At 73.8% G+C, this 57,671-nt stretch carries 39 protein-coding genes and 1 riboswitch (2 of these 40 only partly in view); of the genes, 17 read left to right on the top strand and 22 right to left on the bottom strand.

Going from position 1 to position 57,671, the window contains the following annotated elements:
* Positions 1 to 859: the 5' portion of a hypothetical protein gene (locus ASD18_RS10125; RefSeq protein ID WP_235522317.1), read on the bottom strand. Its footprint begins 872 nt before the window's first position; 859 of the gene's 1,731 nt are visible here — the first part of the coding sequence; it begins with the start codon at positions 857 to 859; its stop codon lies off the left edge, out of view.
* Positions 860 to 958: 99 nt separating this feature from the next.
* Positions 959 to 1,076: riboswitch (TPP riboswitch) on the top strand.
* A 131-nt stretch (positions 1,077 to 1,207) separates the two neighbouring features.
* On the opposite strand from ASD18_RS10125, the gene ASD18_RS10120 reads away from it, so the two are divergent.
* Genes ASD18_RS10120 through ASD18_RS10100 form a run of 5 tightly spaced genes read left to right on the top strand, consistent with a single transcriptional unit; the run spans position 1,208 to position 5,711 of the window.
* A complete protein-coding gene (locus ASD18_RS10120) occupies positions 1,208 to 1,825 on the top strand; it encodes a YkoF family thiamine/hydroxymethylpyrimidine-binding protein (RefSeq protein WP_056090131.1) in 618 nt (205 codons plus the stop codon).
* Entirely contained in the window at positions 1,822 to 2,427 is a 606-nt protein-coding gene (locus tag ASD18_RS10115) for an ECF transporter S component (protein WP_056090128.1), read from the top strand. The genes ASD18_RS10120 and ASD18_RS10115 overlap by 4 nt, the downstream gene beginning before the upstream one ends.
* Complete coding sequence (locus ASD18_RS10110) at positions 2,424 to 4,001, top strand: ABC transporter ATP-binding protein (RefSeq protein WP_056090123.1); 1,578 nt, start codon at positions 2,424 to 2,426, stop codon at positions 3,999 to 4,001. The genes ASD18_RS10115 and ASD18_RS10110 overlap by 4 nt, the downstream gene beginning before the upstream one ends.
* Positions 3,998 to 4,795 (top strand): energy-coupling factor transporter transmembrane protein EcfT, encoded by a 798-nt coding sequence (locus ASD18_RS10105; protein WP_056090120.1) that lies wholly within the window; start codon positions 3,998 to 4,000, stop codon positions 4,793 to 4,795. The genes ASD18_RS10110 and ASD18_RS10105 overlap by 4 nt, the downstream gene beginning before the upstream one ends.
* Before the next feature lie 40 nt (positions 4,796 to 4,835).
* Positions 4,836 to 5,711, top strand: a complete 876-nt coding sequence (locus tag ASD18_RS10100; protein WP_056090117.1) for a CHAD domain-containing protein — start codon at positions 4,836 to 4,838, stop codon at positions 5,709 to 5,711.
* Here ASD18_RS10100 and ASD18_RS10095 read toward each other — a convergent pair.
* The 3 genes from ASD18_RS10095 to ASD18_RS10085 are packed head-to-tail and all read right to left on the bottom strand — an operon-like array spanning position 5,708 to position 9,694.
* Positions 5,708 to 6,352 (bottom strand): hypothetical protein, encoded by a 645-nt coding sequence (locus tag ASD18_RS10095; protein ID WP_056090113.1) that lies wholly within the window; start codon positions 6,350 to 6,352, stop codon positions 5,708 to 5,710. The genes ASD18_RS10100 and ASD18_RS10095 overlap by 4 nt on opposite strands.
* Before the next feature lie 43 nt (positions 6,353 to 6,395).
* The gene (locus tag ASD18_RS10090) at positions 6,396 to 8,942 is read right to left on the bottom strand and encodes an ABC transporter permease (protein ID WP_056090110.1); all 2,547 of its coding nucleotides are present in this window, start codon (positions 8,940 to 8,942) and stop codon (positions 6,396 to 6,398) included.
* On the bottom strand, positions 8,942 to 9,694 hold the full coding sequence (locus tag ASD18_RS10085; RefSeq protein WP_056090107.1) for an ABC transporter ATP-binding protein: 753 nt from the start codon (positions 9,692 to 9,694) through the stop codon (positions 8,942 to 8,944). The genes ASD18_RS10090 and ASD18_RS10085 overlap by 1 nt, the downstream gene beginning before the upstream one ends.
* Positions 9,695 to 9,906: 212 nt before the next feature.
* Here ASD18_RS10085 and ASD18_RS10080 point away from each other — a divergent pair, with 212 nt between their 5' ends.
* The 3 genes from ASD18_RS10080 (at position 9,907) to ASD18_RS10070 (ending at position 12,824) form a co-directional block, all read left to right on the top strand.
* Positions 9,907 to 11,289 (top strand): DEAD/DEAH box helicase, encoded by a 1,383-nt coding sequence (locus tag ASD18_RS10080; protein ID WP_056090104.1) that lies wholly within the window; start codon positions 9,907 to 9,909, stop codon positions 11,287 to 11,289.
* A 138-nt stretch (positions 11,290 to 11,427) separates the two neighbouring features.
* Positions 11,428 to 12,030 carry a sulfite oxidase-like oxidoreductase gene (locus ASD18_RS10075; RefSeq protein ID WP_056090101.1) on the top strand — a complete coding sequence of 201 codons (603 nt, stop codon included), beginning with the start codon at positions 11,428 to 11,430 and terminating at the stop codon, positions 12,028 to 12,030.
* Between the two features lie 47 nt (positions 12,031 to 12,077).
* On the top strand, positions 12,078 to 12,824 hold the full coding sequence (locus tag ASD18_RS10070; RefSeq protein WP_056091996.1) for a ferredoxin reductase: 747 nt from the start codon (positions 12,078 to 12,080) through the stop codon (positions 12,822 to 12,824).
* Positions 12,825 to 12,835: 11 nt separating this feature from the next.
* Here ASD18_RS10070 and ASD18_RS10065 read toward each other — a convergent pair whose 3' ends face one another.
* Positions 12,836 to 15,442, bottom strand: a complete 2,607-nt coding sequence (locus tag ASD18_RS10065) for a phosphoenolpyruvate carboxylase (RefSeq protein ID WP_082573735.1) — start codon at positions 15,440 to 15,442, stop codon at positions 12,836 to 12,838.
* A gap of 194 nt (positions 15,443 to 15,636) precedes the next feature.
* Here ASD18_RS10065 and ASD18_RS10060 point away from each other — a divergent pair, with 194 nt between their 5' ends.
* The 5 genes from ASD18_RS10060 to ASD18_RS10040 are packed head-to-tail and all read left to right on the top strand — an operon-like array spanning position 15,637 to position 21,459.
* Positions 15,637 to 16,641: a ketopantoate reductase family protein gene (locus ASD18_RS10060; RefSeq protein ID WP_056090094.1), complete on the top strand. Its 1,005-nt coding sequence runs from the start codon at positions 15,637 to 15,639 to the stop codon at positions 16,639 to 16,641.
* A gap of 30 nt (positions 16,642 to 16,671) precedes the next feature.
* Positions 16,672 to 17,340, top strand: coding sequence for a metalloregulator ArsR/SmtB family transcription factor (locus ASD18_RS10055; RefSeq protein ID WP_056090091.1), 669 nt, complete (start codon positions 16,672 to 16,674; stop codon positions 17,338 to 17,340).
* A 60-nt stretch (positions 17,341 to 17,400) separates the two neighbouring features.
* Complete coding sequence (locus ASD18_RS10050) at positions 17,401 to 17,727, top strand: DUF2249 domain-containing protein (RefSeq protein ID WP_082573733.1); 327 nt, start codon at positions 17,401 to 17,403, stop codon at positions 17,725 to 17,727.
* 22 nt (positions 17,728 to 17,749) lie between these two features.
* Positions 17,750 to 18,871, top strand: a complete 1,122-nt coding sequence (locus ASD18_RS10045; protein WP_056090088.1) for a hypothetical protein — start codon at positions 17,750 to 17,752, stop codon at positions 18,869 to 18,871.
* A complete protein-coding gene (locus tag ASD18_RS10040) occupies positions 18,868 to 21,459 on the top strand; it encodes a multicopper oxidase domain-containing protein (protein WP_056090085.1) in 2,592 nt (863 codons plus the stop codon). The genes ASD18_RS10045 and ASD18_RS10040 overlap by 4 nt, the downstream gene beginning before the upstream one ends.
* An 8-nt stretch (positions 21,460 to 21,467) precedes the next feature.
* Here the strand turns inward: ASD18_RS10040 and ASD18_RS10035 are convergent, their stop codons facing one another.
* The 6 genes from ASD18_RS10035 to ASD18_RS10010 form a co-directional block, all read right to left on the bottom strand.
* Positions 21,468 to 23,204 carry a hypothetical protein gene (locus ASD18_RS10035; RefSeq protein WP_056090082.1) on the bottom strand — a complete coding sequence of 579 codons (1,737 nt, stop codon included), beginning with the start codon at positions 23,202 to 23,204 and terminating at the stop codon, positions 21,468 to 21,470.
* Position 23,205: 1 nt separating this feature from the next.
* On the bottom strand, positions 23,206 to 27,306 hold the full coding sequence (locus tag ASD18_RS10030) for a hypothetical protein (protein ID WP_056090078.1): 4,101 nt from the start codon (positions 27,304 to 27,306) through the stop codon (positions 23,206 to 23,208).
* Complete coding sequence (locus tag ASD18_RS10025) at positions 27,303 to 30,107, bottom strand: hypothetical protein (protein WP_056090075.1); 2,805 nt, start codon at positions 30,105 to 30,107, stop codon at positions 27,303 to 27,305. Before ASD18_RS10025 ends, ASD18_RS10030 begins: the two co-directional genes overlap by 4 nt.
* On the bottom strand, positions 30,104 to 33,547 hold the full coding sequence (locus ASD18_RS10020; protein ID WP_056090070.1) for a DUF6603 domain-containing protein: 3,444 nt from the start codon (positions 33,545 to 33,547) through the stop codon (positions 30,104 to 30,106). The genes ASD18_RS10025 and ASD18_RS10020 overlap by 4 nt, the downstream gene beginning before the upstream one ends.
* Positions 33,544 to 36,408 (bottom strand): hypothetical protein, encoded by a 2,865-nt coding sequence (locus ASD18_RS10015; protein ID WP_056090068.1) that lies wholly within the window; start codon positions 36,406 to 36,408, stop codon positions 33,544 to 33,546. Before ASD18_RS10015 ends, ASD18_RS10020 begins: the two co-directional genes overlap by 4 nt.
* Before the next feature lie 92 nt (positions 36,409 to 36,500).
* On the bottom strand, positions 36,501 to 36,884 hold the full coding sequence (locus ASD18_RS10010; protein WP_200938515.1) for a DUF4406 domain-containing protein: 384 nt from the start codon (positions 36,882 to 36,884) through the stop codon (positions 36,501 to 36,503).
* Positions 36,885 to 36,930: 46 nt separating this feature from the next.
* On the opposite strand from ASD18_RS10010, the gene ASD18_RS10005 reads away from it, so the two are divergent.
* Positions 36,931 to 37,683 (top strand): DeoR/GlpR family DNA-binding transcription regulator, encoded by a 753-nt coding sequence (locus tag ASD18_RS10005; RefSeq protein ID WP_056090061.1) that lies wholly within the window; start codon positions 36,931 to 36,933, stop codon positions 37,681 to 37,683.
* On the opposite strand, the gene ASD18_RS10000 is transcribed toward ASD18_RS10005, so the two are convergent.
* Positions 37,680 to 39,347, bottom strand: coding sequence for a FixH family protein (locus ASD18_RS10000; protein WP_056090058.1), 1,668 nt, complete (start codon positions 39,345 to 39,347; stop codon positions 37,680 to 37,682). The two genes, ASD18_RS10005 and ASD18_RS10000, sit on opposite strands and share 4 nt — an antisense overlap.
* The gene (locus tag ASD18_RS09995) at positions 39,344 to 40,087 is read right to left on the bottom strand and encodes a YcnI family protein (protein WP_056090056.1); all 744 of its coding nucleotides are present in this window, start codon (positions 40,085 to 40,087) and stop codon (positions 39,344 to 39,346) included. Before ASD18_RS09995 ends, ASD18_RS10000 begins: the two co-directional genes overlap by 4 nt.
* 197 nt (positions 40,088 to 40,284) lie before the next feature.
* Between ASD18_RS09995 and ASD18_RS09990 the strand changes: the two genes are divergently transcribed.
* Positions 40,285 to 40,512, top strand: a complete 228-nt coding sequence (locus ASD18_RS09990) for a tautomerase family protein (protein WP_056090053.1) — start codon at positions 40,285 to 40,287, stop codon at positions 40,510 to 40,512.
* 63 nt (positions 40,513 to 40,575) lie between these two features.
* On the opposite strand, the gene ASD18_RS09985 is transcribed toward ASD18_RS09990, so the two are convergent.
* The 8 genes from ASD18_RS09985 to kduI all read right to left on the bottom strand — a co-directional run bounded on the left by ASD18_RS09985 (position 40,576) and on the right by kduI (position 54,672).
* The gene (locus tag ASD18_RS09985; protein ID WP_056090048.1) at positions 40,576 to 46,617 is read right to left on the bottom strand and encodes a LamG-like jellyroll fold domain-containing protein; all 6,042 of its coding nucleotides are present in this window, start codon (positions 46,615 to 46,617) and stop codon (positions 40,576 to 40,578) included.
* Positions 46,618 to 46,866: 249 nt separating this feature from the next.
* A complete protein-coding gene (locus ASD18_RS09980) occupies positions 46,867 to 48,363 on the bottom strand; it encodes an aldehyde dehydrogenase family protein (protein ID WP_056090044.1) in 1,497 nt (498 codons plus the stop codon).
* 39 nt (positions 48,364 to 48,402) lie between these two features.
* The gene (locus tag ASD18_RS09975; RefSeq protein WP_056090041.1) at positions 48,403 to 49,395 is read right to left on the bottom strand and encodes an ABC transporter permease; all 993 of its coding nucleotides are present in this window, start codon (positions 49,393 to 49,395) and stop codon (positions 48,403 to 48,405) included.
* Positions 49,392 to 50,942: a sugar ABC transporter ATP-binding protein gene (locus ASD18_RS09970; RefSeq protein WP_056090039.1), complete on the bottom strand. Its 1,551-nt coding sequence runs from the start codon at positions 50,940 to 50,942 to the stop codon at positions 49,392 to 49,394. Before ASD18_RS09970 ends, ASD18_RS09975 begins: the two co-directional genes overlap by 4 nt.
* Positions 50,939 to 51,850 (bottom strand): ABC transporter permease, encoded by a 912-nt coding sequence (locus ASD18_RS09965; protein WP_235522316.1) that lies wholly within the window; start codon positions 51,848 to 51,850, stop codon positions 50,939 to 50,941. The genes ASD18_RS09970 and ASD18_RS09965 overlap by 4 nt, the downstream gene beginning before the upstream one ends.
* A 92-nt stretch (positions 51,851 to 51,942) precedes the next feature.
* On the bottom strand, positions 51,943 to 53,028 hold the full coding sequence (locus tag ASD18_RS09960; RefSeq protein ID WP_056090034.1) for a sugar ABC transporter substrate-binding protein: 1,086 nt from the start codon (positions 53,026 to 53,028) through the stop codon (positions 51,943 to 51,945).
* Between the two features lie 106 nt (positions 53,029 to 53,134).
* Positions 53,135 to 53,893 (bottom strand): 2-dehydro-3-deoxy-D-gluconate 5-dehydrogenase KduD, encoded by a 759-nt coding sequence (kduD, locus tag ASD18_RS09955; RefSeq protein WP_056090032.1) that lies wholly within the window; start codon positions 53,891 to 53,893, stop codon positions 53,135 to 53,137.
* Complete coding sequence (kduI, locus tag ASD18_RS09950; protein WP_235522315.1) at positions 53,890 to 54,672, bottom strand: 5-dehydro-4-deoxy-D-glucuronate isomerase; 783 nt, start codon at positions 54,670 to 54,672, stop codon at positions 53,890 to 53,892. The genes kduD and kduI overlap by 4 nt, the downstream gene beginning before the upstream one ends.
* 204 nt (positions 54,673 to 54,876) lie before the next feature.
* On the opposite strand from kduI, the gene ASD18_RS09945 reads away from it, so the two are divergent.
* Both ASD18_RS09945 and ASD18_RS09940 read left to right on the top strand, forming a co-directional pair.
* The gene (locus tag ASD18_RS09945) at positions 54,877 to 55,665 is read left to right on the top strand and encodes an IclR family transcriptional regulator (protein ID WP_056090028.1); all 789 of its coding nucleotides are present in this window, start codon (positions 54,877 to 54,879) and stop codon (positions 55,663 to 55,665) included.
* A 12-nt stretch (positions 55,666 to 55,677) separates the two neighbouring features.
* Positions 55,678 to 56,193, top strand: coding sequence for a DUF4334 domain-containing protein (locus tag ASD18_RS09940; RefSeq protein WP_056090025.1), 516 nt, complete (start codon positions 55,678 to 55,680; stop codon positions 56,191 to 56,193).
* Between the two features lie 19 nt (positions 56,194 to 56,212).
* On the opposite strand, the gene ASD18_RS09935 is transcribed toward ASD18_RS09940, so the two are convergent.
* On the bottom strand, positions 56,213 to 57,671 hold the 3' portion of the coding sequence (locus tag ASD18_RS09935; RefSeq protein ID WP_056090021.1) for a glutamate synthase subunit beta. 14 nt of this gene lie beyond the right edge of the window; only the last 1,459 of its 1,473 coding nucleotides appear in the window; its start codon lies off the right edge, out of view; it ends in the stop codon at positions 56,213 to 56,215.

The following is a 57,671-nucleotide window of genomic DNA, read 5'->3' as shown; positions in this document are numbered from 1 at the left end:
ACGCGATCGCGTGGTCCGGCGCGGCCGCGGCGATCGCCTGCACGCCCGGCGTCGTGGCGCGCGGGTCTCCGCCGGGGGTGTCGAGCACCGGGATCCCGACGGCACGGAGGGTCGCGAACGCCGCGACGGGGTCCACCCCGACCCCGGTGAGCGCGATCGTGCCGTCCACCGCGGCGGGCGGACGGGTCGGCGGCAGCGACGGGGACGACGTCGGAGAGGGCGTCGGCGACACGGACGCCGTCGACGGGGTCGGGGTCGGCGGTGCTCCCTGCACCACCAGCACGGCCGGCTGAGGAGCCGCGAGCGCCCGCACGGCTGCGGCCTCCTGCCCGGGCGCGACCGGAGTCGGCGCCCCGAACCGGGCGCCGGTCGCCGCGCGCAGCGTGGCCGCGTCCGCTCCGCCCGGGACCGGGACGACGGCGACCGACCGCGGTGGCGCGAACGGCACCGCGCCGACCGCGAGCACCGCCTGGGCGTCGAGCCGCGCGATCTCGGCGAGCAGCGGCGCCGGGTCCACGCCGGCGGTCGTCAGCAGCACCGGGGCACCGAGCGCGACCCCCGCCGACGCGGCGGTCAGCTGCGCCGCGACGTCCTCGGCCGGCGCGACGACCACCACCGGCGCGGTCACGAACACCGCGCGCGACGCCTCGAGGGCGGCGTCCTGCGCGGTGGCGGCCGGGAGCACAGTGGCCGCCGCCGCCGGTGCGCCCGCCTCGGCCGTGGCCGCCGTCGGGGTCGGCGTCGGCGTCGGGGTGCTCGACGCCGTCGGGGTCGGCTCGACCGGGGTGCTGTCGTCCGTGCAGCCCGTCAGCGCCAGCAGGGCGACCACGAGCGCAGCGCGTCGTCGGCCTAGCGGCACGGCTCTACCTCCTGGTCGACGGTCGACGGACAGCATAGGAGTGCCCAGCAACCGGACCGGGGTTCCCTCTCCCGCGGTCGGAGGGCTAGGTTCGGCGTCGACAAGCCCCCGGGGAGCGCAGGAGCGCTGAGAGTGCGGCCGGACACCACGTCCCACCCGCAGACCCGTGGAACCTGATCTGGTTCATGCCAGCGTAGGGAGCAGGGCACTGTCGTCGGCTGCGCGCCGGCGGTCGGCGTCCTCCGGGCCGGTCGCGCTGCGGCGCGCCCTTCCGGCGGACCCGTCGTCACGCGGCGCCGGCGACCTCGTGCGGCTGCCCGGGGGTCCGCCGCGACACCGGAGGACCCGATGAGCACCCTGACCAGCCCCCTCGCCGACCGACGAGCCACCGAGCTCGGCGTCGGTGCCCGCTTCTCCTTGCACCCGCACTGCGACGACTACGTCGAGGTCATCCTCAGCGCGCTCGCCGCCGCTGACACCTCCCGCGTGACGGTCCGTACCGACGACGTCTCGACGTTCGTGCGCGGCAGCGAGGGCGACGTCATCCGCTACGTGCACGAGGTCCTGGCCGCGGCGGGCGAGACGCGGTGGCACGTCGTCGCGCACCTCCTGCTGTCGCGCGGCTGCCCGGGCGAGGTGGCGTGTGAGCTGCCCGACGACGCCCTGCTGGACCGCGTCCCCGTCCCGGTGCTCGCCCCGACGGGCCTGACCGCGAGTGCGCACTGGGCCCTGTACCCGCTGGACGACGCCGGCGGCGACCACCTGGCGCACATCATGGCCGCCATCGGCACGGCCGGGTCGGCGGCCACGACGTCGCCGGAGCACTTCGTCACACGCCTCGACGGAGACCTGTCCGACGTGCTCACCGCGGTCGCGGCGGGCTGGCTGGAGGCGGCGCGCCACGTCCGGCACGTGGTCACGCACGTCACCGTGTCGATGCACTCGCCGTCGGCCGGTGCCCGGTGAACCGCCGCCGGATCTCCCTGTCCGAGCTGGTCCTGCTGGCCGTCCTCGCGGTGGTGTCCGGGTTCGTGTACTGGGCGCTGGTGCAGGCGTGGATCGCGCTCCAGATCGCGATGGGCCCGTTCGGCGACCTCGCCCAGCACGTGCTCATCGGCGGCTGGATGGTGGCCGCACCCCTCGCGCTGTACATCGTGCGGCGGCCGGGCGTCGGCATCGTCGTCGAGCTGGCCGCCGCGCTGGTCGAGGTCGTGTTCCTCGCCTCCCCGGTGGGCCCGATGCTCCTGGTGGTCGGTCTGGTGCAGGGCGCGGGCGCCGAGCTGGCGTTCACGCTGACCCGGTACCGGCGCTACGACTGGGGCGTCTTCGTGGCCTCCGGAGCACTGGCCGGCCTGGCCAGCACCGCGTTGGGCATCGTCCGGTTCGGCTGGCTCACGCAGGACTGGTTCGTGTGGCGGCTGGGCCTGCAGGTGGCCAGCGGGATCCTGCTGTGCGGCGTCGCGGCGAAGCTGATCGGCGACGCCCTCGCCCGCACGGGGGTCCTCGACAACACGCCGCTGGGTCGCGCCCGCCGCCAGGCGACGCCGAACCCGGTGCCCGTCGCGTGATCGAGGTCCGCGGTCTGGGCGTCTCGTTCCCCGGGTCGTCCTCGCCCGTGCTGCGCGACGTGGACCTCGACGTGGCGCCGGGCGAACAGGTGCTGGTGCTCGCCGGGTCCGGCGCGGGCAAGAGCACGTTGCTGCGCGTGCTGGCCGGCATCGTGCCGCAGGTGGTCGACGCCCAGGTCACGGGCCACGTCCTGGTGGCCGGGCTCGACGCGACGACGACCCCGACCGCGGACCTCGCCACGAGGGTGGGCACCCTCACCCAGGACCCGGCCGACCAGCTCTGCCTGCCCACGGTGCTCGACGAGGTGGCGTTCGCGCTCGAGAACCGCGGGGTCGACCCGGCGCTGATCGGTCCGGCCGTAGAGCGCACGCTCGCGGCCGTGGGCGCCGCGCACCTGGCGCACCGGCGCACGGCCGAGCTGTCCGGGGGCGAGGGGCAACGGATCGCGCTCGCGGCGGCGCTGGTGGCGGACCCGCGGGTGCTGCTGCTCGACGAGCCGACCGCCCTGCTCGATCCCGCAGCCGCGCGGGCGGTCGCGGCGGCGGTGCGAGCGGCCGCGGGTGCCGACCGGTCGACGGTCATGGTGGAGCACCGGCTCGACGAGCTCGGACGGCTGCCCGCGCGGGTGCTCGTCCTCGGCCCGGACGGCCGGGTGCGCTCCGACGGCGCGACGCAGGAGGTGCTGCACGACGACTCCCGCACCCTCGCGCAGCTGGGCACGTGGTTGCCGCTGTCCGCCGAGCTGTCCGCGGCGGGCGTGGGCGCCCTCGGGCAGCTCGCGGTCGCCCCTGTCTCCCCGTCGAGGTCGGGACCCCGCGTGCTGCGCGCCCGTGGGCTGACCGTCCGGCGAGGGTCTCGCACCGTCCTCGACGGGGTCGACCTCGATGTGCACGCCGGCCGGGTGACCGCCGTCGTCGGCCTGAACGGGTCGGGGAAGAGCACGTTGCTCCTCGCGCTCGCCGGCCTCCTCCCGGCGGCCGGGACGGTGTCCGGCGGGTCGGTGGGGCTCGTCTTCCAGCACCCGGAGCACCAGTTCCTCGCCCGCACGGTCCGCGACGAGATCACGTGGGGACCGCGGCGCGCGCGAGCGACGGACGTCAACGACCGCGTGGCCGGTGCGCTGGACGCCTACCGCCTGACCGGGCTGGAGGACCGCGACCCCTTCCGACTGTCGGGCGGTCAGCAGCGCCGGCTCTCCCTCGCGGCGATGGCGGTGTGCGGGCACGACGTGCTCCTCGCCGACGAGCCGACCTTCGGCCAGGACCGGCGCACGTCCGCGGCCAGCGCGGACTCGCTGCGTCGGCTCGCGGACGAGGGCCGCGGGGTCGTGCTCGTCACGCACGACCTGCGACTGGTGGGCGAGGTCGCCGACGACGTGCTGGTGCTGCGCGGCGGGCAGGTCCTCGCGCACGGACCGGTGGATGCGGTCCTCACCGACGACGGGCTGCTCGCCCGGGCCGGGCTGCCCCTTCCCCCGGTGCTCGCTGCCTGGCGGACCACCGACCACCGCCTGCGCGACGTGCTGCGCGCCCTGCACGCCGCCGCCGACCGGGCGACGTCGGTGCCGGCGTGAACCGCCTCGGGCGGGCTCTGCCCCACGACTCGCTCCTGCACCGCCGCAACCCCACGGTCAAGCTCGCCGTGTTCTTCGTCGTGTCGGTCCTCCTGCTGGTGCCGGTCGACCCGTGGACGCCGCTGGCCTTGCTCGTCGTCGCGGTGCCCGCCGTCCTCGCGGCGGGCCGGATCCCGTGGCAGACGCTCGGTGCCGCGGCCCTGCTCTTCGGCCCCTTCGCGTGCTCGTTGCTCGCCGTGAACGCCGTCACGCGCGACGGTCCGGTCGTCGCCGAGGTGCTCGGGCTCGAGGTGACCGGCACGGGCGTCGCCATCGGCGCGGCGCTCGCGCTGCGCACCGTGCTGGTCGGCATCCTCGCCGTCGCGTTCAGCCTGACCACCGACGGCGCCCGCCTCATGACGAGCCTGCACCAGCACGCCCGGCTCGGGGCGCGCCCCACGTTCGCCGTGCTCGCGGGCTACCGCGTGCTGGAGGACCTCCCGGAGCGGTGGATGACGATCCGCCAGGCGCAGTCCGTGCGCGATCCGCGGCGCCGTGCGGGCACCCTGCCCCGCGACCCCGGATCGCTCACCCGGGCGGCGTTCACCCTGCTGGTCGTCGCGCTCCGGCAGGGCGAGCGGATGGCGATCGCGATGGAGACCCGCGGCCTCGGCTCGGGCCCGCGGACCGTGCACCGGCCCGTCGCGCTGGACCGGCGTGACGCCGTGTTCGCCGCCGTCGTGCTGGGCGTCTGCGCGCTCGTGGTGCTGGCGTCGTGGCACGTCGGGGTGCTGCGGACCTGGGACACGGTCTGAATCACCGCGTGCGGCCCTCCGGCTGTGCCAACCTCGACGCATGGAGACCGCGGGCGAGGTCGTGCAGGCGTACGTCGCGGTGCAGCTGGAGCGCCTGCTCGCTGCCGCGCCCGCCGTCCGGGCCGGCGAGGACGACGCCGTGCACGACGCCCGGGTGGTCACCCGCCGGCTGCGCGCGGTGCTCTCGGTCTACCGTCCGGCCCTGGACCGCACGGTCACCGACCCCCTGCGGGACGAGCTCGCCGAGCTCGGGCGGGCGCTCGGGGCGGCCCGGGACCCCCACGTCGAGCGGCACGCCCTGCTGCGCAGGCTGGCGCACGAGGACCCCGACCTGGTCGTCGGACCCATCGAGCACCGGATCGACGAGGACCGGTCCGCCGCCCGCCTCCTCGCGCAGGACGAGGTCGACGCCTGGCTCGCGTCGGCCCGGTTCGGCGCGCTCGTCGCGACGCTCTCCACCGACCTTCCCGGGGGCCCTCAGGCTGATCGCGACGCCGCGACGTTCCTGCCGCGCCGCGCACGCCGGGCGTGGAGGCGACTCGACCGGGCCGTGGAGCTGGCTGCGCAGGCACCCTCCGGGGTGGACCGTGACGAGGCACTGCACGAGGTCCGCAAGGCGGCGCGGCGCGCGCGGTACGCCAGCGAGGTCGCGGTGCCGGTCGTCGGGCCTGCCGCGCGGCGCAGCGCCAGGCGAGCGCACCGGGTGCAGGAGGTCCTCGGGACCCAGCACGACGCAGTGGTGCGCCAGGAGACGCTGCGCCGGCTCGCGCACCAGGCGGAGCTCGACGGCGAGAGCACGTTCACGCACGGACGCCTGCACGCGCTCGAGCACGCGGCCGCACAGGAGGCGGAGCGGGCGGCGATGACGCCCGTGCGCAAGGCAGTCCGACGCGGTCACCGCCGGTGGACGCGCTAGTCGGAGGGGTGCTCACCCGGGCGGTGGTTGTGCCCGAGGCTCTGCAGGAACCGCGGGCCGACGCTCGCCAGCTCGGCCTCGTACGCGGCCGCCCACGTGCCGTAGGGCGCACCCGCGAGCGCGTCGTTGGAGAACCGCGGGTCGGACGTCAGCTCGGTCACGCAGAAGTCGGGGATCGTCAGGTCCGTGACCGGCCCGCCGCGCTCCACCTCGGCGACCACGAGCGGCGCGTTCCCGCCCGCGAACGTGTCGACCACCCAGCCGTCGTCGCCGAGCCAGACCGAGTGCCGCGTCTTGGCCACCCTGGCACCGCCGCGGCGCACCAGCTCGAGGCCCACGGAGACGTCGAGCTCGCGCTCGGCCTCGTAGCGGGTCCCCTCGTTCATGGGCCCCTTGACGGTGATCGCGCAGAAGTCCATCTGGTCCGCGTACCGCTCCAGGATCGTGAGCTCGTCGAGCCCCGGTTCGAGCGCCAGCCCGTCCACCGTGGCCTGCACCCGGACGCGGATGGCGAAGCCGGCGTCGGCCAGGACGTAGCTCTGCACGATGAGGGCGGGTGCGGCGTCGAGCAGGTCCGCGGGCACGTCACGCGCCCAGAACCGACGCTCGAACTCGAAGTCGCCGTACCCGGTGTCGCTCACCCTCCGAGGGTATCTGCCGAGGTCACCGGCGGCGTGCACATCGCTACTCGGTGCTGACCGCGTCGAGGACCGGCAGTCGCGCCGCGCGGACCGCGGGCCACAGCGCGGCGACCACCCCGACGACGACTGCGAGCGCGAGCATGAGGCCGATGCTGGCCCACGGGATCGCCAGCGTCCGCAGCCCCACGTCGGCGAAGACGGTGGGCAGGGTGGCGGCGAGCGCGACCCCCATCACCAGCCCCACCGCCGTGCCGAACACCGCGGTGAGGACCGACTCCAGCGTGATCGTCGTGCCCAGCTGCAGGCGGCCCAGCCCGACCGCGCGGAGCAGCCCGATCTCCCGGGTCCGCTCGATGACCGACAGGGCGAGCGTGTTGACGATGCCGAGCACGGCGATGACGACCGACAGGCCCAGCAGCGCGTAGAGGATCACGAGCACGCGGTCCACCTGCGCGGCCAGGTCGGAGACGAACTCGTCGCTGTCCATCACCGACACCACGACGTACGGCCGGACGGCCGCGGTGAGCTCCCCCCGCAGGGCCGCGACGTCGGCACCGTCGGCCGCCGTGACGAACACGGTGGTCAGCCGCTGCTCGTCGGGAGCGAAGAGGGAGTCGAGCACCGTCTGCGACACGACGAACGGCACGCCGAACGCGGGCGAGTCGATGACCGCGCCGATGGTGAGGGTGTCCGCCCCCGACGAGCCGACGAGCGTGAGCTCCTGCCCGAGCGACCAGTCCTCGTCGTCCATCGTCGTCCGCTGCACGGCGACCTCTCCCGCTGCCAGCGCTCCGGGGAACTCCCCCTCGACCACCTCGGTCCGGATGCTGCGACCGACGGCCGTGGGGTCGATGCCGGTGACGGCGAACGTGGAGTCGCCGACCAGGACGCCGGCCGTGGCGAACGTGTCCGCCGCCCGGACGCCCGGCAGCGCACGCACGTCGGCCACCGCCTGCTCGGGCACCGTGCCCTGGGCGGCGCCGCGCAGGATGTAGTCGGTGGTGGCCTCGTGCGTGACGATCGCGCTGGTCGACGCCTGCGTGGTCGCCGCGATCACCGCCGCGGCCCCGACCAGGGCCATCCCGACCATGAGCGCACCGGCGGTGTTCGCGGTGCGGCGCGGGTTCCGGGTGACGTTGCCCCGCGCCAGCGGACCGACCGGCCGCCACCCGGCGACGGGCAGGGAGGCCACCCGAAGGAACCCGCGCGCCAGCACCGGGGACGCCGTCAGCACGCCGAGCACCACGGCGCCCGCCCCGCAGCCCAGCACGGCTCCCGCGTGGTCGGCCGTGGGGTCGAGGAGCGCGAGCGCGACGGCGCCGATGCCCGCCACCACGAGCGTCACGCCGAGCACCGCACGGCGGACGAGCGAGCGCTCCGGCAGAGCGACCTCGTCGCGCAGCGCCTCCACCGGCGGGACCAGCGCGGCGCGACGGGCCGGCACGGCCGCGGCCACCACGCTCACCAGCGTGCCGACCAGCACCGAGACCACCAGGGTGAACCCGTCCAGCGGCACCCGACCGGTCAGCTGCATCCCGAACGTGCCGAGCACCGCACGGAGGAGCACGACGAGACCGAGCCCGCCGGCCACGCCCAGCACCGCGCCGACCACCCCGACGATCGCGGCCTGCAGCACGATCGAGGAGAACACCTGCAGCGGTGACGCCCCCACCGCGCGCAGCAGGGCGAGCTCGCGGGTCCGCTGCCGCACCCACATGGAGAACGTGTTGGCGATGATGAAGCCGCCGACGAACAGCGAGATCCCGGCGAACACCAGCAGGAACGTGGTGATGAACCCGAGGATCGTGAGGATGTTCTCGGTCGCCTCCGCGCGCACCTCGTCCCCGGTCACCGCCTCCGCCGGAACCGCCGACGCCGCGGCCACGGGAGCGAGCCGGTCCACCAGCTGCTGCTCGGTGAGCCCGTCCTCCGCCAGCACCGAGATGGTGGCGACCGTCCCGTCCGGCGCGAACGCGGCCGCCGCCGTGCCGGCGTCGAGGAAGACGACCGTCGCGCCGGCCAGCGCCGACCCGAGCCCCATCTCACCGACCACCGTGACGGGCCGGACCTCGCCGCCCAGCACCACCCGTGTCCCGTCGCCGATCGCGAGCCCGGACGCGCGCAGCGTCGCCGACTCCACCCCGATCTCGTCGGCACCCTCCGGCGCCCTCCCGGCGACGACGTCCACGGCCCGGTCCCGAGGGTCGTACGCGAACCCGAAGCTCGGCGCCTGGGTGCTCTGCACCGCGGTGCCGTCGGCTCCGACCAGGACGAGCGGCCCCTGCAGGTCCGGGAGCACCGCGGCGACGCCGTCGACCGCCTCGAGCTCGTCGACCAGCGTCAGGGGCACCGGGTTGCGCACCTCGGGGCTGATCCGGTCCGGTCCACCGGTACCTCCGGCCGGCTCGGCACCCTGCACGTAGGCGTCGCCGAGGGTGGTCGTCGCGACGATGTCGGTGAACGTGGACCCGAGCATGGTCCGCAGCGCGAACGTCCCCGCCACGAAGGCGACGCCCAGCGCGACCGCGAGCACCGAGAGGCAGAACCGCACGAGGTGCGCCCGCACCCCACGCAGGGCGACGCGGACCATCAGGGGGCGCCGACGCGCAGGGCCGCCAGGGCGGCGAGCACGGACTCGGCGGTCGGGTCCCGCAGCTCCCCCACCACCCGGCCGTCGGCGAGGAACAGCACCCGGTGGGCGTACCCGGCGGACGTCGGGTCGTGCGTCACCATCACCACGGACTGCCCGAGGTCGTCCACGCTGCCGCGCAGGAAGCCGAGCACCTCGGCCGCGGACGTGCTGTCGAGGTTGCCGGTCGGCTCGTCGGCGAACACCACCGCCGGACGGGCGACGAGGGCCCGCGCGCACGCGACCCGCTGCTGCTGGCCGCCCGAGAGCTCCGTCGGCTTGTGGCCGAGCCGGTCCGTGAGCCCGAGCGTCTGCACGACCAGGTCGAGGTGAGCGCGGTCGACGGGCCTTCGCGCGATGTCGAGCGGCAGCGTGATGTTCTCCAGCGCGGTGAGCGTCGGCACCAGGTTGTAGGCCTGGAACACGAAGCCGACGCGGGTGCGGCGCAGCGCCGTGAGCCTCCGCTCGGACATGCTGCTCACGGTCTGGCCGTCCACCACCACGGTGCCCGACGTCGGCCGGTCCAGCCCGGCCAGGCAGTGCATGAGCGTCGACTTGCCCGACCCCGACGGCCCCATGATCGCCGTGAGCTCCCCGCGGACCAGGTCCACGTCCACCCCGTCGAGCGCCCGCACGGCGGTCGGCCCCGCCCCGTAGACCTTGACCAGGTCGTGCGCGGAGGCGATCACACCGGCGGTCGCAGTCTCGGTCATCGGGGTGCGTTCCTCCTGGTGCGGGGGCTGTTGGGTCCGATCGTCCCTTGTGACGCTCGACACCGCGAGCCCCCGCGAGACATGTCGTGTGAGAGGGTGGGGACACCAAGGGCTGCGCGAACCTGCGCGCCCCGCGTCGTGGAGGTCCCCCGGAGCACTCGCTCTGGTTGCTCTGGCGGCGGACCCCGACCAAGCCCCGAGAGGCTCTATCTATGACTTCGTTCGCCGCACTTGGCGTGCCCTCTGCCCTGTCCACCGCACTGACGGCGCAGGGCATCACCGCCCCCTTCCCCATCCAGACCGCCACGCTGCCCGACTCGCTGGCCGGCCGGGACGTCCTCGGCCGCGGCCGCACGGGCTCCGGCAAGACGCTCGCGTTCGCCCTCCCGCTCGTCGTGCGGCTCGCCGCCACCGCGGGCAAGGGCAAGGCCGCCCGCCGCCCGCGCGCCCTCGTGCTGGCCCCGACGCGCGAGCTTGCCTCGCAGATCGACGCCACCATCGCCCCGCTGGCCAAGGTGATGGGTCTGAACACGACCGTCATCTTCGGCGGCGTGTCTCAGGGCAAGCAGACGTCCGCGCTCAACGGCGGGGTCGACATCGTCGTTGCCTGCCCGGGCCGCCTCGAGGACCTGCTCAACCAGAAGGCCCTCACGCTCGACGACGTGCAGATCACCGTCCTCGACGAGGCGGACCACATGGCCGACCTCGGCTTCCTGCCGGGCGTCAAGCGCATCATGGACAAGACGCCGAAGACCGGCCAGCGCCTGCTGTTCTCGGCCACCCTGGACAAGGGCGTCGACCAGCTGGTCAAGCGCTACCTGACCTCCCCCGTCGAGCACTCCGTCGACAGCGCCGAGTCGCCCGTCGCCGCCATGACCCACCACCTGTTCGAGGTCCGCGACGCCGACGCCAAGAAGCAGGTCGTCCACCACCTCGCCTCCGGCACCGGCCGCCGCCTGCTGTTCATGCGCACCAAGCACCAGGCAAAGAAGCTGGCCAAGCAGCTGACCATGGACGGCATCCCAGCCGTGGACCTGCACGGCAACCTGGCGCAGGGCGCCCGCGAGCGGAACCTCGAGGCGTTCGCGTCCGGTGCCGTCCGGGTCCTGGTGGCCACCGACATCGCCGCGCGCGGCATCCACGTCGACGACATCGAGCTCGTCGTGCACGTGGACCCGCCGGCCGAGCACAAGGCGTACCTGCACCGCTCCGGCCGCACCGCGCGTGCCGGCTCGGGCGGCGACGTCGTCACGATCGTCCTGCCCGAGCAGCGCGGCGACGTCCGCGCGCTGACCCGTGCCGCCAAGATCACGGCGACGCCCAAGCCCGTCTTCCCCGGTGACGCGACGCTCACGCGCCTCGTCGGAGAGGTCGCCGCGCACGTGAAGTACGTCGCTCCGCCTGTCACCGCCAGCACCGGAGGCGGCGGTGGCGGGGGTCGTGGCCGCGGCCGAGGCCGCGTCGGGGCCCCGGCAGCCGCGGCCTCGGCCGGCGCGTCGGGTCAGCGTCGCCGCCGCGGTGGCAGCGGCCGCGGCACCAGCGGGGGTTCCGGTTCCGCCTCCGGTGGCCCGCGCGTCGTCTACTCGCGCGGCTGACGCGTCCGACGAACGCACAGATCAGAGGCCGGTCCGCATCGCGGACCGGCCTCTGGCGCGTCCACCGGGCGGGGCCGCATGATGAGCCGGAGCGTCTCCGACCCCGGGAGTGACCATGTCGAACCGCACGGCCGTCTGATGGCGATCATCTCCCGCGGGTTCCGCGGCAAGCGCGAGACCGACCCCCGCATCCCGCCCGGCCAGTACCTCGAGCGTGGCTTCCCCGTCCTGTCGGCCGGCCCGACCCCGCGCGCCGACCTGTCCACCTGGACGTTCGCCATCACGTCCGGCGGGGCGACCCGCGCCAGCTGGACCTGGTCGGAGCTCACGCACCTGCCGCACGACGACATCGTCAAGGACATCCACTGCGTCACCAAGTGGACCAAGCTCGACTCCGCGTGGCGTGGCATCTCGCTGGACACGCTGCTGGACGGGGTCGAGCTCGCGCCCGAGGAGCAGTACGCGATGGCGCACTGCGACGGCGGGTACACCACCAACGTGCCGCTGGCGGACCTGCGCGGGGGCAAGGCGTGGATCGCGTACCAGTACGACGGCGCGCCGCTGGCCCCGGAGCACGGCGGTCCCGCCCGGCTGCTCATCCCGCACCTGTACTTCTGGAAGTCCGCGAAGTGGGTGCGCAGCCTCGACCTCCTGACCGAGGACAGCTGGGGGTTCTGGGAGCGGCTCGGGTACCACGCCTACGGAGACCCCTGGAAGGAGCAGCGGTACTGGGGAGACTGAGCGTGAGCACTCCCTCCTCCGACACCGAGCTGTACGCACTGCCCTGGATGGTCGGGACGCTCGTCGCCCGCACCGCCGAGACCCCGACCGCCATGACCCTCGAGCTGGACGTCCCCGGCTGGCGGGGCGCCCTGGCCGGCCAGCACGTCGACATCCGGCTGACCGCGGAGGACGGCTACTCCACGCAGCGCTCCTACTCGCTGGCCTCCCCCGGCACCATGGGGCTGCCCGGCGTGCCCCCTGATCCGGCCGGCCACGACAGCCGGATCGCGCTCACGGTGCAGGTCGTCGACGACGGCGAGGTGTCCCCGTACCTCACGGAGGACCTCCAGGTGGGCGACCAGGTGGAGCTCCGCGGTCCCGTGGGCCACTGGTTCGTGTGGCAGCCGACCGACCCGCACCCCGTGCAGCTGATCGCGGGCGGATCGGGCCTGGTGCCGCTCATGTCGATGCTCCGGACCCGCCGGCTGGCCCGGAGCGTGGCGCCGTTCCGCCTGGTCGTGTCGGTCCGGACGCCGCAGGACGCGATCTACGCCGACGAGCTTGAGTCCCTCGGCTCCGACGTCGCCCTCACCCGCGTGTGGACGCGCCGCGGACCCGACGGGTGGGCCGGCCGCGTCGGACGGATCGACCCGGCACTGCTGGAGGCCGCGTGCTTCCCGCCCGACGAGCGCGCGCACGTGTTCATCTGCGGGCCGACGCCGTTCGTCGAGACGGTCGCCGACACGCTGGTCGACCTCGGGCACGACCCGGAGCGGATCCGGACCGAGCGCTTCGGACCGACCGGCCCGTAGGACGGTGCTGGTCAGCCGGTGTTCTGCAGGCCGGCCGCGACGCCGTTGACGGTGAGCAGCAGGAGGCGGCGCAGGTCGTCGGCCTGCTCGGGGGCGTCGCCCGTGCGCAGGCCGCGCAGCGCGCGGAGCTGGAGCAGGGACAGCGCGTCCACGTACGGGCTGCGCAGCTGGACGGCACGGCCGAGGATCCGGCGGCGGGACAGGATCGCCTCGCTGTCGGTGATGGCGAGCACCCAGCGGCGCGTCAGGGCCATCTCGTCCAGCACCTGCTGGGCCAGGTCGTCCCGGTCGCCGAGGGCGAGGTACCGCTCCGCGATGCGCTCGTCGGTCTTGGCCAGGGACATCTCGACGTTGTCGATCATGGTGGCGAACAGCGGCCACTGCGCGTACGCGGTGCGCAGCTCGTCGAGGTCGCCGACCGTCTCCAGCGCGGTGCCCAGGCCGTACCAGCCGGCCAGGTTGATGCGGGCCTGCGACCAGGAGAACACCCACGGGATCGCCCGAAGGTCGTCGAGCGACTCCACCGACAGGCCTCGCCGAGCCGGGCGCGAGCCGATCGGCAGCATGCCGACCTCCTCGAGCGGCGTGACCTCGGCGAACCACTGCGGGAAGCCCGGCGCCTTGACCAGCTCGTGGAACCGGACGCGGGACGTCTCGTCGAGCTGCGCGGCGAGGGGCGCGAACCGCTCGGTCGCGGCCGCGTTGTGGCGCTCGACCGAGGGCGCGCCGGCCAGGAGCGTCGCCGCGGCCACCTGCTCGATGTGCCGCGCCGCGATCACCGGGTCGCCGTAGCGGGCGAAGATGACCTCACCCTGCTCGGTGAGCTTGAACCGGCCGTCGACCGACCCCGGGGGCTGCGCGAGGAGAGCGCGGTTGGCGGGACCGCCACCACGCCCGAGCGCGCCGCCGCGGCCGTGGAACAGGGTCAGCACGATCTCGTTGCGTCGCGCCCACTCGGTGATCCTGCGCTGCGCGGTGTCCAGCGTGAGGGTGGCGGAGACCGGGCCGACGTCCTTGGACGAGTCCGAGTAGCCGAGCATGACCTCGACGCGTCGCCCGTTCTCCGCGAGCCGCCGCTGCACCTGCGGCAGCTGGAGGGCGCCGTCGAGGATGTCGACGCTGGCCTCGAGGTCCGCGAACGTCTCGAACAGCGGCACCGCGTCGATGACCGGCGCGTCCATGCCCGCGAACGTCAGCTCCGCCAGCTCGTACACGGCGGCCAGGTGCTCGGCGGACTGCGTGAACGAGACGATGTAGCGGCGGGCGGCCAGCACGCCGTAGCGCCGCTGCACGGCCCCGATGGCGCGGAACGTGTCGACGACCTCGACCGTGCGGGGCTCGAGGGTGCCGTCGATGCCGTGCGCGCGCAGGTCGGCCAGCGCACCCTCGTGCACCTGCGAGTGCTGCCGGACCTCGAGCTCGGCCAGGTGGAACCCGAAGGTCTGCACCTGCCAGATCAGCCGCTGGAGGTCGCCGTAGGCCGCGCGGTTGGCGCCGGCCTCGGCCAGCGAGCGCTGCACCACGGCGAGGTCGGCCTCGAGCTCCGTCGCGTCCCCGTAGGCGAGGTCGGCGTTCCGGGTCCGGGTGGCCGCGATGCGCTCCGCGAGGAAGTAGACCACCCGACGGTGCGGCTCGTTCGGGGCGTCGCCGGCGATCCGTGCCGCCAGGGTCGCGGACAGCCCGCGCTGCTTCTGCCACAGCGCTCCGAGCTCGTGCGAGGCGGGTGTCCCCGAGCCGTCGAGGGTGAGTCCATGGGCCGACTTGCGGGCGGAGGCCTCCAGCTCGAGCAGCGCGTGCTCGGACGCCATCGCTGCGGCGTCCTCGGTGATCTGCGCGGTGACGTTCGGGTTGCCGTCCCGGTCCCCGCCGATCCACGTGCCGAGCCGGGCGAACGGGCGCACGGCGGGAGCCGTCGTCCCCGCGGCGTCGGCCAGCAGCCAGTCGTCGAGGCGTCGGTAGACGGCCGGCAGCACGTCGGCGAGGGTCGCCTCGAACACGTTGATGACGGAGCGGACCTCGTCGAGCACCGACGGCTTGGCCTGCCGCAGCGGGGCCGTGCGCCAGAGCGTGTCGATCTCGCTCAGCAGCCGGCGGTCGTTCTCCGCGAGCGACATCCCGCCGATGTACCGCAGGTCCCGCTCGGCGACGAGCTCTGCGATGCGGCGGATCGCGCTGGAGACCGCGCGGCGGCGGGCCTCGGTCGGGTGGGCGGTGAACACCGGCCGAAACTCGAGCTCGGCGAGCCGCTGGCGTGCCACGTCCTCCCCGACCTCGTCGGCCAGCTGCGCCACGGCGGCCGGCAGCGAGTCGTCGGGCGCCAGGTGGTGCGGCTGGAGGCTGGCCTCGCGCTCCCGCAGGACGCGTACGCGGTGGTACTCCTCCGCGGTATTGGCCAGGTGGAAGTAGCAGGTGAACGCCCGGGCGACCTGCTCGGCGCGCGCGAGGGAGAACCCGGCGACGAGCTCCTCGGCCTGCGCCAGCGCCTCGGCGTCCGGACCGTTGTGGGCGCGGATGGCGAGCTCGCGCAGCGCCTCGACGTCGGCCAGCAGGTCCTCGCCGCCCGCCTCGCGCAGCACCCGGCCGAGGAACTCGCCCAGCACGCGGACGTCGTTGCGCATCGGCTCGGGGATCTCGTGGCTCGCGGGGCTCTGGGCAGAGCTCTGGACGGCGTCGCTCGGCGGAAGAGGTGCAGTCACGGGCCAAAACTAGGGCACGCACCACGATGGGTGCCCGTGCGTCCAGGCGATGGGCAGTGTGACGTAGTCGACGCGCGGGCGCGGCGGCGGCCCCCGCGACTGCCTACGGTGGGCCGGTGCGACACATCATCATCGGGACGGGTGCGGTCGGCGGCGTGGTCGGCGGGCTGCTCGCGAGCGTCGGCAAGGACGTCGTCCTGGTCGCCCGCGGGCGTCAGCTGGCCGCGCTGCGCGCCGACGGGCTCCAGGTCACGACCGCGGCGGGGACGGTGCGCGTGCGGCCCGTGGTCGCCGCCGGTCCCGACGACGTCGACCTCCGCGCCGGCGACGTGCTGGTGCTCGCCGTGAAGAGCCAGGACACCGCCGACGCGCTCGCCGCCTGGTCCGACCGTCCGGTCGCCGGCGGCGGGACCGCTGCCGAGCGGCTCGCGGTGGTCTGCGCGCAGAACGGGGTGGACAACGAGCGCGCGGCCCTGCGCCGTTTCGCCCGGGTGATCGCCATGTGCGTCTGGCTCCCGGCCACCTTCCTCGAGCCCGGGCGCGTCAGCGCCGGCGGCACACCGGTGCCCGGAGTCCTCACGGTCGGCCACGCGGCGGCCCCGCCCACGGACGCGGACGACGTGCTCGCCGGCTACGCGCAGGAGCTCGAGGACGCGGGCTTCCGTGCACCCGTGGCCGCGGACGTCATGGCCTGGAAGTACACGAAGCTGCTCACCAACCTCGCCAACGCCGTCGAGGCGCTCTGCGGCTCGCTCCGGGACGACGACGTCCGCGACCTCGCCGCACGTGCGGACGCCGAGGGCCGCGCGGTCCTGCGCGCCGCCGGGATCGTCACCCTCGACGACGCGGTGCACGACGCCGCCCGCGCCGGGTTCCGCGTCGACCGCCTGCCCGGTCAGGAGCGCGGGGGCGGGTCGTCCTGGCAGTCCCTCGCGCGCGGGACGGGATCGATCGAGTCCGACCACCTCAACGGCGAGATCGTCCTGCTGGGCCGGCTGCACGGCGTGCCGACCCCGGTGAACGCGGTCCTCCAGCGGCGTGCGCGGCAGGCGTCGGCTGCGGGCGCCCGCCCCGGTGCGACGACCGCAGCGGAGCTCCTCACGGAGGCCGCCCGGACCTGATCTTTGAATGCACGCTGTTACTGTCAATTCATGGTCCCGACCGCGCAGAGTGAGGCGTGGCACGCCGCCCTGGCCAGCGAACCGCGCCGCCGTGTGCTCGCGATGCTCAGCGAGTCCCCCGACGCTCTGGACGCCCTCACGGTGGCCGTCGGTGTCGGGGTGCACGTCACGACGGCCCGTTTCCACCTCGACCAGCTGGAGGCCGCCGGGCTCGTGTCCCGGCAGGTCGCGCGGTCGGGCCGGCGCGGCCGACCGCAGGTCCTGTACCGCGCAGTCGCCGTCCCGCAGCCCCCCGAGGAGGCTCAGCAGCAGCTCACCCACGCGCTCGCCGCGGTGATCGGCGAGGACGGCGACGGCGGCCGAGCCCGTGCGGTGCGGGCCGGCGAGCAGTGGTCGGCGCAGTACGCGACGGGGGCGGAGGCGGACCCGGTCCCGCCGCTGATGGGGATGCTCACCGAGATCGGTTTCGAGCCGGAGCTGCGCGCTGCCGAGAGCACCATCGCGCTGCCCGCCTGCCCGTTCCGGACCGAGGCCCGAGCGCACCCCGACGTCGTCTGCTCGGTGCACCTGGGGCTGCTGCGGGGTGTCGCCCGGTCGCTGGGGCACGACGGCGACGGCCTCTGGCTGCGTCCGTTCGTGCAGCCGGACCTGTGCCTGGTGGACCTGCCGGACGACTGGGTAGGTCCAACGTCCTATTGAAAGGACGAGACTCCTCTTAAATTGGTTCCCAGGGGTCACCTGACCCGCCGAGGAGGAACCATGCCCCCCGAACCGATCAGCCTGTCGGCCCACCGCCCCGGCGCCGTCGCCGCCGAGTCCCCCGTCGAGCACGCCTGCGAGTGCGGCCACGACGACGCGCCGAGCATCGTCCTCGACGCCCGCACGATCCCGCACGCCATCCGGCACGCGTCGATCTTCGGCGCCCTCGGGGCGATCCAGCCCGGCTTCGCGCTCGACCTCATCGCCCCGCACGACCCGCTGCCGCTGCTCGCGCAGCTGGAGCGCAGCCGCCCCGGGGACTTCGCCGTCTCCTACCTGGAGACCGGACCCGACGCCTGGACGGTCCGCCTCACCCGCGTGCAGTGACGCCGGCACCGGCCCGCCACGGATGACGACGCTCAGCCCTGCCCGGCGACCCGGCACCGGCACGGCGACGCGCCCCCGGGTGCCCGCCCGCCTCGGCCTGCTGCTCCTCGGCGGGTTCGCCCTGCTGGCGGGGCTCGACGGTGCCCTGGTGCTCCTCGGCCTCGCGGCGCCCGTCGACTCGCTCCGGCTCGCCGAGGTGCACGGTCCGCTGATGGTGTTCGGCTTCGTCGGCACCGTGGTCACGCTCGAACGGGCGGTGGCGGTGCGCCGGCCGTGGGCCTATCTGGCGCCCGGCCTGCTCGGCGCGGGCGGCATCGCGCTCGTCTCGCCGCTCCCGGTGGTCGTGGGCCAGGTCGCCCTGGTGGGCGGCAGCGCCATGCTGCTGGTCGCCTACGCCGCCATCTGGCGCAGGCAGTCCTCGGTGGCCACCGCGGTGCAGGTGGTGGGCGCTCTGATGGGCCTGATGGCGACCGCCTTGTGGTGGCGTGGCCTCGGTATCCCCCAGCTCGCCCCCCTGCTGATCCTCTACCTGGTGCTCACGATCGCCGGTGAGCGGCTCGAGCTCTCGCGCCTGTCGCCGTCGGTGGACCAGCAAGCCGAGCAGTGGCTGTTCGGCATCGGCCTCGGGCTCGCCGCGGGTGCGGTCGTGTCGCTCGTCCTCCCCGTCGCCGGGTACCCGCTCCTCGGTCTCGGCCTGCTCGCCCTGGTGGGCTGGCTGTCCCGGCACGACGTCGCCACCCGCACCGTGCGCTCCGCCGGGCTGCCGCGCTACATGGCGTGCTGCCTGTTGGCGGGCTACGTCTGGCTGGTGGTCGTGGGCGGCATCTGGCTGGTGCAGGGGCCGGTCTACGGCGGCCCCGCGTACGACGCGATGATGCACGCCGTGTTCCTCGGCTTCGTGATGTCGATGATCATGGCGCACGCCCCGACGATCCTTCCCGCGGTGCTGCGCCGCCCGCTGCCGTACCGCCCGGTCATGTACGTGCCGGCGGCGCTGCTGCACGTCTCCCTGCTCGCTCGCGTGCTGCTCGGTGACGCCTACGGTCACCCGGCCCTGGTGCAGTGGGGTGGGGCGCTCAACATCGTCGCGGTGCTCCTGTTCGTGGTGGTCGCCGTCGCGTCCGTGCTGAGGGGGACGCGATGAGGGACCGGATGTGGCACGTCCTCACGGGCATCCTGGTGCCGGCCTGGCTGCTGGCGGCGGCGCTCGGCACCCTGCTGCACCGCACGGTGCCGTCGTCGGGCTGGCTGCTCGTGCACCTCCTGCTGCTCGGCGCGGTGAGCACCGCGATCCTGATCTGGAGCCAGCACTTCGCGGACACCCTGCTCCGGCGTCGCGCCCTGGGTCACCGGCTCTCGCTGGGTCTGCGCCTGGCGGCCCACACGGTCGGTGCCGTCCTGGTGATGACCGGCATGGTGGTCGACGCGTTCGGGCTCGTGCTCGCCGGGGGCGTCCTCGTCGGCCTGAACGCCGTCGCGCACGCCGTGGTGATCGTGGGCCAGTCGCGCGGCGCGCTCCCGGCCCGGTTCTCCCCCCTGGTCCGCTACTACGCCGCCAGCGCCCTGATGCTCGCGGTGGGGGTCACGCTCGGGGTTCTCATGGCCCGACTGGACGGGGGCGGCGAGGACTACGAGCGCCTGTTCCTCGGGCACCTCGGCCTCAACCTGCTCGGCTGGGTGGGGCTGGCCGTCATCGGGACCATCGCCCTGCTGTGGCCCACCGTGCTGCACACCAGGATCGAGGCAGCGACCGCGGCCGCCGGGCCGACCCTGCCGGTGCTGGTGAGCGGCCTCGGGCTGCTGGCGGTCGGCTGTCTGGCGGACCTGCGCCTCGTGGTGACGTTGGGCGTGCTGGTCTACCTGGTCGCGCTCGCCGGGGTGCTCCGGGAAGCCGTCGGCCACCTGCGGCGGGCACCCGCCGTGACCTTCGCCGGCTGGAGCCTGGGCGCCGCGCTGGTCTGGTTCGCCCTCTGCACGCTCGGGTTCGCCGTGCAGGTGGCGCTCGCCCCCAGCTGGACCGTCGCCGCCGCCCGCGTCGAGGCGCTCGTGCCGTACCTCGCCGTGGGCTTCGCCGCGCAGGTGCTCCTGGGGGCGCTGAGCTACCTGGTGCCCGTCGTGCTCGGCGGCGGCCCCGCCGCGGCCAAGGCCACCGCGGCCGAGCTCGACCGGGGCGGCCTGTTCCGGGTCGTCACCGTCAACGCCGCGCTCGGCGTGTCGTTGCTGCCCGTGAGCAGCAGCCTGACCGCGGCACTGTCGCTGCTGGTGGTGGGCTGCATGGCCAGCTTCCTGGTGCTCTTCGCCCGCGCCCTGCGCACCAACCGGCGGGTCCGCGCCCTCCCGCTCGTGCGCGTGGCGCCCGGAGAGCGGACCCTCGTCCCCGCGCCGCGCGCGACTGGCCGGATCCTCGTGGCCGCGGCCGCCGTGCTGCTCACGGTGACCGCGGGCATCGTCGTCGATCCCCCGTCCATCGGCGCGGTGACCGCCTCGGCGCAGGCCGGTGCACCCGTGCGCGCGACCGGGCACACCACCGAGGTCGCCGTCGAGATGGTGGACACCCGCTTCGTGCCCGACCGTGTCGAGGTGCCGGTGGGCGACGAGCTCGTGATCACCCTGACCAACCGCGACGACATGGTGCACAACCTCGTGCTCGAGACCGGGCTGGTGTCGCCGTCGCTCGAGCCGGGCGCGAGCACGGTGGTGACGACCGGCGCCGTCGGATCCGACGTGCAGGGGTGGTGCTCGATCGCCGGCCATCGCCTGCTCGGCATGGACCTCGAGATCGTCGCGGTCGGCGCTCCCGGCCACGCCGTTCACGACGTCGCCGCCACCGAGGGCTCCGCTGCCGACGACCTCGACCCGATGAGTGAGCCCGGCTCCGCCTTCGTGGCCCGCGACGCGGCGTTGGCGCCTGCGCCAACCACCACCGTGCACCGCCGCACCCTCACCGTGCGGGACGTGGAGACCGAGGTCGCCCCCGGCGTGACGCAGACCCTGTGGACCTTCGACGGCACCGCCCCCGGGCCGACGCTGCGCGGCACCGTCGGAGACGTCTTCGAGATCACCCTGGTGAACGAGGGCACGGTGGGGCACTCCGTCGACTTCCACGCAGGCGGCATCAGCCCCGACGAGGTGATGCGGACCATCCAGCCGGGTGGCCGCCTGACCTACACGTTCACCGCCACGCGGTCGGGCATCTGGCTCTACCACTGCTCGACGATGCCCATGTCGATGCACATCGCCAACGGCATGTTCGGGGCCGTTGTCATCGACCCGCCCGGTCTGGCTCCCGTGGACCACGAGTACGCGCTGGTCCAGTCGGAGCTGTACCTCGGCGCGCAGGGCGGCGAGGTGGACCCCGCGAAGCTGCAGGCTCGTGGGCACGATCTCGTCGTCTTCAACGGCTACGCCGACCAGTACGCCGCGCGACCGCTGGTGGCCCGCACGGGCGAGACCGTGCGGTTCTGGGTCCTGGCGGCCGGGCCCGACGTCGGGACCTCCTTCCACGTGGTCGGCGGCCAGTTCCACGCCGTCTTCAAGGAGGGCGAGTACCTGCTCCGGGACGGCGGCAGCACCGGGACGGGCGGTTCGCAGGCGCTCGACCTGGCCGCCGCCCAGGGCGGGTTCGTCGAGGTCACGTTCACCGAGGCGGGGCACTACCCCTTCGTCAGCCACGTCATGTCGGACGCCGAGCGGGGTGCCCGCGGGGTCGTCACGGTCACCGACGGTCCCTGAACCACGGGCTACTCCACCAGGAAGTCGTACCGCACCCCGCTGGGCGGCAGGCCGGTGCTCACCTTGGTCCGGTGGGCGGCCCACACGTGCAGCGACCCGTCCACCCAGCGCGCCGACTGGTAGGTCCGCTGCACGACGATGCCGCCGCTGGGCACCTCCTCCTCGGGGATCAGCAGGGAGCCGTCCGGGCCGCCGCCGAGCAGCCGGGTCACGCTGCTGACGACGCGGCGCTCGCCGGTCAGGTCGAGCACCGACCCGCGCGCCAGCACGACCTGCTCGGTGCCGTCGACGCGGACCGGCAGCAGCGGTACCCAGTGGGGCGGCGGCGCCTGGGCCAGGTGGTAGTCGGGCGCGACGTCGGGGTCGCCCGGTGGGTCGGGCGGCCGCGCCGCGCTCAGCTCCACACCCACCTGGAGCGGCGACTCCTGCAGCTGCTCGACGGCCCAGCCGAGGTTGGCCTGCTCGTCCCGGGCGAGCACCACCTGCTCCACGACAGGGCCCACGAGGGGCTGGGCGAGGCGCGGCGCCAGGTAGAGCAGGTTGGTGACCGGGACGCCCTCCGACCCGTCGCTCGACGGGCTGGAGTGCTGGAAGAGCCCCCACTGGCGCGGCGACACGAGCCGCCGGTGGCCGTGCGGCAGCAGGAGCGTGCGGGCACCGAACGTGTCCGTGACCACCAGCGACGTCGACGACACCAGGTGGCCGACCGGCAGCTCCACCCCGATGACGAACCAGTCGTTCCCGTAGCCCGAGAGGGTCTCGATCAGGAGCACCTGACCCAGGTCCGTCTCGGCAGGCTGGAGCGCCGCGAGGTTGAGCCGGCCGTCCTCGAGCTCCCAGAACCGGCGGGCGGGCAGGCCGGGGGCGGTCACGGGCGCCGGCATGACCGTCCGGGTGACCGCCCGGCCGACCTCCGCGGACGTCGTCCCCAGGTTCACGTCCCCGTTGACGTCGAGCTCGTACCAGTCGAGGGTGTCGCTGTCGTACCGGTGGGCGGTCAGGGTCGTCTCGCTCGTCGGCTCGGCGGGCGTGCGGGTGGCGAACGACGCGGTGTGCTCGAAACGGGTGGGCTGCCAGCTCGTCGCGTCAGGGTCCGCGTCCGCGAACAGCTCCGCGACCAGCCGCAGCCAGTCGGCTCCGGCCGCCCGGAGCTCGGCGCGGTCGGCCTGGGCGATCTCGACCCCGAGACGGAGCAGGTCCCGGCCCTGCAGCTCGCCGCGCAACCGCCGCCCGTCGACGCTCCGGCCGGCGTGCAGCCGCGCGTAGCCGGCGGTCGCGGGGTCGAGGGTCGCCAGCACCTCCGGCGCGGGCTCCGCCACCGCGAACGCCCGCACGACGTCGGGGCCGTAGTCGCGCGACGTGGTCTGCTGGGCGAGGACCCGCAGGAACAGGCGCCCCGTGTCGACGGCGAGGCGCAGCCCGTCCGCGGACTCCGCGGTGGTCGGCAGCGGCGCTCCGGCACGCTCGAGGAGCGTCTCGAGCGGGGCCGCCATGGCGTCGAACCGCGGTGCCTGCAGCGTCGTCTCGGCCGGGACCGGGCCGGCGACGAAGCGCGTCGGTCGGGCGGCCTCGCCGCGCCAGCGCGCCACGACCGGGGTGCCGCCGTCATGACCCGCGAACTCGCCGACCTGCCACTGCCGGGCCAGCAGCCACAGGGGGTCCTGCACGGGCGCCGTGGCGCCGTCGATGACGTCCGGCCGCAGCGGCTCGGGCTCCAGCCGCGAGAACGTGGTGATCGAGGCCATGTCAGCCCACCACCGGTGTGGTCAGCGCGTTCGGGTTGGTCGACACCGCGTCCCGCTCCGCGTTGAAGGCGAGCACGGTGGCCGGCAGGTACTGCCGGACCGCGCCGAGCGCGCCGGGCGGGACCGCCCGCAGGTGTGCCTGCTCGAGGGTCTCGACCAGGACCTGGTTCAGGGTGCCCAGCGTCCACGGCTCGCCGACCACCGGCGGCACGGCCAGCAGGATCGCCTGCGGGGCCATGAGCTCCGGCGGGTCGTAGCGGAACGCGACGCCCGTCGTCTCGGTCGCGGACGGGATCACCTCGGTCCACTCGTCGACGAGGAGCCCGGCGATCTCCCGGCCCGGTGCGACGAGCTCGACGCCGGACAGCGCGAGGGAGACCGCGCCGTCCACGTAGTGATCGGCGGGCAGTGCGTTCCACACGTCGCCGGGCCGGTGCGGCACCTGCGCGGCGCCCAGTGACACGGCCGGTCCGCCCAGCGCCTCCGCCTCGCGCAGCGCGATGCCCAGTCGCGCCAGCGGCTCCCGCACCCGTTCCATCCGGGTCAGCCAGACCTCCACCGCGAGCGGGTCCCCGCCGAGCAGTGCCGGATCGTCCCGCGACGCCACGAGGTCGGCGGTCGTCGGGGCGACGAACCGCGGCAGCGCCACGAAGCCGGGCCCGAGCAGCGCCCGGAGCCGCAGCAGGGCGGCGTCCCAGGCGGGCGCAGACGGCTTCGACTGGACGGCGCCGGCCTCCACGAGCCGACCCCGCAGCTGGTCACGGGCGCGGGTCGCCGCCGCGGACCAGCCGTCGATCGTGGTCTCGACGGGGACCGCGGCGTCTCCGACCCCGAACGCCCAGCTGGCAGCCACCGCGTCCCGCAGCCGCTGTGCGCCCTGGTCGGCGAGGGCGGCATCGAGCGCGTCCACCGCGCTCCGCACCGCCTCGAGCGCGTTGGCCGCCCTCGCCTCGAGCTCCGCGACGTCGACCCCGGGCTCGGCGTCCGCGTGCGGCGGCTGCAGCGTCCCACCGTCCATCGGCCCGGCCGGACCCAGCAGCGCGGACAGCGAGCGACCCACCTCGAGCAGGTCGAGGAGCGCCCGGTCCGGGACGAGCGCCGGGCGCAGCAGGTCGACGCCGGACGCCAGGGCTGCCCTGGCCGCCAGCTCCGTCCACCCGTGCTCCCCCGCGCCGGCCACCCGGACCAGGTCGGCGGCCGCCATGCCCAGGTCCGGCAGCGGTACCGGGCGCTCCACGTCGCCGGCCGCGTCGCGCACCGTGACGGTCCGTCCGGTGGCCGCGCCGAGCATCCGGCCCAGCCAGGCGTCGAGCCCCGGCTCCGCCGCGGCGCGCGCCGAGCGCGTCGGTCCGGCCCACCCCGCGGTCGTCGCCGCGCCGGGGTCCAGGAGCACTCCGACCCGGTGCGTGACACCGACCCCGGACCGCGGGGTCTGCACGACGTCCAGCGTCGACGGCGGCACGAGCCCACGGTCGAAGTCGGTCACCGTGCTCACTGCGCGGTCCAGGTCCCCCAGCGCGAACTGGTGCACCTGCTCGGCCTGGAGCACGTCGGCGGTGGCGTCCACCGTGGCACCGAGCCTGCGCAGGACCGCCAGGGCCGACGCGCGGTCCGCCTCGCTCGGGTCGCCGCCCACGAGATGGTCGACGGCGTGGTCCTCGCTGGCCGCCCACAGCTGGTGCAGGCTCAGCCCGTCCAGCCGGCGTGCGGCCGGCGGCAGGTGCTCCTCGCCCGGGAGCGGCGACACCTCGCGCGCGTTGTCGACGGCCTTGTCGAGGCCGTGCTCGTGCAGGTCCCGCTCCACCAGGTAGCCGAGCACGGCGCCGACCGACCGGCCGGCGCGGACGCCGTCGAACACGGTCCTGGCCAGCCGGACGCGCTCGGACGTGAGGCTGATCGCGAACGGGTCCGCCGCACCGCCGCCGTTGGCCAGGTGCGCGTTCCGGAGCAGTGCGGCCACCTGCGCCTGGTGCAGCGAGGGCGCGTGCAGGAACCCGGGATCGTCGAGCGCGGACAGCAGCTCGCCCGGCTCGCCCGGCGGCGTCTCGGCGACCACGTCGGCGGTCGACGGTGCCAGCCGTTCCGCCCAGCCGTAGCCGCCGACGAGCGCGCCCAGCTCCTCGTCCGACCGCAGCTCGGCCAGGCGACTGCTCGCCAGCGACGTGACCCACGCGTCGACCCGGTAGGCCGCCGCGTCCAGGGTGCCGAGCAGGTGGCGCTCCAGGTGGGTGGGGTCGGCTGCCGCGAGCACCTCCACCGCCGAGCGGAACGCGGTCAGCTCCGGCGTCCCCGCAGCGACGCGCTCGCGCACGGTGCCGCCGTCCGGCAGTGTCGCGTCGCGCCGCGCCCGCCAACCGAGGGTGGGATCGCCGAAGCCGTACAGCTCCGCGTCCGTCACCTCCGGCGCCTCGGGTCCGAGCAGCCGCGCGGCCGCGACCGCGTGCTCCCGCAGCAGGCCGTGCCGGACGAGCGCGGCCAGCAGGGACGGCGGCGTGTCGTCACCGCCGGACGCGAGCTGGTCGACGTCGGCCGCCAGCAGGTCGCGGAGCTCGCCGCTCGCGCCCACCAGCGGCACGGTGAGCGGTGCACTGTCGGGCTCGTGCACGCTCAGCGCGGCCGGGACCAGACCGGCACCGGCAGCCGCGGCGATGGGCAGTGCCCGGTCTCTGGCGACCTCCCAGAACCCGGCGTCGCCGAGCCGGCGGCCGAGGAAGAGCTGGACGTGCGATGCGACGCGGGCACCGAACGCGCGACGCAGGCGGACCCGGTCGGACCGCGCTCCGAGCCGGAGGACGTCGACCAGGTCGGCGGCGACGTCGCCCCGGCCGATCCGTGGCGCCTGCCCGAGCGCCGGGCGCCAGGCGCCGTCCACGAGACCCACGAGGGCACGCCGCAGGCGGTTCGCGCGCTCGTCGCCCGCGTACCGGCCGAGCGACGTCACCGGCAGCAGCCCGTACGGCTGCCGGCCCACCCGCAGCGTCGGCAGCGGCCCACCCGGCCGCACGAACCGTCGCGCGTGGTCCCGCGCCCACTCGGCGTCGTCGAGGGCGACCCCCGCGAGCTGCGGCAGCCAGTACCCCCAGGTGGACGGCCACAGCACGGTGCTCATCGCCTCGGCGACGGACTCGTCCGCGTCGCTCCCGCCCGGCAGCGCGGCAGCGTCGGAGAGCCCGAGCGCGGTCGCGGTGCGCGCGCCGGAGCCCCCGGGCGTCGGCGCCCACGTCCCGGTGGCGGCACTGGACCAGCCGGACGGGGCGCCCTCGGCGTTGTTGGTCGGCGTCTCCGGGTCGAGGAACGCCAGCCCCTCGCTGTAGCGCTGGGCGTCCAGAAGAGTGGCGAGGTCGCCCGCGCCGTCCCCCGCGTCGCGCACGCCGGTGACCAGGAGCAGGTCCACCGGCCCGGAGGCCGGGAGACGCAGCGCCATGCCGACGTCCTCCGCGGTGGCGAAGTCGACGAGCCAGCTCATCGCCCGGTCGACGGCGGCCACCTCGTCGTCCTCGTCGTCGCCGTGCTCCTCGTGCACCAGAGGGACGGACAGGTCGGGGCCGACGGCGAGGTCGGCGGTGATCGGCCTCCCGGTGGCGACCGCGACCACTGCCCCCTGGGCGTAGGCCGTCGCGGTCCAGCGGGTGGGCAGCAGGCGCGCGACCGGGGTGCTCCGCTGCTCTGTGGGCTGGAGGGCGGGGAAGGTGGGCTCGACCGACAGCGGCGCGCCGTCGGCGACGGCAGCATCGGGCCGGGCCTGCGGGTTGGTCGGCGACGTGGCGCGGACCACCCAGGCCGCCCGACCCGGACCCCACCTGTCCGCGAGCGCGGACCAGGCGCGCTGCGCCCGCTCGCGGTCGGTGCCCGTCCGCCACTGCGCGCGCCAGAACTCCTCCCCCGCCGCGATCTCCGCGGCCGACACCCGGGGGTCGTGGGCGTCGACGTGCAGCTGGTCGGGGTAGACGCGGACGAGGAGCTCGCCGTCGCGGAAGCGGGTCTCCAGCCGGACCGGGAGCAGGACGAGCGGGTGCCGCGACTCGGCCACCTGGTCCGTCAGCCTGGCATCGGCGGCGACGGCGTCAGTCGTGAGCGGGGCGAGGTCGAGCGGGTCCGTCATGGCGTCGGCCTCCGCAGGAGCACGGTCACGGGGATGGTCATCCGGGCGGGCAGCTGGCGCAGCCGCGCGGCCTGGCTCGCCGACGTCGCCTCGGTCACGGGCGCGTGGCTGACGCCGGCGGGCGCCTCCCCCACCTCGAAGCCGAAGCGCGGGGCGCCCGGCTGCTCGGCGATCACGATCGACCAGTCGTCGGCGTCGGCCAGCGGTACGGCGAACCCGAAGAAGGTGATGTCGGGCTCCATCGCGCCGCGGAAGACCGGCAGGAGCTGCTCGGCGGGCGGACCCGGACGGGTGGCGGACACGAGGGCGTCGGGGAAGCGCCTGATCAGCTCGCTGCGCAGGAGCAGGACGAACCGGTCCTCGGCGACCGTCGGCGCGCCCAGCGCCCGACCTCCCCACGAGTCCAGGGGCGTGATGTCGGGTGGGGCGTCGGGCGCCACGGCCGCATCCCAGAAGCGGTCGAAGAACGTCGCGGTCATCGGCGTCGGGTACTCGCGCCAGAGCAGCTCGCGGCCGAGCTCGTGGTTGAGCCCGACCAGGAACGCCTCGACGAACTCCCCGTTGGTGCGCAGGCCCAGGGCGGTGTTGGCCGGGACGCCGTCGAGCCCGGGCAGCAGCCAGTGCTGACCGAGCTCGACGAGCGAGCGCGACATCGGGGTGTCGAACCGCGGCGCGAACCGCACGGGCGGCACCGGACCCGCCGGGTCCTGAGGCACGGGCTCCTCGAGCAGGCCGGACACCCGGGCGGAGAAGGTCCGGGCGGGCGTGGTGAGCTCCAGCGCCTCGGCGAACATCGCGTCCACGGCCAGAATGCCGAGCGGGCTGCGGCCCGGCGGGGCCGGGGCCAGGAACGCGGACAGATGACGTGCCGCTGCGGTCCGGAAGGCCGCGGCCACCTGGTTGTCCCGGCGCGGCGGGTGCGGGTGGGGGTCCGGCTCCGTCGGGTCGACGGGGTCGGGCTCCGTCGGGTCGGTCGGGTCCGTCGGGTCGAACGGATCGGTCGGTCGGCGCCGCGCGAGGGACGGTTCGGCATGCCCGGCGAGCCCCCCGTGCAGCACGCCGCCGCCCAGCACGCCGCCCACGACCACGCCTCCGCCGAACGGTGGCAGCGGGTCCGGTCCGGGGGCGGGCGTCGGCGTGGGGCCGATCTCGAACCCCGGCCGCGGCGGCGCGCCCTCGACCGCGTCCTTGCTCACCTGCGCCCAGGACAGGAGCAGCGCGCCGCCCCCCGCCTCGAAGGTCAGCGGGCCGGCCGCCGGCGTGAACTCGCGGCCCATCATCGCGGTCGGTGCCATCCGCCCGAGGACGCCGATCCCGGTCACCGGCGCCGTGGGTCCCACCCTCCGCACGGCCGGGCCGCGGGGGCGGGTCACCCGCCGGACCACGGAGCTCAGCGCCAGGTCCGGCAGCCGGGCCTCGGCCCACTGCTGGGCGAAGCTGGTGCTCCCGGTCGCGGACGCCCGCAGGAGCCGCGCGCGCAAGGGAGCGAGCACGAACAGGCCCGACTCGGGCGGCAGCGGGGCCACGTGCCGCCGGTGCAGGCTTCCGGCGACCGCCAGGCCGAGCGCGGCCAGCCCGAAGACCCGCCCCGCGGCGTGCAGGTCCGCCGCCTGGTCCCACGCCGCCGCCACGAGCGTCTCCTGCTGCTGCTGGACCACGAGCGTGCCGAGGGCGGCCGCCACCCTGTTCGCCGGGTCGGTGTTGAGCTGCAGGTACCAGTGTCCTGGCGACGCGGGGTCCAGGGCCGCCGGGGCGGCGTACGCCGAGCCGTACCGCGGCGGAGCCAGCAGCGGGTTGTTCGCTGGCACCTGGTCGGGCGCGTTGAGCACGTCGACCAGGGCCGCCGCGAAGCGCCCTTCCATCGCCGGGTCCGACCACCGCCCGACGGGTGCCTCGAGCGCGACGAGCGCCCCCGCCAGCCGCACCTGGGCATCCTCGGCACCGGCGATCCCGAGTCCCGAGGTCGACAGGTCCACCGCCCGGGTGCCGAAGCCGTCGGCGACCGGACGGCCGCGGATCGCGAGGGCGAGGGACTGGAAGTCGCCGGCCGGGCCGGTCGCGAACCGCCAGTGGTGCAGGACCGGCAGCTCCACCGCCGGCATCCCCGGTGCGCGTCGCCACGCCGGCCCCTCGGCGGCGCCGGGATCGTCCCCCAGCCCCGCGAGCCGGCCCGCCTCGAACGTGGGCACCACGCAGGCGAGGTACTCGGTCTGCTCTGCCAGCAGCCGCCCGCAGACCAGCCGGGACAGGCTGCGCCCGGGGTCGGCGGCCAGCGCGTCCGCGAGCGCCGCGTCGGTCATCGCGACCTCGGTGGCCAGCTGGGCGTGCGCCCAGGCCCAGCTGTCGTCGAGGTCGGGCAGCTCGTCCTCCGGGCGGGCCGGGATGCCGATCCTCAGCACCGGCAGCGAGCCGCGCGCGGGCGGCGCCAGCTGCACGCCCGGCTGCTCGCGCACCACGACCAGGCACAGCCAGGGCCGCAACCGGGCCGCGGACGCCGAGGCCGGGGTGAACAGCCAGGGCAGCGCGGGCTCGTCGAACTCCACGAGCGGCAGGTAGTTGGCCTCGAACGTCCGTGCCCCCGGCGCCGGGTCGGTGCGGATCACCTGCTGGGTCGGGAGCCCGGTGACGTCGCCCGGGCCGAGCAGCCGGACGGGGACGGTCGCCGGTCCGGCGCCGTTGACCTTCACCTCCGCGGTGGCCGAGGCCTGGCTCGCCGGGTGGCCGTCGCGGACGTCCGGCGGAAGGTCGAGCGGACCACCCCGGCGCGCCCACGGCAGGAAGACCAGGCTCGGCTCGGTCATGGCGTCCTCACCAGCCCTGCCAGGCGCGGGGCGTCCGGCCGGTCCACCCCGGCGTAGCGCTCGGCGACGGCCGTGCGCGTCGCCGCCCGCGCGGCCGCGGACAACCGCAGGCCGGCCCGCAGGTGCCCGGGCTCCGCGCTCACCGGGTCGGGCAGCACGACGGGCACGCCGTCCGGCCCGACGACGATCTCGGTGTAGCGGAACGGTGCGGCGACTCCGGCCGCGGCCTCGGAGGCGTAGCGGTCGTTGCCGAAGCTCACCCCTGCCTCGCGGATCACCACGCCCGGCGCGGCCAGTCGCTCGGCGTCGCTCATCTCGAAGAACTGGCTGTCCGGGAACTCGTCGCTGACGGGAGCGATGCTGGGGGTCGCGCCGCCGATCCGGGGCTCGGTGAGCGCGAAGCGGCGGGCGTCCCTCGGCACGAACGCCCCGACGCGGTCGATCTCCCGCGTGGTGTTCAGGGGGACGAGTCCCTGCTGCACGACGAGCCGACCCAGGGGGTGCAGCAGCAGGCCGTCGGTGCGCGGCACGTTCCGGACGCCGGCCACCTGGGTCGCGGCCGCCGGCAGCTCCGTCCGCCAGCTGCCCGGGTCGCCGAGCCGGGTGAGGAGCTCGGTGACGACGTCGATGGTCTCGGTGACGACGGACCCGCTCCCGCCGATCAGCGTCTTGTCGAACGAGACCGTGTAGTCCCACCAGAGGATGCCGAACGTGGCCTTCCCGGCCACCCGCAGCGGGATCGGCCCCTCGAGCATGCCGCGGACGTCGACCTTGAACAGGTTCCGGGAACCGCGCTTGAGCTGCACGCCGGCCGCGAAGTCCGCGATGAAGTGCGGCGGCCAGAAGTTCACCAGCACGTCGAACCCGATGTACCCCTGGATGCTGAACCCGTACGCGGCGGCGTACAGGGACGCCTTCGCGCCGAACTGCAGGGTGTTCGTCGTGATCGCGAGGTAGGCCTCGATGACCAGCTTGGGGTTGTCGCCGGTGGTGAGCGCCACGGAGACCCGCGGCAGCACGGGGAAGTTCGCCGGCGGGCTGAACCGAGGGTTGAACCCGCCCACCGCGAGCGCGAACCCCTGACCGCGCTCGCGCCGGAACGCGGCGGCGCCGGTCAGGACGAACCGTCCGCAGAGCTTCGAGTCGTACAGGACCGCGTCAAGGGCGGCGGCCCCGGTGTCGAAGTCGAACACTCCGACGACGTCGAGGTTGAGCCGGACGAGTGCGTTCTCCTCCTGCGGCAGCACCGACGACACCCGCCCGAGCACGAGCAGCCGGCTCGTCTCCGCGACGGAGTCGCGCTCCAGCATGAGAGCGAGGTCGGCCCGCAGCAGGGGGTGGGCGCTGCCGAAGGTCAGCTTCACCAGGAGGCCGTAGACGTGCGTCCCTTCCTTCGGGGGGAAGAAGGTGCGCAGCGCCGTGACGAGCTCCGGGAGGTGCTTGACGGGGTCGGCGGGGAAGAGGATGTGCTTGAGCTGCCCGGACGGCAGCGCCGCGCGGACGGCGGCCACGTCGAGCGTCCGGTCTGCGGCGTAGAGCACACCCAGTCCGTCGAGCGTGACCACGCCGGCCTGCCACCCGAGATGCTCGACCGTGCCGATGAGGAGGAGGGACGACAGGTCGTTGCCCTCACGGTCCCGCGTCGACGCGAGCCCGACACAGGTGATCGTGATCTGCTTGCCCACGCGCAGGACGAGCGCACCGACGTAGTCGCCGGTGGTCGGGTCGTGCTGGATGGTGCCGCCTCCGCTGACCGGTCCGGTCCGCAGGTCCAGGGCGATCCCCGTCGGCCGCGTCGCGTCCACGTGCGCGTCGATCACCCGCAGGTTGCGCTCCGCCGCCGGGGTCATGGTGTCCACGGCGGCGAACAGGCCCAGCCGGTCGACGCGGACGTACAGGGGCCCGAGCTGCGTGCTGAACGACACCAGCCCGCCGGCCGCCACCGCCCAGCCTGTCTCCGGCGCCTCCGCACGGCGCCCGGCCAGCCGCAGCACCACCTCGTGCACGTTGATCCCCAGCGTCCCGCCCCCGCCGAGCGGGAGGGTCTTCTCGATCGCGGGCGGGCCGGCCGGGCCGGAGGAGTCGAACGGGGGCTCGGGTCCCGTCGCGTCGACCGTCGGCGGGACGTGCACCTCGTGGATGAACCCGAGCGCGGCGTCGTACCCCAGGCCGAGGGAGAACACCTTCCGCATCGGCCGCCCGCCGAGCAGCTTGCGCACGAAGCTGTCCTTGTCGGCCGAGTCGATCACCAGGGCGCAGTGGTCCAGCCTCAGGAGGATCCGCGCGCCGGAGGCGCTCAACGTGAGCACGGCGGCGATCTCACCGATCTCGAGCCGCGTCCCGGTCGCGCGCGGCAGGGCGTAGCTGATCCGGGTCTCGTCGGGCACGGCGCGGTAGCCCACCGACACGGCCGAGCCGGCTGCCGCCGCGTTGGGCTGCACGCCGTCGCCGTCGATGAGCAGGGCGGCGCCGGCATCGCTGCGGATGTCGACCCGGAACCTCCAGGTCGGGCCGTCGGTGGCGTCCGGGTTGAGGACCTCGTCCAGCGTGAGCGTGCCGCCGAGGGCGAGGAACAGCTGGTGCGGCCGGGCGGGGGTGCCCTGGCGCCGGGGCAGGTACATCCAGGTGACCCGGAGCTGCTCGGAGTCGGTGCCGCCGTCGCGCCGCAGGGCCAGCGAGACCATCCGGCCCGCCAGGACGTCCGCCGCCGTCGGGCGGGCCGGCGAGTCTACGTCGAGCGCGGCGGCGTCCCAGCCGACGATCACGTCGTCGAGCACGTTCAGGGCGTCCTCGTCCAGCGTCTGGTCGACGACGGCGATCGCCGCGACGATGCCGCGGATGAGCCCGTCGACCACGAGGAACGCCGTGTCGAGCTTGGTGTTCAGGGTGCTTCCCTCGGCGCCCGGCTGCGTGTCGTCCAGGTCGTCGAGGGTCCGCCCGGGATTCCAGACGAACGACAGGATCGTGCCGAACGCGTCGATGAACCGTGTGTGGGCCTGATCCCCCGGCGCCAGCGACCCGGTGAGCTCGGTCGTGATCGCCACCGCCTGCATGACCAGGAACAGCTTGGGCCACCGGCGTCGGACGTAGGTGCTGCCCAGCAGGTCGAGCAGGCTGTTGACGAACGTGTCGCCGCGGCCCGCCCAGTCCGTGCCCTGCCACGACTCGACCTGGTCGATGACGGCCCCGAGGAGCAGCGCGAGGTTGCCGGCCGCCTCGATGTCCGCCTGCAGGTCCGTGTCCACCTGCGCGCGGTACTCCGTGATCGCGGCGAGCGGGGCCTCCGGCAGGACGAGGGCCTTCGTGGTCGCGTCCGGCGCGGCCCCGAGGTCGGCGAGCACCGCGCTGCGGACCTCGGGCCGGCCCAGGAGGTCGGCGGAGAAGGTGACGAAGTCGAGCACCTCGCCCGCCAGCTGGCGGAGCACCGAGCGGGCGCTCACGGTTCCGGCTCCGGGATCGGCACCCGGCGGAGCACGGACTCCCTCAGCTGGTCGGGCGGCGACTCGTCCACCGGCCCCAGCGACGCCCGGTGCACCATGTACGGGCCGAGCACCGGGAGCTGGGTCTCGGGGTCGACGGCCGAGGTGTGCACCTCCCCGACGGCGGTCACCTCGCCGTCCGTGCCCGACTCGAACCGGCAGATCCCGAAGTTGGACCGGAACATCATCTGCCGGGTGTTCCGCATGCGTCCCAGGGCGGCCTGGTGCCGGCCCGCGACGGCCTGCATCGCGACGAAGGCCGTCGCGGGGTCGGCGAGCTGGGCCTCGATCTGGGCATCGTCCAGAGGTGTGACCCGGATCGGAGCCGGGCGGTCGACGTCGGCGCGGCCGTCCAGCAGCGGTGCCACCCGCCAGCGCCAGTCCGGGGGCTTCGCCGGGTTGAGCCGGGACGTGAGCTCGGGGTCCGGCTCGACGCCGTCCTCGTTGTCGTCCAGCCAGCCGTGCGTCGCCAGCAGCACCGGGCTGCGGAGCAGCTTGGCCCGCGTCGTCGCCACCAGGTCCGCCTCGGTCCGGTCGCGAGGCAGCAGCACGAGGTCGGCGTCGGGGCGGGTCCAGCCGAGCCGCTCGACGCCGAGCCCCGCCCGCAGGAGCTCCTGCAGGAGCATCGCGCTGCGGTCGAGCGCCCGCAGGTACACGGGCATGACGTTCTTGAACCCGCTGGAGGTGAACTGCGCGATCCGGGCCGGGCGCTCCTGCCCACCCCGCCAGTAGCTCATGACGTTCGACGCGGCGTTGTGCACGTCGCCGGACAGGACCACGACCCGCTGGTGCTCCGCGAGCCTGGCCAGGAGGTGCTCGAAGGTGACCGCGTCGAAGGCCCAGGTCTCCAGGGCGTCGGGGTTCGTCCCGGGCATCCGCCGGTCGCCGGCCAGCGACTCCGGGTCGGTCAGGTCGCCCGCCGTGAACAGGTCGAAGATCCGGTAGATCGCCCGGGCCACCACCTCGTCGATGACGGGCGGCCCGATCACCTGCAGGGGCGCGATCACCACGAGCACCTCGCGCCCCGCGGGCAGCGGCGGTCGCGGGATCTGGTCCACGAGCGCCTCGGTCGAGACGTTGCCCGGTGGACCGATCTCCGCGGCGTAGCTGCGCCGCGTCCGGTTGTCCAGCGCCACCACGACGTGCTTGGGGCCGTCGACGGTGAAGTGCCAGGTCATCGGCGCGTCGACCGCGCCGAACCGGCCGTCGGGGAGCAGCGGGTTGTCGAGGTTGTGCCCGAACATCCGACCGAGGGCGGCGAAGGCGTCCTCGTCCGGACCGGGCGTCGACGCCGGGAACAGCCGGGCCGCCTGGTCGAGCAGGTCGCCCGGGAGCTGACCGCCGAGCTCGGGATGCTCGGGGGTGGTGACGGGGTCGTACCGGCGCGGGTCGTTGCCCCAGTCCTGGAACAGCGCGTAGGCGAGCATCCCGTTGGTCAGGATCACCTGGCCGAGGGCGGTCCCGAGCACCCGATGGCGCCACATCGGGTTGAGGAAGAAGTCGTCGGTGACGTCGTGGTCGTCGATCATCATGTACGTCGGCACGTTGGCCAGCACGCGTTGGACGCGGCCGAGCCCGAGCAGGAACTCGCGGTGCACGCGATGGCTGCGCAGCCTCGACCGCCGCTCGCTCTCGGCCTCCTTCGCGCGGTCCTCGTCGGTCTTCTTCGCCTCCTTCGCCGCACGCGCTGCGAGCGCCGCGGCGCTGGCGTACAGGTGCTGCGGGACGCGCTCCGGCGGGACGTGCGTGGGCAGGACGACGTCCTCGTCGGCACCGAGCGAGTCCAGCCAGCGCACGGCGGTGCCCGCGCTCGTCGTCGCGCCGGGCACCTCCTCCCCCCAGCAGGCGGGCGACCAGACCAGGACGTAGGTGGCCGCGAACTCCCCGAACGAGATGAGGTGGTTCTTGCCGTCGATGCTCGTGAGCTGGCCGCTGACGGTGGTCAGGCCCAGCCGGCCGTCGACGGTCAGACCCTTCCGGCCGTCATGGATCGGGAACTGCGGTGGCCCGGCCGGCAGGTCCCCCGCCGTCGTGGTCTCCTGCGGCGTCTCCGCGGTGTACGCAGCGGTCGGGTCGGCCGCGGTCGGCGTGCTCGCCGGCGACCGTCGGAGGACCTGGCCCACCTTCACCCGCTCGACGGGCACCCCGCCGTCGGTGCCGATGAGCTCCACGCCCAGCTCCACGACGCGCAGCATCATGATCGGGTCCACGTCGTCGGCGTAGATCTGGTCCCCGCCGAGGAACAGCTGGTGGATCCGCGCGCGCGGGTCGTCGACCTGCTCGTTCAGGTACTCGTCCATCCACGCCAGCGCGTCGCCGTCGTCGTACAAGGGCCGGCGGCACGATCCGTACGCCAGCCGCAGGTCGTCGAGGGTCGTCGGCGGGAGGGCGAAGCTCGGCAGCATCCGGTCGGCGTAGCCGAGGGGACCCACCTGGACGCCGCTGACCGTGTGCGGGCCGAGCAGTCCGAGCTCGGCGAGGTCGGTCCTGTTCTGGGCGCCCGTGATGGTGAGGTTGTAGGAGTACAGCCGGTCGGACTGGAAGACCTTGCCGGAGGCGGGAGGCAGACGCGCCGTGACGAGGCCGAGGTGGAGCTGCTCACCGATGCGCACCGTCGCCTCGCCCGGGTGCGGCGTCGGCGCGTTGGGGTCGGGGTCGTCGCCGCTGCTGGCGAAGGGCGGGTTCGTGGTGTCGAACGCGACCCTGCCTTCCCAGACGGTGAGCCTGACCGTCGCCGGTTCGCTGAGCATCACCTGGACCGCGACGAGGCCCGCGTCGACGCGACGCAGGACGGGACCCGCGAGGAGGAGCGGAAGCTGCATCAGTTCTCGCCTGCCCCACTGCCGAGGCGATTCCGGACACATCGGACGCTAGACCCATCTCGCCCGCCGCGGCCAGGGTGGGTTCGGCGCGGTCAGCCCTCCGGGTCGGCGACGAATCCGGGGATGTCCTCGACGCGGCGGTAGACCGGCAGTCCGCGTTCTTGCGCGATCGCGACGTCCTGGTCCGCCCCCGTCGACTCGCCCTCCAGCCGGAGGACCGCGTCGCAGTGCTGCAGCAGACGCTCCGCGGTCGGGTACATCACCGACTCGGCCAGCGGGCTCAGCGGGCCGTCCGCACCGGCGCTGCTCAGCACCGGAAGCGCCACCCACTCCCCGATCATCGGGAGGTGACCGGCCCGGAAGATCGGCCAGGCGGACTCTTCGAGGCGTCGGAGGTTCTGCTCCATGAGCGCGGGATCGTCACCGGTCCCGGAGCGGTAGGGACCGGCGATGAGGATGAGCATGGGTGTCGTCATGTGCGCTAGTGTGCACCAGTCGGAACGAACAAGGGAAATCGTGCACATGCTCGCGGCGCAACGCAAGGAACTCCTCCTGGACCGGCTCCACGCCGACGGGCGGCTCGTGGCCAAGGACCTGGCGATCGAGCTGGACACCTCCGAGGACACGATCCGGCGGGACCTGCGCGAGCTCGCCGCCGCCGGCCTGTGCCATCGCGTGTACGGCGGGGCGATCCCGGTGGCCCCCGCGGCCGCGAGCTATGCGCACCGGCAGCAGCTCGCCACGAGCAGCAAGCAGCGCGTCGCCGCCGCCTGCCTCCAGCTGATCGAACCGGGGAGCACGCTGATCCTGGACGGCGGCACCACCGCCCTCGAGGTCGCCCGTGTGCTGCCGCGCGACCCCGAGCTCACCGTGATCACCCACAGCCCGACCATCGCCGTCGCGCTCGTCGACCACCCGGCGGAGGTGTTCGTCCTCGGCGGGCGGCTGTTCAAGCACTCCGTCGTGACCTCCGGCGCCGCCACGGCCGAGGCGGCGGCCCTGGTCAGTGCCGACCTGTTCCTCCTGGGCGTGACGGGCGTGCGGCCGGACACGGGCCTGACCACCGGCGACGCCGACGAGGCCGCGATGAAGCGCACCCTGTCCCGCCGGGCGTCGCAGACCTGGGTGATGGCGAGCGAGGAGAAGATCGGCGCGGCGTCCCCGTTCCCCGTCCTCGGGCTCGACGAGGTCACCGGGATCGTCAGCGACGCGGACCACGCACACCCCGTCCTCACCGAGCTGGAGAGCGCCGGGGTCCGCGTGCTGCGCGCCTAGGACGGCGCGTCCACCCGGAACTCCACGGTGGTCACCGGGTTGTCGAACTCGCTCGTCCGCAACGAGACCTGGAGGCGCCAGGTGCCCGCGGACGGGAGCACGACCTCGGCGGTGTACGTGCCGGGGCCCGCGTTGGTCAGGGGCACGGGACCGAGATCGACCTGGTCCGACGCGAGTCGTGCCCGCGGTGCGTCGAACCCCTCGAAGGGCTCCCCCGCCGCGTCGCGCAGCTCGATCGTGACCGCGTTGGGTCCGGCGGTCAGGGGCGCGAGGCGGGCCTGCAGCTCGACGTCGTCGAGCGTCGCGGTCTGCACGCCCTCCCTGGCCCGGTCGACCGCCGAGGCCTCCACCTGCGGACTCCTGTCGACCAGGAAGCCGGTGACCGCCAGGGCCACGGCGAGCACGGCCGCCTCGGCCCCGAGGGAGCGCACGAGGAGGTCGGCACCCGCTCGGCGGGTGCGGTGCCGGGTGCTGGCCCGGAGGGCCGGCAGCAGCCGGTACCGGTTCCAGGCGGCGATCCCGACGGCGACCAGGGCCAGCGCCACCTTGGCCAGCAGGAGGCGGCCGTAGCCGGTGCTGACCAGCGCGTCCCAGGAGCCGATGATCCGCCACGCGAGGACGGAGCCCGCCGCCACCAGCGCGACGAGGACGCCGGCCGCGACGGCCGAGAACCGGGCCAGCACCTGCGCGGCGACCTCGCCCCGCTCGGCGAGGTCGCGGAGCGTGAGCGCGAGGCCCACCAGGCCACCGAGCCAGATGCTGCCGGCGAGCAGGTGCAGCATGTCGGCGCCGACCACCAGCGCCTCCGGGGAGGCCGCCCGCGTGTGGCCGGTGAGAGCCGGCGCGACGACCGCGACCGCGGTGGCGACCAGCGCCGCGAGACGTCGCGGTCGGTTGAGGGACCGGTGCCCCAGGAGCCCCACGCCCACGCCCGTGCCGACCACGACCGCGGCGGTCACGACGTACTCGGTCGTCGGCACGCCGGCCCACGTGCTGCTCCTCACCAACGAACCCACGCCGCCGCCCAGCTGGTACAGGACCGTCAGCGGGAGCCCGAGGAGCCACGCCACCACCGTCGCCACGGCTGCGGCTCGTGCGACGGAGACCAGCCGGGAGCGCACCCGGCCTGTGAGCTCGCCGGCGGGCACGACGAGCAGGGCGAACGCGACGAGGCCCGACGACAGCAGCAGCCCGCCGTAGCCGACCCAGCGGACCAGGCTCAGCGCGACGGGCGCGCGCGTGCCGGCGGCCGAGGTGCTCGGCGGAGGCACGACGTCGGTGCTGGCGGAGCCGACCGAGAACGTGAGCGAGCCGCTGACGGGGTGCCCGTCCTCCGACACCACGCGCCAGGCGACCACCAGGGTCCCGGGCCCCGGCTGCTCGGCGAGGGCGACCGCCAGCTCGGTGCCGGAGACCGCCGCCGACGACGCGACCGGAGCGCCCTCCGCGTCGAACACCCGGACGCCGTCCGGCACCCCGGCGACCACCTCGTCGAACGTGAACCGGATCCGCTCCGGCGCCGCGTCGAGCACGGCACCCTCGGCCGGGTCGGAGCCGATCAGGGTGGAGTGCGCGCCTGCCGGACCGGCCGGGCCCAGCAGCAGCCCGGCGACGGCGACGAGGAGCACCAGCAGCGCCCGCGCGCGCGAGCGGCGTCCGATCATGCGCGCCGGCGCTGGAGCACCAGGGCCGTGCCGCCCAGCCCGGCGCCGACCAGGCCGACCACCAGGGCCCCGATCGTCCACGGGTCGACCGCGCCGGTCTCGTCCGCAACCTCGGAGCCGTCGTCGGCAGCCAGGCTGGTGTCGATCACCGCGGGCGCGCCGTCGCCGTCGTCCGCTGCGGCGGTGAGGACGAACGACGGCGCCGGCAGCTCGAGGGCCTCCCCGTCCTGACCCTCTGCCGGCACCTCGATCCAGGCGGACTCGCCCTGCTCGCACGTCTGGATGGTCGGGAACACCAGGGTCTCGCCCTCGAGGTCGGGCAGCAGGAGCGACAGCTCGAGGACGTCGCGGTAGCCCTCGGGGAGCGGGCTGTCGGTCCGGTAGGTCACGGAGGCGACGCGTTCGGTGACCTGACGGCCGTGGCTGTCCGTGACCGGCGGATCGAGCTGCTCCAGGTTCTTCTCCACCTCCCACAGGGCGTGGCGGGTCGGGGTCACCGAGACGATCTCGTCCGGGAGCTGGATGGTGATCCCCGTGGTCGACGAGCCCTGGCACCCGTGGGGGACGCTCACCTCGAGCACGGCGTAGGCGCCGGCCGCGGTGGTGGAGGGCGTGATGGTCACGTGGGCCTGGGCCGGTGCGGCCACACCGAGCACCGCGAGCGCGACGGCGGCGCCGGTGACGCCCAGCCGGGCGACGAGTCGCCGTCCCCCCGGCAACGCCGCGGCATCCCGCTTCATGGACCGGTCCTCACCTCGACACGGAGCCCGGCTGTCGCCGGTGACGCCGCCACTGAACCAGCCCGCAGAATCCCTGTCAAGGATGTGAACCTGCTACACACTGTTGAACCGCATGGAGCCCACGCCTAGGATGACGTTCATATGAGCGAACCATGGTCGCGCATGTGGACCACGCTCCCGAGGAGAGGGAACTGCCAATGCCGAACATCACCGTCGAGCTGCTCCGGGGCCGGACGCTCGAGCAGCGCCGCGCCTTCGCGCAGGCCGTGGCCGACAGCGCCGTCGACATCCTCGGCGCGCGCCGCCAGGACGTCCGGATGGTCTTCAACGAGATCACGCCCGACATCGTCGCCAACGGTGGTGTCCTGGCCAGCGAGGACGCCAGCCGCGCGGGCGTCGTGGCCGCGCTGGACGACAGGGCCTGAGCAGACACCCTCGAACGAGGCGGGCCCGGAGGAACATCCTCCGGGCCTGCCTCGTCTGTCGGGCTAGCGCTTGACCTTGATGGTGACGTCCTTCTTCACCGTCTCGGCCAGGGCGCTCCCGCGATAGGTGACCGTGACCTTGAGGTCACCGACCTTCGTCGCCCTGGCCAGCTCGACAGCCACCTCGCCGCCGCTGAGCGTGTCGACGACGGTGCTGCCGCCGCCGACCGCGACCGCCACGGTGCCTGTCACCGGAACCCCGTCAGGTGCGGACAAGGTCACCCGCACCACAGGGCGCGCACCGACCTTCACCTCGCTGGGCGCCTGCACCACGAGCGTCGGCGTGGCCTTCTTGACCGTCACCTTCACGGTCGCCGCCGACGCCTTGTGCTTCGGGTCACCGGCGTACTCCAGCGTGAGCTGGTGCGTCCCCGGTGCCAGCGAGGTCGCCGGCAGCGGGATCGTCGCCTTGCCCGCCGACAGGGTGCCCGACCCGAGGACGCGGGAGCCGAGACGCACCGTCACGGTTCCCGTGGCCGTGGCGGGGGTGACCGTCGCGGAGACGGAGCCCGCCGTGCCGTAGGTGAACGTCGCCGCCGACCCCGTGACCTTGGTGGTCGCCGGAGGCGTCGGGTTCGCGACCGCGATGGTGAGGGTCTTCACCACCCGCTCGGCCAGGCTGCTCCCCCGGTAGGTCACCGTGAGGTCCAGCACGCCCACCTCGGTCGCGGTGGCCAGCTCGAGGACGACCTTGCCGTCCTTGAGCGTGCCGGTGACCGTGTTGTAGCCGGCGACGTCGATCCTGACCGAGCCGGTCACGGGGACGCCGTCCGGTGCCGAGAGCACGACCGTCACGCTCGGCCGCGTCCCCGGCGCCACCTCGCTGGGCGCCGTCACCACCATCGTCGGGGTGACCTTTTGCACCGTCACCGCGACGGTCCCCGTCGACGGGGCGTGCGTCGGGTCACCGGCGTACTCCAGCGTGAGCTGGTGCGTGCCGGGGACCAGCGACGTCGCCGCGAGCGGGATCGTCACCGTGCCCGCCGACAGCTCGCCCGACCCGAAGGTGCGGGTGCCGAGGAGCAGCGAGACGGTTCCGGTGGCCGTGGTCGGGGTGACGGTCGCGACGACCGACCCCGCCGTGCCGTAGGTGAACGTCGCCGCCGACCCCGCGACCGTGGTGGTCACGGGTCCCGGGTCCACGTCCTCCTCCACCGTGATCGTCACCGTCACCGGCGCCGAGTCGAGCGACCCGTCGTTCGCCGTGTACGTAAAGGTGTCCGTGCCGAAGAAGTCGGCGTCCGGGGTGTAGGTGAACGACCCGGGTGCCGCCAGCACCACCTCGCCGTGCACCGGCTGGGTCGCGTGAGTCGCCGTCAGCGGGCTCCCCTCCGCGTCGGTGTCGTTGGCGAGCACGCCCGGGGCCGCGACCGTGAGGGGATCGCCCTCGGAGGTCGTGAACGAGTCGGCGACCCCGACCGGAGCGGTGTTCGGGGGCGGCGGCCCCTCGAACAGGTCGTCGATCTGCTCCTCGGTCAGCGCGTAGCCGAACAGCTGGAGCTCGTCGACCAGACCGTCGAACCGGCCGTCCGGCCAGCTGGTGCCACCGACCAGGTTGGCGGTGGTGCTGCCGGCCACCCCGACGTCGCCCATGTCGAGCGTGAAGTCGGCCCGGGTGGCCTTCAGCACGCCGTCGAAGTAGATCCGCCCGGTCGTGCCGCTGTGCGTGTAGACCACGTGCGTCCACTGGTTCAACGGCAGGTCGTTCCCCGCTCCCAACGTCAACCGCTCCTGGGCGGGAGCCCCGGCCTTCTTGAAGGTCGCGGCGAACCCGGTGGCACCGGCGGCGTTGGTGTTCGACTGCAGCAGGAAGAACGTGTCCGTGCTGCTCCCGATCTGCAGGAGCGGCACCCACGCCGGCAGGACGTCCGGCCGTGCCCAGACGGACACGCTGAACTCGTCGTCCATGCCGTCCTGGATGTTGTCCGGGAGCCTGGCCTGGTTGCCCGTGGCCGAGCCTCCGCCGGGCAGCGACAGCCCGGGGCCGAACCTGCCCTCCGCTGCCCAGCCTGCGGCGCCCTGGAGGGTCGCCGACCCGATCGACTGGTCCAGGCCGGTGTTGGCGGCCGTGGTGCCGGTCCCCTCGTCGAACGTGTACCGGATGGGCACACCCGATCCCGGGGGTGGCCCCTGGACCGTGTGCGCGATCGTCGCGGTCGAGTCGCGCCAGCCGTCGGCTGCCGCGAACCGGACCTCGACCTGGTGGTCGCCCCGGCGCAGGGTGAGCTCCGGGAACGTGGCCGTCCCGGCCGCCAGGGCCACCGGCGATCCGACGGCGGTCCCGTCCACCCACAGCGCGACCGTGCCGCTGGCGGGCTGGTCGTTCTCGCCCTCGACGGCGGCCGAGAAGGCCACCGGCTCCGCGAACGGCGACGGGGAGACCGGGTCGGCCGTGACCGTCGTCGTGGTACGCAGCGCCGTGCCGTCGTCGTACAGGGCCGACACGTCGTCCGCGGAGAGCGTGGACGTGTACAGACGCACGTCGTCCATCAGACCGTCGTACGCCGGGTCGGGGTACCCGTTGCGGCCGAGCCAGTTGTTCGACGTCGGGCCGACGTCGGCCATGTCGATGGTGAGGTCGGTCCGGCTCGCGACCGCCACACCGTTCAGGTAGAGCGTGCCGGTCGCGCCCTCGCGAGTGAACGCCACGTGGTTCCACGTGTCCGCGACCACGTCCTTCGTCGGGGTGGCGTAGACGCGTTCCTGCAGCGCGCTGCCCTTCGCCTTGAAGGTGGCCGCGAGCCCGGTGCCGCCGGCCGCCTGCGTCTGCATCTGGATCTGGAAGAAGCTGCCCGCGCCCTCCAGCCCGTCACCGAGGTGGAACAGGCCGATCCAGTTCGCCTTGGTGTCCGGCCGCACCCAGAACGACGTGGAGAAGCTCTCCGCGCCCTGCAGCAGGTTGTCCGGCAGGTCCACCGCGTTGGCGTTCGCGCCGCCCGACAGGTCGAGCGCCCCACCGAGGGCTCCGTTCGGGGACCACCCGGTGGTGCCGGTCAGGGTCGCTGCCCCGACCGAGGAGTCCGTGCCGGTGTTGGCCGCGGACGTGCCCTGGCCCTCCTCGAACTCGTAGTGGATCGGGACGTCGCTGGCCCCCGGGTCCACGCCGATGACGACGAGGTCGTCGATCACCAGCCCGGCACCCGCCCCGACGAGGGAGAGGGTCTCGGTGCGCGCCGAGGCCGTGAACGTCCCGACGTAGGTACCGAACGTGATCAGCCCGGTGCTCTGCGAGGGCGTGTCGGTGGTGGCGGTGAGCGTGGTGCTCAGGCTGCCGACCGACAGCGCGGCCGTGCCCGGACCCGACGTGGCGGGTGACCGGCTGTCGCGGGCGTAGCGCAGCGAGACCCGGTACTCGCGGTCGGGCTCGAGGCCCGTGAGCGTGCGCTCGAGGCTGCCCGAGCCGCCCAGGGCGACGTGGTAGCCGGTGAGGCCGAGACCACCCTGCCCGGGCGCGGTGCCGCGCACGAGCTGGACCTGGCTGTCGACCGTCCACGGCGTCATGCGGCCGTTGCCCGCGGCCACGTCGATGACCGCGGCGGGGTTGCCGCCGCGCCAGTCGGTGGGCAGGCGCGGGTACTCGAACTGGTCGACGACCTGCGGGGTCCGCTTGTCCATCGCCACCTCGGGGTCGATGTCCACGATCGTCGCGACCGACGGGGTGCCGTCCGCGTCGAAGACGAACAGCATGTACGCGCCCGGAGGGGCGTAGGTGCCGTCCTGCGGAGCGGTGATGGTGACCTCGCCCGACCCGGGGACCTGGCTGAACTGCAGGTCCTGGAAGTTCTGGTCGTTGTTGAAGCCGTGCGTCACGGAGCCGTTGCGGACCAGGGTCACGCGGGAGACGTCACCGGACGCCGTGATCCCGAAGGTCCCGTCGTAGCCGATGGCCTCGGGTGCGTCGGTGATCTCGGGCCGCTGGGCCGGCTCGTCCCCGTCGAACAGGTAGGCCGGGGAGTAGTACTCCACGTCCGTGTAGTTGCGCGGGCCGGGTGCACCGCCGCCGCCGACCATCACGCGGCCGTCGGGCAGGAGCAGCGCGGCGGAGTGGTACAGGCGGGCGTGCTCGTACGGTGCCTCGACGGTGGTCCAGTCCCCCGTCTCGGGGTCCCAGATCTCCGCGTTCGTGACGTAGCCGCCGCCGCCGTTGTTCTCGCGGCCACCGCCGGTGACGAGCACGTCGCCGTCGGGCAGGACCGTCGAGGTCGCCCAGTGGCGCTGGAACGCCATCGGCTCGGTCGGGGCGATGACCGGGTTGGCCGTGCCACCCGTGATGTCGACCGTGAAGCCGGCGCGCGCGCCGTCCGGGCCGCCACCGTTGCCCCACCAGCCGCCGCCGACCTGCAGGATCTTGCCGGGCCGGTACATCGTGGCCGTCGAGGTCGCGCCGACCGGGTTGCCGTCGGCGCCCTGGTTGGCGATGCCGGCCGGCAGGGTGCCACGCAGCGTGAGCGCGCCCTCGCCGGCGTTGCCCTGCGGGTCCAGCTCGAACATCTGGGTGCCGCTGATGTTGAACAGCGTGCCGCTGCCGGGGGCCACGAACGCCCGCGGGTACCACCAGCGGTTCTCGTCCGCGCCGGCGTGGTCCGCGCCGCCGTCGCCGTACGCCACCGGGCTGGTGGCACCGTCGAGGGTCTTCCAGCCGCTGCCCTCGTCCGGCGTGTAGATCTCCGGGGTGAGCACGCCGGGTCCGCCGGGTCCGCCGCGGAGGCTGCCGCCCTGGACCACGATGTCGCCGTTCGGCATCGTCGTGCCGGTCGGGTACCACCGCGGGAAGTTCATGGGCGCCTCGTTCTGCAGCCCGTTGTTGGTGGTGTAGCTGGTGACCCCGATGGCGGCGTCGTTGGGCGCGTTGCCGCCCAGACCGTCGTCACCGCCGACCGTCATCGTCGAGTGGTCGTGCGGGTTCTGCACCTGCATGGAGCAGAACAGGTCGGTGTAGGTGGTGTTCGGCAGGATGCCGGTGCGCAGGTTCGCGAGCGTGCGCTCCTGCGTCGGGTCCCAGACGTCGACCTCCATCTGGCCGCCCTGCGTGATCGAGCTGTCGCCGGTCCAGTCGTAGGGCGTGGTGTCGGTACCCCAGCCGCCGACGCTGCCGAACGACTGCACGGTGCCGTCGGAGGTGAGGGCCATGTTGATCGGCATCAGCGGCCACGGCGTGACACCGCTCCAGGCCCCGTTGACCTCCTTGGACGGGGACGAGCAGTCGGCCTGCACCAGTCCGGACGCGTAGGCCAGGCCGTTGCGCATCTGTGTGCGGATAACCGGCTCGGCGTAGGCGGTGCCCTCGTGCCCCATGGCCGAGTACCAGGACCGACCGTTGTCGATCTCCTGGCACCACGTGATCGGGTGCTCGGTGCCCTGCCGGCCGCCGCCGTACGACGCCTCGTCGGCGAGGAGCAGCGTGCGCACATGGGGGGCCGGGTTGACCGTCCAGTCGTACCACTCGTCGCTGCGGGTGAAGCTCGCCGGGACGCCGGCCGTCAGCGGGTGGGCGACGTCGCGCACGACGACACGGCCGGGACGCACGGCGGGGTTCTCCGGGTGGCCCTCCGACATCGCGCCGACCAGCCGGGCGTAGAAGGGGTTCACGTCGTGCTCGCTCTGCCCGACGGACCAGCCGGTGTAGTGCAGGCCCATGAAGCCGCCGCCGCCGCGGATGTAGCTCTCGAGCGCGGCGCGCTGGGCGGCGTCGAAGAGCACGCCACCGGTCTGGGCGAACACCATCGCGTCGACCGTCGCCAGGTTCGCCGTGGTGAACGCCGCGGGGTCGTCCGTCTCCTGGATCTCGAGCGTCTTGCCGTACTCGGTGGACAGCTCGGTCGCGAGGTCGCGCACGGCCTGGCGGGCCTGCACGTGCGAGGCGTGGAAGTTGGCCTTGTAGAAGAGGAGGACCCGGAGGGTCTCGTCGTCCCCGGGGGCCGCGGAGGCGGAGGCGGCCATCGCCGGGAGGCCTACGGCCAGCGCGACGGCCACCGCGACGGACCGCAGGGCCGAACGTCGCGTGCGTGCGGTCCGCACGCGGGCTGATCTGCGTAGCAGGTTCATCTGGGATCCCTCTGTCGTGGGCTCGGTACGGCTCGACGACGGATCCGACGGTGCACACCGGCGGGCCGCGTCATTCGGACCGTAGTGGCGCGGATTGCACATGTGCAAGAACCTGATCCTGATTTGTGAACAATTGCTTGCTTTGGTTCATATGCATGAATCTCACGCGGGTGAGAGGGCATGCCGACGGGCACGACGGGTCGTGGAGAACCCGCCGTGCCCGCGGGCGTCAGCCCCTGGCGCGAGCGGTCACCGGAGCTCGGCGATCACCGTCTTCAGCTCGGTGTAGTCGTCCAGCCCGAACGACCCGAGCTCGCGGCCCCACCCGGACTGCTTGAACCCCCCACGCGGCAGGGTGACGTCGTCGGCGTGCCAGGTGTTGAGCCACACCGTGCCCGCCCGCAGCCGCGCACCCACGCGGTGGGCGGTCCCGATGTTCTGCGACCACACCCCCGCGGCGAGGCCGTAGACGGTGTTGTTGGCGGCCGCGACCACCTCGTCCTCGGTGTCGAACGGGATCGCGGTCACGACGGGCCCGAAGATCTCGTCGGTCTGCACCGCCATCTGCTCGGTGACCGAGGTGATCAGGGTCGGGCTGACGAAGTAGCCGCGGTCACGGGCGGGGTCGGCGCTCCCGGCGCTCAGGACGGCACCGTCCGCGACGGCGCCGCGGATGTAGCCCAGCACCTTGTCGAACTGCTCCTGGGACACCAGCGGGCCCATGTGGGCGCCTGCCTCGAAGCCGTCGCCGACCGTGATCGCCCGTGCCGCGGCCGCGACCCCCTCGACCACCTGGTCGAACACGGCGCGCTGGACGTACAACCGCGAGCCGTTGACGCAGCACTGGCCCTCGTTGAAGTAGCCGCCCAGGGTCGCGCCCGCGACGGCGGCGTCGAGGTCCGCGTCCGCGAAGATGATGTTCGGCGCCTTGCCGCCCAGCTCGAGCGACACCTTCTTGAGGTTGACCGAGGCAGCCGCGGCGATCTTCTTGCCCACCTCGGTGCTGCCCGTGAAGGCGACCTTGTCCACGCCGGGGTGGTCGACCAGCGCGGCACCCGCGTCGCCGTACCCGGGCAGGATGTTCACCACGCCGGCGGGGACGCCGGCCTCGAGCAGCAGCTCCCCGAGCCGCAACGCGGTCAGCGGCGTCTGCTCGGCGGGCTTGAGGATCACCGTGTTGCCCGCGGTGATCGCCGGGACGATCTTGAAGCAGGCCATCAGCAGCGGGAAGTTCCACGGCACGATGCCCGCGACCACGCCGATCGCCTCGCGGCGCGTGTAGGCGTGGAACGACCGGCCGGGCACCGACATCGGGATGGTGGTGCCCTCCATCTTGGTGGCCCACCCGGCGAAGTAGCGGAACAGCTCGGCCGCGGTCGCCACGTCGCCGTCCCGGGCGGCCTCGACCCGCTTGCCGTTGTCCAGGGCCTCCAGCTGGGCGAACTCGGTCGCGTGGGCCTCGATGAGGTCGCCGATGCGCCACAGCAGGTGCGAGCGGTCGCGCGGCGTGAACCGCGACCACGGCGAGGGAGCCTCGAACGCGTTGCGCGCCGCGGCGACCGCACGGTCGACGTCCACGGCGGACGCCTGCGCCACCTGGACGAGGACCTCCTCCGTCGACGGGTTCACCGTGGCGAAGGTCTTCCCGTCCTTCGCGTCCACCCACTCGCCGTCGATCAGCAGCTGCTTCGGCGAGGAGAGGAACGAGCGGACGGCGGGCAGGAGGGTGGAGGTGTCGAGCGACATGGTTGCCTTCCGAGAGTCTGGAACGGTTCGAGCTGAGGGCTACTTGATGATCGAGACCTTCGATCGGTCCAGGGTGAGCGCGACGGCGACCACGATGATCGCGCCGTACAGGATCTGCTCGTAGGCCGACGAGACGCCGACCGTCGAGAGCCCCACGCGGAGCAGGGTGACCACGAGCGCGCCGGCGAGCGTCCGCCAGAGACTGCCGTGGCCACCGGTGATGGCGGTCCCGCCGACGACGATCGCCGCGACCGCGGGCAGGAGCAGCGAGTCGGCGACGGTGGGGCTGCCGCTGTAGTTGCGGGCCACCAGGAGCACCGCCGCGAGCCCCGCGCACGCACCGGAGACGCAGAACGCCCCGATCTTGACGGCGTCGACCGGCACGCCGGCCAGCCGGGCGGCGGGCTCCGAGAAGCCGGTGGCCTTGATGTAGTTGTCCAGCGGGGTCACCTTGATGACGATCGCCAGCACCGCGACGACCGCCACGGCCACGACGACGGCGGTGGGCACGCGGCCCGCGACGTACATGTTCGCCCAGCTGATCGCCGCGTCGTCGACGACCGGCACGGTGCCGGCGCCGGACACGACGAGGGCGATCGCCGAGAAGATGCTCATCCCGCCGAGCGTCACGATGAACGACGGGATCCGCAGGAACACGTGCAGCGCGCCCTGCAGGGCACCGAGGGCAGCGGCCACGCCCACGACGGCGAGCGTGCTCAGTCCACCGAGACTGGGCAGCCAGAGGGCGAGGAACACGCTCGACAACGAGGCCAGCGCCGCGATCGACAGGTCGATGCCGCCGCACAGCACCACGACCGTGGCACCCGCGGCGAGCACGGCCAGGGGGGCCGCGGTGTTGATCACGGCGGTGAGGCTGCGCTCCGTGAGGAAGCCCGGGTCGGCCAGGGCCAGGGCGACCACCAGGGCGACCAGCGCGATCACCGGCATGAACGAGGTCAGGCGGGCACCGACGGTGGGACCGCCCTTGACGGCGTTGTCCGTCGCGGGCTTGGTCATGACGGGGGCGCTCACACCATCTCCTTGACGAGGTCGAGAGGGGTCGGCTTGCGGCCCGAGGGGCAGTCGACCTCGGCCGTGATCCGGCCGTCGCTCATGACGACGATCCGGTCGGCCATGCCGATCGCCTCCTCGAGGCTGTCGGCCAGCAGCAGGGTGGCCACGCCGGTGTTCGCGAGCTCCCGCATGAGCTTGTAGACCTCCGAGCGCGCCCCGATGTCGAGCCCGCGGGTGGGGTGGTCGAGCAGGAGCAGCCGGATGTCGCCGCCCACGAGCCAGCGGGCCAGGACCACCTTCTGCTGGTTGCCGCCGGACAGCCGCTGGATCGGGGTCCCCCGGTGCGGGGTGCGGATCGAGAGCCGCGAGATCCAGCTGTCGACGATCGACGCCTGCTTGACCGGCATGACGAGCGGGCCGGCGCAGCGGACGCCCTGCTTGGTGAGCGTCATGTTGTCGGCGACCGACATGGGGCCGACCATGCCCTCGATCTTGCGCTCGGCGGGCACGTAGCCCACCCCTGCGGAGCAGGCCGCGCGGGTGCCGGACAGGTCGAGCTTCTTCCCGTCGAGGGTGACCTCGCCGGCGAGCGTCTCCTCCGCCCCGAACAGCGCGCGGCACACGTCCTCGCGCCCCGAGCCGTGGACGCCGACGATCGCCAGGATCTCGCCGGCTGCGATGTCCAGGTCCACGTCGCGGAACGACGGGCCGCTCAGGCCGCGCACGGTGAGCCGAGGTCGCGCCTCGCCGGCAGGACGGTCGATGGAGTTGTCGTGGTAGTGGTCGTCGGACCCGGTGGACCCGATCATCAGCCGGTGCAGGTCGCCCGGCACGGCACCGGCGGTGGGGACGTCCCCGACCGACTGCCCGCCGCGGAGCACCGTGACCCGGTCGCACACCTCGAGCACCTCGTCGAGACGGTGCGAGACGAAGATGACGGACGCGAACTCGCGCAGCCGCCGGATCTGGGCGAACAGGGTCTCGACCTCGCCGGACTCCAGCACCGACGTCGGCTCGTCCAGGATGATCACCGGGGCGTGCTGGGTGCGCTGCTCGATGCGCAGCACCTTGGCGATCTCGACCATCTGCCGGTCGGCGAAGCTGAGGGTGTCCGTGCGGGCCAGCGGGTCGATGGTCGAGCCGATCTTGTCCAGCTGCTCCTGCGCCAGCTTCCGCATGGTCTCCCACCGGTACAGCCCGCGGCGCACCCCCGGGCCCTCGCTGCCGAGCACGATGTTCTCGGCCGCGGTGAGGTTGGGCACCAGGGACTGCTCCTGGAACACCATGCCGACGCCGTGGTTGGCGGCGTCCACGACGCTGCGCATCCGGACCTTCTCGCCGCGCACGTAGATCTGTCCCGCGTCGGGGCGGACCAGACCCACGAGGGCCTTGAGCAGGGTGGACTTGCCGGCCCCGTTCTCGCCCGCCAGGCCGAGCACCTCGTTCTGGTTGACGTAGAAGTCGACGCCGTCGAGCGCCTTGACGCCCGGGTAGTGCTTGACCAGGCCACGGACCTCGAGGGCCGGCAGCAACGGGTTGGGCTGGTTGGCGAGTTCGACGCTCACTTGACGACCTGGTTCCTGTGGCGCAGCGGCACGGCGGCCGCCGCGACGGCGATGACGACGATGAGACCCTGCACGCCGCCCTGCCAGTACGGGCTGACCCCGATCTGCACGAGGCCGTTGGTCAGGACCACGATCAGCAGCACGCCGACGGTGGAGTGCAGGACTCCCCCGCGGCCGCCGGTGAGCAGGGTGCCGCCGACGACGGCGGCGGTGATGGACGAGAACGTGAAGTCGGCGCCGGCCTGCACCAGCCCGGCGCCGAGCTGGCTGGTCACCATGACCGCGCCGAGCCCGTAGAACGCGCCGGCCAGCGTGAAGACCGCCACCTTGTACGGCGCGACCTTGACGCCCGACAGCCCGAGCACCTCCTCGGCGCCGCCGATGGCGTAGGCGTAGCGGCCGAGCCGGGTGTAGCGCTGGATGAGCCAGCCGACGAGCACGCAGCCCGCCGCGATCCACGTGAGATAGGTGAACCCGAGGAGCCGGTCGGTCGCCCAGCTCTCCAGCGCGGCGTCCGTGATGTTGGGCTGGACGCCGGCGAACAGGAGCGTCGCGATGCCGATCCCGATGGCCGAGACGCCCAGGGTGGTCATGAACGACGGGACCTTGAGCACCATGAGCAGCACCCCGCTCAGGCACCCGAGCGCCGCGCCCAGGGCGATCGCGATCGCGATGCCGAGGAACCCGAGGTCGTTGCCGTTGCGGTTGTTCTCGACCAGCAGCGCCACCGTGATGGCCGACGTGGCCATCACGCCGGCCGCCGACAGGTCGATCGAGCCCATCAGCAGCACGAACGTGGCGCCGCAGGTGACGACGGCCAGGACGGAGGCCGCGTCGAGGATGTTCTGGAAGTTGCCCAGCGTGCGGAACTGCGAGCTGAGCAGTGAGAAGACGATCACGATCACCACGAGGGCGATCGGAGGACCGGCGTCCCGGAAGGACACCCCCCGCCGAGGCTGGGGGCGCGCCGCGACAACGTCCTCGGCGGGGGATGTCATGGTCACGACAGCGGACCTGCCACACGGTTGAAGACGTTGTCGCACTCGAAGTCGGCGGGGTCGGTCTTCGGGGTGAGGAAGTCGGCGACGTTCTCGTCGGTGATGAGGAACTGCTCGGCGAAGAACGCGCGGTTCTCGTCGGCGATGTCCTCGACCGCCAGCTCGCCGGTGGCCACGCAGTAGCCGATGGCGAGGCCGATACCGCCCTGCCAGGGGCCGTCGCTCGAGACGGTCGCGGTCATCGTGCCGTCCTTGATGGCGGTCAGCGCGTCCGGGACGGCGTCGATGCCGACCACGGCCACGTCGGTGCGGCCGGCCTGCTCGAGGGCCTGCAGGGCGCCCAGCGCCATGTCGTCGTTGGCGGCCCAGATGCCCTTGACCTTGTCGCCGTGCTTGGTCAGCAGGGTCTCGGTGACGGCGAGCGCCTCCTGGCGGGAGAAGTTCGCGGTCTGCTGGTCGAGGAGCTCGACGCCCGCGTTCTCGGCGAGGGACTCCTCGAGGCCGGCGAACCGGTCCTTGGCCGCCCCGGTGTCGAGGATGCCCTGGAGCGCGATGATGCCGCCCTCGCCGCCGATGGCCTCGGCCAGCGCGTCACCGATCTGCTTGCCGGACTCGATGCCGTTGTAGGTGATGTGGCTGAGCCAGCTGTCGTAGTCGACGGGGTTGAGGTCGGCGGGCTTGTTCCACTGGGTGACCAGGAAGGCCCCGGCCGCCTCGGCGCCCTCGACGATCGGCTTGGTGTCCGCATCGCCGTTGGGCAGGACGTTGAGCACGAGGCAGTCGGTGTCGCCCGCGAGGACCTGGCGGATCTGCTCCTGCTGCTTCGTGGACTCACCGTCGTACGTGAGCCGCTGCTGCTCCAGCCCGACCGACTCGGCGAACGCGTCGCCGCCGTCGAGCCAGGACGCCTCGTAGGGGTTGGACTCGTTGCGGACCTGGCCGACCAGCTTGACGTCGGCGGGGTCGCACGAGCCGGTGGCGGCAGAGCCGCCTTCCTCGGCGCTGGACGCCTCGGTGCAGCCCGCGAGGGCCATGGCCGCCAGCGACAGACCGAGCAGCGCAACGGCGGAACGTGACTTGCAGATCATCGTTGATCCTCTTCCGTAGTGCCAGAAACTCCGGCGGGACAATTCCGAGAGGGTGGTGCGTGAGGCCGCGTGCGCGGCGTCAGGAACGTCGGGAGTGCCAGCTCGGTCAGCGCGCCATCCAGCCCCCGTCCACCACGAGCACGTGCCCGTTGACGTAGTCGGCTGCCGAGGAGCTGAGGAACACGGCCGTGCCGGCGATGTCGTCGGGTGTGCCCCAGCGTCCGGCCGGGATCCGCTCGAGGATCGCACGCGCCCGGTCGGGATCGTCGCGCAGGGCCTGCGTGTTGTCGGTGGCCATGTAGCCCGGCGCGATGGCGTTGACCTGGACGCCGTGCGGGCCCCACTCGTTGGCGAGGGCCTTGGTGAGGCCGGCGACGCCGTGCTTGCTGGCCGTGTAGGAGATCACGCGGATGCCGCCCTGGAAGGACAGCAGGCTGGCGATGTTCACGACCTTCCCGCGCCCGCGCTCGACCATGGGGCCACCGAGCTGCTGGGTGAGGAAGAAGAGTCCCGACAGGTTGACGTCGAGCACCGTGCTCCAGGAGTCCTGCGTGACGTCGACGGCGTCGTGCCGGTCGATGACGCCGGCGTTGTTCACCAGGATGTCGACCTCGTACCGGTCCGAGATCTGCGCGCCGACGGCGGCGACGGCGGCGTGGTCCCCCAGGTCGAGCTCGACGACCTCCACGTCGCGGCCGAGGTCGCGGACCGCCTTCTCCGTCTCGGTGTGGCTGTCGCGCCGTCCGACGAGCACCAGGTCGGCACCTGCCGCGGCGAGACCGAGCGCCACGCCCCGGCCGAGCCCGCGACCGGCGCCGGTCACGACGGCACGCGTGCCGGACAGGTCGAAGGGTGATCGCGTCACAGCTGCTCCAGCGGGACGGGCGCGAGGTCGGTGTACTCCGTGTTCTCACCGGACATCGCCCAGATGAAGGCGTAGGAGCTGGTGCCCGCACCGGCGTGGATGGACCACGGGGGCGAGATGACGGCCTGCCGGTTGCCGAGGATGAGGTGCCGCGTGGCGCCGGGCTTGCCGAGGAAGTGGAAGACCCGGCCGTCGTCGGCCAGGTCGACGTAGAGGTAGACCTCGGTGCGGCGGTCGTGCAGGTGCGGCGGGAGCGTGTTCCACACCGAGCCGTCGGTCAGGACCGTGACGCCGAACTGCAGGGTCGCCGTCTTCAGCTCGGAACCCCACGCGTAGCGGTAGAGGTTGCGCTCGCTGGCGCCCTGGGCGCTGCCGATCGACACCCCGCTGACCTCGTCGTGGACCAGTGAGGTCGTGGGGTAGGTGGCGCCGGCGCCGGCCGACACGAAGTAGAACGCGGCGTCGGCGCCGGTGAACGCGACCTCGCTGCCCCGGCCCACGTACAGCCCGTCGAGGTGACCGAGCTCGAACTTCTCCCCGTCCACGAGGACGTGCCCGGTCTCCCCGACGTTGACGACGCCGAGCTCGCGACGCTCCAGGTGCGAGCCGGTCCCGAGGACCTCCGACCACGACGGCAGCTCGAGGCGCTCGTGACCCGGGACTGCTCCCCCGACGATCATCCGGTCGTCGTGCGTGTAGACGCCGTGCACCTCGCCGGTCTCGAACAGGTCGTCGACGAGAAAGTTCTCCCGCAGGTCCGCAGTGGTTGCTGTCTCCACACTCGACGGCGATGTCGAATACCGGACCTGGATCACATGTGCTCCCTGTTTCATGAACTGTGTTCGTCTATGTGAATCGTGAACGTACACGTGACCCACACCACGGTCAAGGGATGGAAGTCCGTCCATGTATGTGGACGAGCGGGTACAGTCGGAGGAACGCTCCGCGCGTGCGAGATGCGCGGAAGATCAGGAGGCTCTGCGATGCAGTCCCCGCACCCGAACGGCACCCTCGGCGCCGCCGGCCCCGTGAAGTCGGCCGCTCGCGCCCTGGACCTCCTCGACGAGATCGCGGCGAGCGGCCCAGGGACACAGCTGCAGCTGTCGACCCGGCTGGGGATCCCGAAGAGCAGCCTGCACGCGCTCCTGAAGACGATGACCGACCGCGGGTGGCTCGAGACCGACCAGACCGGCAGCGTCTACCAGCTGGGCATCCACTCGCTGGTGGTCAGCTCCGCGTACCTGGCCGGCGACCCGGTGCTCGCGCGCGCCCAGGCGATCATGGACGAGATCGCGGGCGCCACGGAGGAGACCGTCAACCTGGGCCGGCTCGCCGGGAACCAGGTCATCTACACGGCCAAACGCGAGTCCGTGCACCCCCTGCGCATGCACTCCCCCGTCGGGCGGCGCCTGCCCGCCTTCTCCACCGCCCTCGGGCGCGCGATCCTGGCCGAGCGACCCGCCGAGGTCCGCGCCGGCCTCGTCCCCCAGACGATCGCGCGCATCACCTCGCAGACGGTGACCGACCGCGACGCCCTGCTCGGGATCATCGACGACGCCGCGCGGCTCGGCTACGCGACCGAGAGCGAGGAGTCCTGCATCGGGGTGCGCTGCTTCGGTGTCGCACTGCCGTTCGCCCGCCCCGCGGTCGACGGTGTGAGCGTCGCCGTGCCGATCAGCCGCCTGGCCGGGCGCGAGGACTTCATCATCGAGACGCTCCTGAGCGTCAAGGCGCGGCTGTCACCCGAGTACGACCACAGCATGGTGCGCTGAGCCGGCACGCCCGTGACCGACGCGGCGCTCGAGCGCTTCGACGCACTGCCGGCCGTGCCGACGGGGAGCCTGCGCGGGCTGTGGCGGGGCTCGACGGTGCCGACCGGGCACCGGCTCGACGGCGTGCTGGAGCGGCTCGGCTGGTTCGGCAAGCAGTTCGACGACGACGAACGGGTCCGACCGCTGGTCTTCCGCTCCCGACGCGGCCTGACGAGCCTCAACCCTGCCCTGGTCCCCTTCGCGGTGGTGCTGCGGGCGGCTCCGCTGCTGCGCACACCGCCGGCGGCCGGCGCGTTCGCCGTGGCCCGCCCGCTGATGTCGACGCGCCGACCCCGCGCGCGCCTGCGTGAGGTGCGATACCGGGGCCTGGTGTCGGCGGCGATGGTCTACGACGACCTGCCCGTCATCGACGCCTTCCGCGCCGTCGACGACGACACGGTCCTGGGCGCCATGGACTCCCGCGGGATGGCGGAGCCCTTCCTGTTCCAGCTGCACAGGGTCGGCGCGGACGCGCACCAGGAGGCCTGACGCGCGGAGCCCCTGTCGGTCAGGGGCGGAGCGCCCCCGTGCTCGCGCGGATCGGCGACGGGAGCTCGGTGAGCCCCGACAGGTACGTGTCGACCGCCGCAGCGGCGGACCGGCCCTCGGCGATCGCCCACACGATCAGCGACTGGCCGCGACCGGCGTCGCCCGCCACGAAGACGCCCGGCACGTTCGTCGCGAAGTCGTCGTCCCGCCCGACGGTCCCCCGCTCCGTCAGGTCCACGCCGAGCTGGTCGAGCAGCGATCCCTGCTCCGGACCCGTGAAGCCCATGGCGAGCAGCACGAGCTGCGCGGCGATCTCGTGCACCGAGCCCTCGACCGGCTGGAACCGCCCGTCGACGAGCTCGACCTCGACCAGGCGCAGCGCGCGTACCTGCCCGTCCTCGTCGGCCAGGATCTCCTGCGTGCTGACGGCGTAGACCCGCTCGCCGCCCTCCTCGTGGGCGCTGGCGACGCGGTAGATCATCGGGTACGTCGGCCACGGCTGGGTGGCGGGGCGCTCCTGCGGCGGGCGCGGCATGATCTCCAGCTGCGTGACGGACCGGGCACCCTGCCGGATCGCCGTGCCGACGCAGTCCGCCCCCGTGTCACCCCCGCCGACCACGACGACGTCCTTGTCCGTCGCGAGGGTCTGCCCCTCCACGACCTCTCCGAGCGCGACCCGGTTGGCGGGCACCAGGTACTGCATCGCCTGCAGCACACCGCCGGCGTCCCGGCCGGGCACGGGCAGATCACGCGGGATCGTCGACCCGACGGCCAGGACGACCGCGTCGTAGCGCTCGCGCAGCTGCTTGCCGGTGACGTCCGTACCGACGGCGACCCCGTTGTGGAACCGGGTGCCCTCGGCCTCCATCTGCGCGAGGCGGCGGTCCACGTGCCGCTTCTCCATCTTGAACTCGGGGATCCCGTACCGGAGCAGACCACCGGGCCGGTCGGCGCGCTCGAAGACGGCCACCGTGTGGCCCGACCGGGTCAGCTGCTGCGCCGCCGCGAGCCCGGCCGGTCCCGACCCGACGATCGCCACGGTCTTGCCGGTCATCCACTGCGGGAGCTGCGGCTGGACCAGACCGCGGTCGAACGCCTCGTCGACGATCGTGACCTCGACGTTCTTGATCGTGATCGGCGGCTCGGTGATGCCGAGCACGCACGCCGTCTCGCACGGTGCGGGGCAGAGCCTGCCGGTGAAGTCCGGGAAGTTGTTGGTCATGTGCAGGCGGTCGCTCGCGTCGGCCCACTGCCCGCGCCACACGAGGTCGTTCCAGTCGGGCACGACGTTGCCGAGCGGGCAGCCGTTGTGGCAGAACGGGATGCCGCAGTCCATGCACCGACCCGCCTGGCGGGTCACCATCGTGAGGTCGTCCGGGTGGCCGGCGCGGTGCGCGTGCACCTCGCGCCAGTCCATGATGCGGACGTCGACGGGCCGGTCCGTCGGAAGCTCGCGCTGCCGGATCTTCAGGAATCCC

The sequence above is a fragment of the Cellulomonas sp. Root137 genome (assembly GCF_001426725.1).
Taxonomy (GTDB): Bacteria; Actinomycetota; Actinomycetes; order Actinomycetales; family Cellulomonadaceae; genus Cellulomonas.
This window is presented reverse-complemented; position numbering and strand designations above follow the sequence as displayed.

Excerpts from the sequence above, each read along its gene's own strand:
- ASD18_RS10090 (WP_056090110.1), bottom strand. The coding sequence starts at position 8,942 with ATGGTCCGCGTCGCCCTGCGTGGGGTGCGGGCGCACCTCGTGCGGTTC.
- ASD18_RS10030 (WP_056090078.1), bottom strand. The coding sequence starts at position 27,306 with ATGACGGACCCGCTCGACCTCGCCCCGCTCACGACTGACGCCGTCGCC.
- ASD18_RS10040 (WP_056090085.1), top strand. The coding sequence starts at position 18,868 with ATGAGGGACCGGATGTGGCACGTCCTCACGGGCATCCTGGTGCCGGCC.
- ASD18_RS10025 (WP_056090075.1), bottom strand. The coding sequence starts at position 30,107 with ATGACCGAGCCGAGCCTGGTCTTCCTGCCGTGGGCGCGCCGGGGTGGT.
- ASD18_RS10050 (WP_082573733.1), top strand. The coding sequence starts at position 17,401 with ATGCCCCCCGAACCGATCAGCCTGTCGGCCCACCGCCCCGGCGCCGTC.
- ASD18_RS10045 (WP_056090088.1), top strand. The coding sequence starts at position 17,750 with ATGACGACGCTCAGCCCTGCCCGGCGACCCGGCACCGGCACGGCGACG.
- ASD18_RS09995 (WP_056090056.1), bottom strand. The coding sequence starts at position 40,087 with ATGAAGCGGGATGCCGCGGCGTTGCCGGGGGGACGGCGACTCGTCGCC.
- ASD18_RS10055 (WP_056090091.1), top strand. The coding sequence starts at position 16,672 with ATGGTCCCGACCGCGCAGAGTGAGGCGTGGCACGCCGCCCTGGCCAGC.
- ASD18_RS10015 (WP_056090068.1), bottom strand. The coding sequence starts at position 36,408 with ATGCAGCTTCCGCTCCTCCTCGCGGGTCCCGTCCTGCGTCGCGTCGAC.
- ASD18_RS10065 (WP_082573735.1), bottom strand. The coding sequence starts at position 15,442 with ATGCGCAACGACGTCCGCGTGCTGGGCGAGTTCCTCGGCCGGGTGCTG.
- ASD18_RS10080 (WP_056090104.1), top strand. The coding sequence starts at position 9,907 with ATGACTTCGTTCGCCGCACTTGGCGTGCCCTCTGCCCTGTCCACCGCA.
- ASD18_RS10000 (WP_056090058.1), bottom strand. The coding sequence starts at position 39,347 with ATGATCGGACGCCGCTCGCGCGCGCGGGCGCTGCTGGTGCTCCTCGTC.
- ASD18_RS09945 (WP_056090028.1), top strand. The coding sequence starts at position 54,877 with ATGCAGTCCCCGCACCCGAACGGCACCCTCGGCGCCGCCGGCCCCGTG.
- ASD18_RS10085 (WP_056090107.1), bottom strand. The coding sequence starts at position 9,694 with ATGACCGAGACTGCGACCGCCGGTGTGATCGCCTCCGCGCACGACCTG.
- ASD18_RS10100 (WP_056090117.1), top strand. The coding sequence starts at position 4,836 with ATGGAGACCGCGGGCGAGGTCGTGCAGGCGTACGTCGCGGTGCAGCTG.
- ASD18_RS09960 (WP_056090034.1), bottom strand. The coding sequence starts at position 53,028 with ATGATCTGCAAGTCACGTTCCGCCGTTGCGCTGCTCGGTCTGTCGCTG.
- ASD18_RS09980 (WP_056090044.1), bottom strand. The coding sequence starts at position 48,363 with ATGTCGCTCGACACCTCCACCCTCCTGCCCGCCGTCCGCTCGTTCCTC.
- ASD18_RS09985 (WP_056090048.1), bottom strand. The coding sequence starts at position 46,617 with ATGAACCTGCTACGCAGATCAGCCCGCGTGCGGACCGCACGCACGCGA.
- ASD18_RS10120 (WP_056090131.1), top strand. The coding sequence starts at position 1,208 with ATGAGCACCCTGACCAGCCCCCTCGCCGACCGACGAGCCACCGAGCTC.
- ASD18_RS10010 (WP_200938515.1), bottom strand. The coding sequence starts at position 36,884 with ATGACGACACCCATGCTCATCCTCATCGCCGGTCCCTACCGCTCCGGG.
- ASD18_RS10035 (WP_056090082.1), bottom strand. The coding sequence starts at position 23,204 with ATGGCCTCGATCACCACGTTCTCGCGGCTGGAGCCCGAGCCGCTGCGG.
- ASD18_RS10070 (WP_056091996.1), top strand. The coding sequence starts at position 12,078 with ATGGTCGGGACGCTCGTCGCCCGCACCGCCGAGACCCCGACCGCCATG.
- ASD18_RS10075 (WP_056090101.1), top strand. The coding sequence starts at position 11,428 with ATGGCGATCATCTCCCGCGGGTTCCGCGGCAAGCGCGAGACCGACCCC.
- ASD18_RS09990 (WP_056090053.1), top strand. The coding sequence starts at position 40,285 with ATGCCGAACATCACCGTCGAGCTGCTCCGGGGCCGGACGCTCGAGCAG.
- ASD18_RS10005 (WP_056090061.1), top strand. The coding sequence starts at position 36,931 with ATGCTCGCGGCGCAACGCAAGGAACTCCTCCTGGACCGGCTCCACGCC.